Here is a 57,671-nt window from a genome sequence, read left to right as displayed (position 1 = left end):
GAAGAGAAACAACTCGTTTTTGAAGAACATGAAGTTTTAAAAAGCTCGACAGATTTATTAGTAAAGCAATTTAATGAGCGCATTAAAACAAAAGTAAATATTGCTCAGCAAGCTAATAACGTAGTAACACAACAACTTTTTCAACCCAATTCACCAATTAATTTAAGCAATAAATCACAGTTACAATTTAATAGTGACGGTACGATTCGAAGTGCCTCGGCTGATGGTTTATCAGCAGCATTTTTACCACAGCAAAATTACTCTCCTTTTTATAAACGCCTATTTAATGATTCTGAGATGCTGTGGCGTATAATTTCTCCTACACTGGTACACGACTTTTTTAACTTTTATCTAATAACAGATGATGATTTTATTCGTGTTTCTCCTCCAAATTGGGCATTAAACGCACCTGCCGACTTTAGAGCAACGAATGGCTCAACTTATAAATCGATTAAAAGTACGCTTGAAACAGTAAGAGAGCCTGCATGGTCAAAAGTCTATTACGATACAGTATGGCGCAAATGGGTTATTAGCTTACTAGTGCCAGTTTATGTCGATAATGAGTTTTTAGGTGTGACGGGGAGCGATATTTCCCTCAACAAACTTATTTCGTTTTTACCTGTTGGTGATAAAGAAAAACACCTACTTGTGTTTGATAGTAAAGGGCAATTGTTAGCACACCCAGATTTAAATCCGACCTTACTAGCTGACTATGGTAGCGATAATAAAGCACTTGCTACTAACGAATTTGTAAACCCAGCGCTGCAGTCGATTATTGACGATGTAATTGCGGTGAAGTTACCTGAATACGCAAATTCGTTTGAAAAAAATGACGAAGCTCATATTATCAATATTCGTAAGATTGATGACTTAGATTGGTACATAGGGGTATATAAAAAGCGTTCATCGACGTTATCTGCATTACAAGATTTAAAACTGAAGTTTTTTGGTCTCTTTATTTTATACGCAATATTAGTTGCCTTATTGCTGCATCAAGCGCTTTATCAACTAGTCCTTCGCCGTTTACATACTTTGGTTTATGCAGTTACAAGTTTTGGCAAAGGTCAATTAACTACAGAATTCCCACCAGAAAACAAAGATGAAATTGGCACGCTTAATGGCTCATTTAGAGACATGACGGTAGAAATTCGCAAACTTATCGATGGCTTAAACCAGAGAATTACAGAAAAAGAAATTGCTGAAAAAGCAGCTAACCGTTTATCTAAAGCGGTAGCATTCTCGGGCACTGGGGTTGTGATCACCGATGAGAAATTTGTAATTGAATACGTAAATCCAAAAATGCTCGAAATGACAGGCTACCCAGAAAGTCATTTTAATAGAGCACCATTACTTAATATTATTGCCTCAGAAATGTCTATTTTAGTTGAAGATATAGACATAGATCTACGCAGCCGTAATTACTGGCGCGGTGATACATTAATTCAAGGCTTGAATAAAGAGCCAATTTGGGTATCTTTAAGTGTTTCGCCAATTCGTGAAGAGGGCGGTGAAATAACCAGCTATGTAGCATCTGCACAAGACATTTCGTTTGTCAAAGAAAGCCAGCGTAAAATGGAGCAGCTTGCTTACTTTGACACCCTTACTGGTCTTGCCAACAGAACGTTTTTTAGAATGCAATTGCGTAAATCAATGGCATTAGCAGAACGCGGGCATTATGCATTTGCTTTGTTTTACTTTGATTTAGACGAATTTAAACGTATTAACGATACATTAGGCCACGATGCCGGCGATCAATTATTAATTGAAGTGGCAAACAGACTTAAAAAACGTTTACGAGCCGAGGACACCATAGCGCGCTTAGGTGGTGATGAATTTGCAGTATTACTCAGTGGTATAGAAAGCCAAGCTCACGCGACTGATGTTGCCAATACAATTCAAAAAACACTGAATGTGCCTATAAAACTAGGTAGTAATGAAGTTATTGTGAGCGCTAGTATTGGTATTACAATGGCTCCGTACGATAGCCTAGAAGAAGATCAGTTATTAAAACATGCTGACTTAGCAATGTATGAAGCAAAAGCAAAAGGGCGTAATACATTCCATTTTTATAGCCAAGAATTGAACGCAGCCGCTAATGAGCGTTTATTTATTGAAAATGAGCTACGTATAGGTCTAAAAGAAAAACAGTTTGTAGTTTACTACCAACCTCAAGTTGATAGTCGCACTCATCAGGTCATTGGCTATGAAGCGTTATTAAGATGGTTCCACCCAACCGAAGGCGCAATCCCTCCAGATAAATTTATTCCTATTGCAGAAGCGACAGGCCTTATAGTTGAATTAGGCGAATGGGTGCTTCAAGAGTCTTGTGATTTTGCTGTAAGATTAACAAAGCAAGGCTTAGAAAATAATATATCGATAAACTTATCGGCTCGCCAGTTCAAAGACTCAAGCTTAGTCTCAACGCTGAGTAAAATGATAATTAGGACGGGTGTTTCGGCTAAGCGCCTTCACTTAGAGCTTACCGAAAGTATGCTAATGGGAAATGTAGAAGCTGCAATTACACAACTCCACGAGCTTAAAGCCTTAGGTATATCTATTTCTATTGATGATTTTGGTACTGGCTATTCGTCACTCAGTTACTTAAAACGATTCCCGGTTGATATATTGAAAATTGACCGTTCATTTGTAAAAGATATCCCTGAGGATACAAATGATATGGAAATCACTGCCGCTATTATTGCCATGGCGCAAAAGTTAAAGCTAGACGTGGTCGCAGAAGGGGTTGAGACAATAGAGCAGATGCAGTTTTTACAAAATAATAACTGCTTCATTGTACAAGGCTATTATTTTAGTAAACCAATTGCTGAGCACGAACTGCCAAAATTGTATGAAAGGTTAAATGAACTCTCAAATAGCGAAGTAAGTAGTTAATAAAATAGCGGGTTAACCACCCGCAATTTTAACTTTAAATTTTAACGCTTCTAAAATGGCTTTTAGTTTATCGCGGTCATCACCTTGCACTTCAATAATGCCTTCTTTTACTGCGCCGCCTTGGCCCATTTTGCTTTTTATAGTTTTAGCTAACTTTTTTAAATCATGATCTTTTGGATCAATGCCTACAACTAACATTACGCCTTTGCCTTTACGTCCTTTTGTTTGACGCTCAATGCGAATAAAACCATCTTTAAAAAGCTTAGCTTCTAACTCTTTTTCTGGTTTTGGCTGGTCAATGCGCCCCGTACTTGTTGAATATACTAAGTGACTATCACTCATACCTTACCTTTATGGATAAAAATTAATTAAATATTGGCGTAAATGATAGCAAATTTGAAGTTGTGTGTTTTTCTTTTTGCTAAATACTTTTAACAGGTTATATTTAGTTCAAAGGAAATATTATTGGAGTTTAATATGAGTTTAACTAAGAATGAATCAGTCGATGGCACTACATTAACAATACAAATCAAAGGTAAATTTGACTTTAATTTAGTGCAATCTTTTCGCCAAGCTTATGCTCAAATGAGCGAAAAAACAGTAAAGGTTATTATCGATTTAAGAGAGACTGACTACATGGATAGCTCAGCACTTGGCATGTTACTTAACATGAAAAAAACAATTGATAGCCAAGTGAAAACTATTGAAATAAGCAATTGCCAACCTCAGCTTAGAAAAATTCTACAAATTTCACGTTTTGATAAAAAGTTTGATATTAGCTAATGATACATGTGTTAATTGTAGATGATCAGGCACTCAATCGCATTTTACTAAGTAAAATGCTTGAGCAAGAGGGTTATAAAATATCAGTGGCTTATAACGGGCTAGATGCACTTAATGTACTTAAAAGAGAGCAAATAGACGTTGTTTTACTTGATGTTTTAATGCCTGTAATGGATGGTTTTGAAGCTGCTGAAAAAATAAAGCAGCAGTATAGTGAAGTTTACTTACCGATTATTTTTATAACCTCCTTAGAAGATCAAGCAAGTTTTGAGCGCTGCCTCGAAGTGGGTGGCGATGACTTTATTCATAAACCATTTGAAAAAGTTATTCTGCATGCAAAAATTAAAGCACATATTCGCACCAGAGAGCTGAGTAAAAAAGCAAACCAACAAAAGAAATTGCTTGAATATCATCATAATCAAATTGAACGTGAACACGAAATAATTGAGCATATTTTTAATAACTCATTAGAAAACCAAGGTAAGTTTAGAGAGTATTTAGATTTTAATTTATCACCGGCCTCTATGTTTAACGGCGATATGTTTTTAGTAGCGCAAAGCCCAATCGGTAATCTGTATTGCATGTTGGGAGATTTTACGGGCCATGGCCTTGCAGCCGCTATTGGTGCATTACCAACTTCTCGTGTGTTTTATAATATGGTACAAAAAGGTATGGCGGTTAACGATATTGCCAGCGAGCTAAATAAACTACTGTACAACCTCCTACCTGGGCATATGTTTTGTGCTGCAACCATTATAGAGCTTAGTGCATCAGGTAAAAGTGTTTCTGCATGGATGGGCGGCCTGCCAGATGCGTACCTAATAGATAAAGACGGTAATGTAAAACAAACATTAGAATCGCAGCATATGGCGCTGGGGATTTTAGATGAACAAGAATTTGAATATGAAGTTATCCATTTTGAAACAAATAGTAATACACGCCTAGTATTAGCAACCGACGGTATTATAGAAACGGCAAACAAAGAGGATATATTTTTTGGGGAAGAGCGATTTTTACAAACCTTAAAAAATAAATCGATGATTAGTAGTGAAGATATAGTTGCTAATGTTACTAAGTTTGCTGATGGTACGAAACAGCAAGACGATTTAAGCATTGTTTTACTAAACTGCTTGCCTTTAATTCCTGTGGAACAAGAGCGAGAAGCATTTTCTACTTTAGCTTTTAATTTGTCTTTGAGCTTAAACTCAGAGCAAATAAAAAAAACAGACCCCGTTTACGACGTCGTTAATATTTTAAGCAGTGTGGAGGGGTTAAATACCCATCGCTCTAATATATTTTTACTGTTGTCTGAGGCTTACAACAATGCGCTTGATCATGGTGTATTAGGACTTAACTCAGAAATTAAAAAACAAGAGGACGGCTTTTTTCGATATTACGAGTTGAGAGAGGCTGCCCTTGCTAAACTTACAGATGCCATGATTATTATTGATATGCGCTATTGCCCCGACACGCTCAGTTTATATTTTATTATTTGTGATTCAGGTCGAGGGTTTAGTAGTAAGCACGATGAGTTGGCAAAGGCTAATAACGAATTTGGCAGAGGGGTGTCTTTATTAGAAGAAATAGCCGAAAAAGTCACTTATAACGCCAGTGGTAACCAAGTTGAAATGTGCTACAAGTTGAGCTAGCTCTGTAAAAATATCCATGCTATTATTCTCGAAACTTTAGATGTATGGATGGCCAAATGATTTCTTCTTACTTAAAACAAGCACAACTTAGTGCTAATCCAGCTTTGATTTCAACAGAGCTTGAAAAGCTTGATCTACATTTAGCAAACACTGCTTTGCCTGATGTGTGTTGGGAGTATCAAATACCAGAGCTTGGCGAGGGCGGTGCATGTAGTTTATTTGGTTACTTACAAGATGAGCCATTCAAATTAACTGACTATATTAAAAATGATGAGCAAACACAGTTTAAGCTGGCTACTTTACAAAGTATTGTAAGCTACATTGAGCAGCAAACGGGCGTTGATTGGTATGGTATTTATCAATCAACTAATACCCCTGAAGGTAATCAACTATTAAAATTGGCTTATCATGGTGCGCCTAGTCGTCCGTTGTTTCCTTTAACGCAAGCATTTGCAGCTGGCAGCAACAATGTACAGGTTGCGCTATCCCACGAGGGCCGCATTATTAATAACGTTGAAGAGTATTTATCACAAGGTGGTGAATACTACACATGCGATCCTAAAGTTAAATCAGAAACCTGCCTACCTTTATTTAATACACAAAATGAATGTGTTGGTATTGTAGATGCAGAAGCCTTTAAAAATGATTTTTTTGATGAAAAGACGCTTGCCGTTTTAATTGCATGTTGTATTAAAATTCCTCACTTTCTAGTGTAAATAACGCTAGTCAATATGATGTGCTTTTATGTTAAGCTTAACTTAACAGCTAACCCCTAAATAACGATAAGAGATAGCCAATGTTCTCAGTATTAAAACCATTACCAACAGATCCTATTCTTGGCCTTATGGCGGCCTATAAACAAGATACAAACCCTAATAAAATTGATTTAGGTGTAGGTGTCTACAAAGATGAGCAAGGCAATACACCGGTTCTTAAAGCGGTTAAAAAAGCTGAAGCGTTTCGTCTTGAAAACGAAATGAGCAAATCTTACATTGGTTTAGCGGGTAATTTAGATTACTGCCAAAAAATGGAGCAGTTACTATTAGGTGAGCATCAAGTATTACTAGCTAACCGCGTACGTACTGCGCAAGCTCCTGGTGGTACGGGTGCACTTCGTGTTGCAGCTGAATTTATTAAGCGTTGTAATACAGACGCGACTGTTTGGGTAACTAACCCAACATGGGCTAACCATATTAGCTTGTTTGAAGCTGCAGGCTTAACAGTAAAAGAATACCCATATTACGATTACGAAAATAAAGATTTATTGTTTGATGAAATGATCAACACACTTAAACAAGTGCCTAAAGGTGATGTGGTTTTACTGCATGCATGTTGTCATAACCCAAGCGGTATGGATTTAAACGAAACACAGTGGAACACGGTTGCCGAACTGGCAAAAGAAGTTGGCTTTACACCACTTGTTGATATTGCGTACCAAGGCTTTGGTGCCTCACTTGAAGACGATGCACGTGGCTTACGTATTTTAGCCGATGCAGTGGAAGAGCTAATTATTTGTTCTTCATGTTCTAAAAACTTTGGCTTATACCGCGAGCGTATTGGTGCATGTTCACTAATTGCAAAAGACAGCGCAACAGCAGATATTTCAAACTCTGTAATGCTAAGCGTTGTACGTAGTATTTACTCAATGCCGCCAGCGCATGGTGCTGACATTGTTAATACTATTTTAAGCAGTACAGAGCTTACACAATTGTGGCACTCTGAGCTTGATGAAATGCGTAGTCGTATAAATGGCTTACGTAGCTTAATTAAAGAAAGCTTAGCAACTAAAGATATTGCTCAAGACTTCTCATTTATTGAACGCCAAAACGGTATGTTTTCTTTCTTAGGTATTAATAAAGAGCAAATTGCTCGCCTACAAAAAGAATACGGCATTTACATAGTTGGCTCTAGCCGCGTAAATGTTGCAGGTGTTAGTCATTCAAATATTGAATACTTTTCAAATGCTGTAGCTGACGTTTGTAAATAAACGCAGTTAATATAAAAAACCGCACATCATTACTAATGATGTGCGGTTTTTTATTATCTAAATTAAAACAAAAAGCAGCAACCTTTAACCGATAGCAGGAATAAGCCCCGCCATTTGCATAAACTGCGCAGCAATAATAGTTATGCCACATATAGCTGCTATACCAAGCCCAACATTCCCACTTTTAACTTGGTAGCCTGTTTTATTTGATGTTGTACGCTGTTTATAAACCATTGCTACAGGCAAAAATATTGCCAGTACAACAAGTGCTATTGCAGCGTACCCTAAGGCCATAATAAAGCCTTGAGGATAAAACAATGCAAAGCCAAGCGGCGGAATAAACGTAATTAAGGCCGTTTTAATTCGGTCCGTTTTATTGTCACCCTTTTTAAATGCATCAGCAAAAAAATCAAATAACCCTAAACTCACCCCTAAAAATGATGTCGCAAGTGCTAAATCAGCAAATAACTTAACGGCCGTTGCCACACTTGGGTTATGCGCAATACTTGCCACGCTAGATACAAACCCATTAAGACCTTGGCTGTTGAGTAAATCAGCTTGGCTCATAATACCTTGGCTAAGTAGTTGCCAAAAAATATAAATAACTAAAGGTAGGGCGGCTCCAGCAATCATTACTTTGCGCAGTACTTTTATTTCAACACCAACATATTTAACAATAGAGGGGATAGAACCATGAAAGCCAAACGAAGTAAATATAACCGGTATAGCTGAAAGGATTAATCCTTGCTCTACAGGCATCTCTAATAAGTGCTTACCCTGCACATAAGGGGTAAGCATGTAAAACAAGCTAGCTAATACAATAATTTTTATTGTAAATAACACTCTATTTAGTTTATCTACCTTGCTAGTACCTAGCGTTACCACACTTGCAATAATAACAGCGAGGATTACAGAGCCAAACTGTGGGGCTATATCTACATCAAAGCCTATATTTATACGCGCTTGGAGTTGTGCACCACCACCTGCAATATAAGCAGCGCATAAAGCGTAAAATAAAAAAACCATCGAAAAATTCGCAATATATTGTCCGCGCTTTCCAAGCCATAATTTAGCCAATGTATTTAACGTTGCATCGCGTGGTGCGTATTGGTGTAGCTCTAACATGAGTAGTGCGGTGTAGGTCATTAGTAACCAGCTAGCAATTATTAATGCAAGTGCAGTACTAAACCCAAGCCCGGCAGATGCAATTGGCAATGCCAACATACCTGCACCAATAGTGGTGCCTGCAACAATTAACATGCTTCCAGTTGTTTTATTTTTAAGCACTTAATTACCTTAATTATTATTAATATTGATGCACCATATAACTAGTTGCTCAAATCTCAAATAGTTTTGTAATAAAAGAGCGGTATTAAAATGTAACTTACAATTTACAACTGTATTTATTAAGGACTTTAGTGTTTAAAAAGTACTAAAACACAGTAGTGAGCGTATAATTTATTCTTTGTTTTATTGATTCATATAAAGCGTAGGGATGGCACGTGCCAGTTAAAGTATCTTATTTTTTAATGGTTCTTATATGGTCCACTACACCACTGGGTATAGTGTGGAGTAGTGAAACTGTATCGCCAACACTTGCAGTGTTAATGCGAATGCTGGTGGGGCTATTGTTAGGCGGCTTAATTGTTGCCATTACAAATATTAGAGTGCCTTGGAGCAAAAATGCATGCTTACTTTATTTTTATTCGAGTATAGGTATTTTTGGCGGTATGTTGTTGAGCTATATGGCAGCTAAAACAGTCCCTTCTGGTATTATTTCGCTTATGTTTGGCCTTGCACCTATTTTGTCGGGGTTGCTTGCTCAGCAATTATTAAATGAACCTAAATTTAGCCCGATTAAATTAGTTGCGTTAGCGTGCGCCTTAATTGGCTTATATTTTGTTAGTTATAACCAAGTACAAAACTCGCAAACTCAAGGGCTTGGGTTGCTTTATGTGTTTATGGCTGTCTGCTTTTTTAGTTTAAGTGGTGTGATGATCAAGCGTGTACAGATTGCGATTCACCCTATGGCAACAACATTTGGTGCCTTAGTTTTTGTAACCCCACTCTTTTTTATTGCTTGGTGGTTATTAGATGGTGAGTTGCATATACAAAACTGGAGTGCAAAATCATTGTGGGCTATTGGTTATCTAGGAATATTTGGATCTTTAGTAGGGGCTTTGGCGTATTTTCATGTGCTGCAAAACCTAAATGCAAGCACGGTATCACTTACTACACTTATAACTCCTAGCTTTGCGTTAGGTTTGGGAGCTTGGCTAAATAATGAGTCATTAAGCCAAGAACTAATAATTGGTGCGGTTATTATTTTAATTAGTCTAGGTTTTTTCCAATTTGGTGATAAGTTTTTAAAGCGAAAGAAAGTAAACACAAATTAGCTTTACTACATTTTTTCTATTTGAATAATTAAACGACGGTTTTTGTCTCGGCTTAAAATGTTATCGTTATTATCAACAAAGCGTTTTTCGCCCAAACCGGTTGTTTGTACTTTTGTTTCATCAACACCCAAGCTCACCATATAATCTTTTATAGTTTTGGCGCGCTTGCGCGATAAATCTAAGTTATTCCAGCGTCCGCCATAACTATCTGTGTATGAGTCAATACTAATGGACTCTATGCTTGCATCATTTTTTAAATACTCAGCAATCTTATCAAGACGCTGTTGCGAGGATTTAGTTAATTTACTGCTGTTAGATTGATAGTTCATTACAGTAAACGAAATATCTTCAAAGCTGTAAGGGAGTAGCTCATCACGGCATTGTAAAAAAGCCCAGTAAGCTTGTTTAAAGTTTACGCTCGATATACCAACGGCAATTTTATCGGCACTGTTTTGCCAGTCTTGATAATAAAAAGTAGGGTAGTAGCCTTTTTCAAGCTCGGTAAGCATTTCCCATGCGGTTTTATTGCCTAGCTCGCCATCAAACTTTTTAAGTAATTTCATATTTGCAATATCGCGAGCGGGCAATCCTACACGCCATGTAGGTGGCACTGCTTTTAAACCTGCAATTGCATAGTTATCTGGGCGTACAACCATATCTAAATTAAATGTTAAGTTTTTATTTTTACTTGCAGAAGCTTTAAATATAGCTTCACCGTAATAAGGAACTTCATGATTTAATTGGCATTGTAAGCGCGTTGTTTTAACGACTTCCCAGTTGGAGTTGTCTTGGGTTGCTGTGTATTGGCGCATAGCAGCTTGCGAGTGAGTACTGCAAAACACCGCACTTATACTAAGGCTAATAAATAACAACTTATACTTCATGGTGCTCTCCAGCTATCCGGGAATGCCAATAATTTGGCAAATTAACGACTGCAATGATTAGTTTGTTCTCTGTATAACTAACTTATAAGTTAAAGCAAGTTATGTGCCTACAATTTTAAAGCAATAAATACTTAAATCCCCTAGCCTAGGGGGCATCAATTTTGACATAATAGTCAGCTTACACGTATAAACAAAGAAGACTATGGCAAATACTGAGCAAACACCTTTCGCAAAACGCTTTCGTGGATTTTTTCCTGTTGTTATTGATGTTGAAACTGCAGGTTTTAACAAAGAAACAGATGCCTTGTTAGAAATAGCAGCCTCTGTTTTAAAAATGGATGACGAAGGACTGCTCAGCATAGATCATACTGTTCATTTTCATGTTCAGCCATTCGAAGGCGCTAATATAGAACAAGCAGCCATCGACTTTAACGGTATAGACCCGTTTTCACCATTACGTGGCGCAGTACCTGAAGATGAAGTAATTAAAGAAATATGTAAAGTAGTACGCAAAGCGCAAAAGGCTGCTGGGTGCCAACGCTCAGTTATTGTGGCGCATAATGCCGCATTCGATCATGGCTTTTTAAATGCAGCAATAGAGCGTAATAACATTAAGCGTACGCCATTTCATCCCTTCGTAAGCTTTGATACAACATCTTTAGCGGGTTTAGCGTTAGGGCAAACTGTATTAGCAAAAGCATGTAGAGCGGCTGGTATCGAGTTTGATAACAGCCAAGCGCACTCAGCGCTTTACGACACAGAACGTACAGCTGAGCTTTATTGTTTAATAGTAAACCGCTGGCAGCAATTAGGTGGTTGGCCATTAGCGCCACTAGATGACGCTGATGCTGAAGTTGAAACAAAAAATGACGAAGAAACTAAAACGTCTGAGTAATTTTACCCTCAGTTAGCTTAACTAGGTGGGGCGGGTAAATACGCGAAAATTGTTTAGAATCTTTCGCTATTTTAAGCTCCACACCAGGGTGCATTAATTCATTTACTTTTAAACGACTGCTGGCAAGTAATTGCACTATTTTTTGCTTAATAAGTAGTTTTTGACGATGAATATGCGCAGAGCGTATTTTTATATGCTTTTCATTTTCAGTTATCTTATTCATGAATTGCTGACGCTGAGCAGCCCCCGCAATTTTACTCGCTTTTTCGCGAGCTTGTTGTAAAGCGGTTACTTTAGTCGCAAGTACTTTTTCAAAATCGGTTATTTGTGTTTGCTTTTGGCGAAGCTCAAACCAGAGCTGCGCTAAAAATACGCGTGTTTTAGTACCGGCTGGCGCGCCTAGTTCACCCGTTTCAATGCGCATAGCATCTAAAATATTACCGCCAATAATTTTACCTCGCGGGTCATTTGCTTTGCCTACACGTATTAATCGCCTAGCACTTAAATCACAATGCAGAGCTTGGCGTTCAATAAATAAATCTTGTTCGGATTTAATGTTGCAGTACTGGGCATAACCAATCGAAATAGTTCGCTGAGCGGTTATACAGCACGTAAATGCTTCCTCGCCTTCACGTTTTCGGCCAATTGCGCCAAGCATTATAGTTACCGCACTTTTACTTTCAACAGTTCCTGATTCTACAAAACCAAGTACCGTAATATCACCGTTGGCTTTTACACGCATGCCGTCTTTAATATCACCAGTAATAATTACGCTACCATCAAAATCAACATGGCCTGTACTTACATCTACGTTATCAAAGCATAAAACGTCATCTACACGCATACCACGGGGTAGGGCAACGGGCACACCTTTGCAGTCGGCAATAAGCATATTAGGATTATTAGGATCTACTTTTGTACCTTCGAAAGGCTGGAGTTGGTGATCTTTACCTGGTTTTGCACTAATTGAATCGCCAAATACCGTATAGCCTTCTTCTCCAGGGGTCGCTGCAATACGCTGCATTAAGGGAGTGCCAGGTTTTACGGTGATAATAGCGCCAAGGTTTTTCATATCAACCTTACCGCCTTCTTTAGCTTGTGGGCTAAGTACTCGGTCTTGAGCTGTTGAGCATAAACGTACAAATTTGGCATCGCTGCCTTCTTTTGGATTGCGCCCATGTGCAATTATGGCACTGTAAGAGCTTCCTGCTGGTTGCTCAAACTGCTGGCCCAAAAAGGTATCAAGCGCACGAGGACTTATTCCTTTTTTAACACCTGCATCAGCAAGTGCTTTTTGCGCGCCTTCCATAGACAAAAGTGCGCCACCTTTAGCGGTAGTTAATGTTGCTTCTGCGACCATGTTTTTTTCATCAATATTAATGACAAGCGACGCATCTACAGCTTTAGCAACGACAAGCGATACTTCCTGATAATTTTTAGTTGGCGCAAAAAGCTTTCCAATATTGGCAATGACAGCTTCGTACTCACTAAACTCAGATTGCTCTAGCATTTGCGTTAACTGAGTACTTGTAACAGGAAAACCACTATCAATAGGGTGACTTTCTAAAGAGACAAACCCTGTACTTTTATCAAATGAAAAAACCGACATTTATTAATTCCCTACTCTATGCCTGTTATTATTTTTATTTTTTACAACTAAAGGTTTAGAAATAGCAAAAACCTTAACTCCTCATTTGAACACAGGTTAAACACATTGTTAAGTAAATGTTTATATAGGCTTGCATAAACTAAATTTTGGTTACTTAACACGCGATTGGCACATACAATTAAAATAAAGCGTTACTAGGCCTTGAGTATCAGTACTTTACTCAGTTATACTGTTTGTACGCTCTGAATTGAGTTACTAATTCAGGGGCTGATTAGGATTCGACGGAATTCAAGAAGCCCAAGGTGCATGTCGAGGTGCGGTTTGCCTCGTTAAACAGCCGCAACCTAAAGTAATCGCAAACGACGATAACTACTCTCTAGCAGCTTAGGCTGGCTAGCGCTCCTTCCATGTATTCTTGTGGACTGGATTTTGGAGTGTCACCCTAACACCTGATCGCGACGGAAACCCTGGCCGGGGTTGAAGCGCTAAAACTAAGCGGCCTCGCCTTTATTTACCGTGTTTGTCCGGGACTTAAAGGTTAATTAAATGACAATACTAAACATGTAGTACCGACGGTCGAGGCTTTTCGGACGGGGGTTCAAATCCCCCCAGCTCCACCAATAAAGGTTTTTTGAACTCGTTATTCGAAAACCATAAGAAACCCGCAAATTTGTTAATCCAAATTTGCGGGTTTTTTTATGGAATTTATAAAATAAAGTTTAAGTATTTTTAATTGCGCGTAGCTTCATTTTTATTGCAATTATAAAAATACTGAATAACGACAACATACTTATTAACAACGTTAGATTAAGTATTGGGTTGCTGCTTTGCTCATCCGCATTGGCTGGGGAGGTGTTTGTAGTTTGCGAGTTTTGATGTTGCCTAATATAGCTTTGGCTGATCCAATCTACCGCGTTTATCCATTGTACTTTGGCGGGGTCAGTGTTGTTTAGCATCCCTATTGCGTGCTTATCGTTATCTAAGCTTTTTGAAAGTTGTATCAGTTGCTGCCAAAATTCATTTTTAGGGCCTAGGTCGTCTATTTCTTGTAGGTGCTGTTGTAATTTATCACCCCCCATCGTTTTTATATCAGCTTGTCCTGTACTTTGCGCGTAGCTATTTATTAGTGATGAAAAGCGACTAAAGTACTCATTACTTTTTTGCTGTGTAGGGTTAGCTGTTCGCTCGTTTGTTACTTTTTGTGTTGGTTGATTTAGGCTATTTTGATCAATCAAATATTGTTTATAGTTTTGGTAACTTAAGTTGTTTGTAGTTGTGTTATTTGTAGTTCCATTATTTAGAGTGCCAAAGTTGTTTTTAAGTGCATTAACACTGAGCACTACGCCTATTATGGTAATAATACAAAGTGCGCAATAGCAAAAGTACAATGCGCTTTTTAAAGTGTTACGCAGTAGTTTATATTTATTATAACTTTGCTTAATAGCTGCAGCTGTATTTGCGGCTTCGCCTGTATCTAGACGTTCGTTTTGTATTGAGATACTTTTGCCGTCAATACTTTCACTAATGTGTTTATCTGTATTTTTGTTGTGCTCAGTGAGTGCTATTTGATTATTTTGAGATTGAGAGATTACAGTAATGAGTTGAGGTTCTACTTTAGTAATCAAACCTAGCTTTTTAAGTGAGGATTCTGTTTTAACAGCATCAATACTCGATAAGTCTTTTTTTAAAGCGTAAGCTTTTCCATCAAATAACTGAATAACAATATTATGAGGAATATTAAGAAGTTGGCTGAGTTGTTCTTGGGCAGAGGTAAGGTCAGTATTTTGATATAACTGACCATTAAAAACAATTTTAAATGTAGCGCTCACGTTAGTACCTTGCTTGTGTAATTCCATTTTTGGAATTTTATTTTTATTATTTGATACACAAAGCTAACTTAACAGATAAAGGGTATGCTTTCTAATGATTTGCGATTAAAAAAGCCTTAACAAACAGCGTTAAGGCTTTGGCGTGTAGCTGTTACTTTATCGTTTAGCGAGTGATTTTACAGGTTGCTTTTGATCACTTGCTGGTTGGGTTGCTATGTCTATTAATGTTTCAAGTGGTTTATTTCGAACGCACATAAGCACCTTGTTCATTGCTTGGCATGTGCCTGTCGCTTTTTTATCATGGCTTGTGTAGCTGCAATCTTCATTAATGGCTTTTGCTTCACATGCTTCCCAAGGCGCGTTTGAGCCGTGGCCTGCATGGCTTAGCGCTGAGCATGAGGCAGCAAGTAAAAAGCCAGTGGTTAGTGCTTTTATCACGTTAAATATTTTCATTAGTATCTCAGTTAATTATTTAGCCAGAATGCGAGTTATCTTGCGGTAGCACCTTTAAAACAACCAATAAACATGTTTTCAGATACATCGGCTGCATGGTAATGGTAGCCGCGTGTATCGTCGGTGTGGCCTCTACATTCGTCTAAATCAGTGGGTTCTAATCCATCTTCGTTAAGCATGCCAAATATACCAAATCCATCGAGTGCATAACCCATCATGGCGGCATGACCGTCTGATTGAATTTGTGTTTGGCTACAGCCTGCTTCACCGTGGTAGTGATAACCTGCTACTAAGTTAATATGGCCAGCGCAATCATCAAAGGCTGCAATAGTGTATGCGCCTAAAATAGCCTCAACAGGGGCGGGTGCAGCAAGTACAACACCATTGAGAGCAACACCCACATTAGCGTTACCAATACTGCTATTTTGAGTGGTTGCAACAGGCGTTATTGGAATTAAAAATGATTCTGATATACCGCCATCAACATAATCAATAGAGCATTCTACGCAGTGGTTTTGGTATTGTTCTTCTACGTTTGGACGTGCAGCGCCATCACACGATTCTTGTGTGTCGGTTACATTTACAAGGCCTGTACCTTCGTCGTATAGCTGCCAATGACTATCGTTATATAATGTAGGTAGATTTAAAATAAAGTCTCCGGTTATATCGTAAACCTCACCGGTGCCATCAAACCAAATACCGGCTTCGTCTGCTGTTGAGGTGATATTTTGAGGGCAAAATACACCAATCTCGTAATTTGAAGGCGCACCGGCAATATCAATTTTGTAGCATGAGGCTTCATCGCCATTACTTAGCGTACATGTTTGAGTGGTAATTGATGAAATGAGCGCATCGCTTTCAAAGTTAAAAGGGTCAACTTCTACAACAAAATCGGTTGAAGTATCTGTTGTAGTTCCCTCATCGGTGGTTGTTTCAGTTACGACGGTACTTTCAGCATCGCTACCGTTACAGGCAGCTAAACCCAGTGCGAGTATACACACTGCAAGCGGTGTCAAAATTGGTGTATTAAATCTTCTCATCAAAAATATCCGGTAATGAAGTTGAATGTATAATATTTGTTAAATGTGCAAACAAAGTGCAAAAACAACGCAACATAGTACATAGCACGAGATAGAAGCTGATAAAGTTGCTATAAATGTGTTTAGTACCTTTTTTACTATTTAAATACTGCGACTTAAAAGTACTTAAATAGGCAGTGGAGTTTTATGGATTTTTTATTTCCTGACAGCATGTCTTTATTTTTGTTTTTATTGTTAATGATCACCGCTGGCTTTACTTCTTTTATATCTGCTGCATTTGGTGCTGGAGGCGGATTAATGCTGCTTGTTGTTATGGCGTCGTTTATGCCAATGGCAGTTGTTGTGCCTGTGCATGGTTTAGTACAGCTTGGCTCTAATGCAAATAGGTTTTTACTCAGTTTTAAGCATATTGATAAAAGCATGTTTGTATATTTTGCGTTAGGCGGCTTAGTAGGGGCGGGGTTATCAAGTTTTGTTATTGATGATATATCGCTTGATGCTATGAAGTTAGTGGTCGCTATTTTTGTTATTTATTTACTGTGGGGTAAAACGCCACCTATAAAATTAACCTCTAAGGTGTGGCGTATGGTCGCCGGTGGAATAACTACTTTTATTTCTATGTTTGTGGGGGCAAGTGGCCCATTAGTTGGTAGCTGTTTATATATAAATAATTACGAAAAGTTAAAATTTACAGCAACGTTTTCGAGCATTATGAGTGTGCAGCATTTATTAAAAGCGATAATTTATGGCGCTGTTGGCTTTAGTTTTTGGCAATGGATACCGCTTGTAATTGCTATGGTAATAAGTGGCGCTGTAGGAACTTGGTTCGGAATTAAATTATTTAAAAGGATGGCTGGGGATAAATTTAAGCATATTTTTAGGATAGTTTTAACGTTACTAACGCTACAACTTGGTTGGCAAGGTATAAAAATATTACTCCACTAATTTGCTTAGTGGAGTAAATTTAATTTTATTAAACATAAATTATTTAAGAGGATTAAATAATTCATTGCGCCAAAAAGTTACTGATATAGAGCGACTATACTGTAATTTTTTGCCTTATCGATGAATTACATATTCTTTGTAATAATTGTTCATACGTTTAATTAAATTGGTATTAAAGCTTATTTAACAGCGGCTTTAATTGGCTTGTCGCCATCAAACAACTCAAAAATGCGGTTACTAATAAATGAGTTGGTCGCAATATGTAATAATGCATTGGCTACGTTTTCGCGGCTAATTTTAGCTTCTGAACGATCACTTGGTCGCTGCGTAGTTACTTGCATTGAAGCACTATCGTCAGTCAATGTACCAGGGCGAACAATGGTATAATTTAAACCACTATTTATTAGATGCTCGTCAGCCATGTGCTTAGCAACTAAGTAAGGCTTCAAATCACCTTGAATCGAATCTGGATCGTCAGCACCAATTGAACTGACCATAATAAAGTGATTAACGCCGTGCTCTTTAGCGAATGTAGCTGTTTTTGTTGCAGCCCATAAATCAATGAGTACAGTTTTATCATCGCCTGTACTTCCACCAGAACCAGCAGCAAAAATCACTTGGTCACAGCCTTTCATTGCATCACCAAAATCGCCTTCAAGATCTTGCTCAACAATAGTTAAAAAAGAGCTGTTTAAATCGCTTAACTTATTTTTGTCACGCACTAATGCCATAACATTTTGCTCATTTTCTAAAAGTAGCTCAGTTGTCATTTTACCTATTTGTCCGCTTGCGCCAATAATTAGGGTCTTACTCATAATTAACTCCTTCCAATAAATAGTAAAAGTAATGTGCTTACAAACAGACCTTGGGGTAGGGGATTATTTTTAAAGGGTAAAAAAGAGTTTAAATGAGCTAATTTCAAAAAATACTTTAATTAAAGTACGATGCTTAACTGAGTATTAAAATTAGCTGCTTTTGGCGTGTTTTTTTAGACCTTTTTATTCAACCATTATACTCACTTCGGTCACATAACTACGGCGGTATAGACTAATACGGACTTTATGTTCTTGGTAATTATAAAACAAAGTGCGATATGTACTATTGCCATTTGTTTTTGAAGGTTCACCTAATTTTTGCTGATAAAAGCGAGTGATATCAGAAATTGAATCGGTTAAATAACCAGTACGTACCATTGGGTATTCGCTGGCTACGTCCATCGTTGTAACAAACTCTTCAGGAAGTGGGATTTCAGTGACGTTTTGGCTAAGTGCGTTAAACGATAGAGTGCATAGCAACATTATTAAAAATGCTAAAGTTTTCATTAGAGTCCTTTGAGTAATAAGTTCCTTTTATTGGTACTTATTTTACCTCAATAAGCACCTTTGTCATTTAAATTTTATTACGAATTAAATCTCGCACTATAAACCGGGCAGGGTGAATAGCTTGGCTTACACGTTCGCTTAATGGGCGGGGTTCGTTATTTAAACAACTTACGAGATGGTCTGCACTTAGCGGTGCGCTGCATAAAGCGCGTGCGCCAAAACCGGTAAAAATATGCAGGCCTTGTTGTGGTTTATTAAGTTGCTCATATTGGTAGCGTTTACCTAAACGTAGATTAGCAAAGGCCATTATGTAATCACTTTGCTCGCACCATTGCCCTGCCATCGGCAGGTGATCTATAAATGTGCAGCGAACAGCCGCTTTTGCCGAGGTTATATTGCCAAGGGTAGAGGCAAATTCACTTTGTTGGTAAAAGCTAAGTAGTTGCTCTTGGTTTAATTGGTTGTCGAGCGCTGTAACTTGGCGGCTTTTAGTGTTTTTTTCAAATGTGGCACCCATACAGTGATGATCTAAATAAGCCGGGGTAAAATACCCTTTATGGCATAGCACTGTTTTGAGTTTGCGTGATTGCTCACTTGCCTCAATATGTGAAACCTGACCGCGTACGCCCACTATAGGTAGCGCTTTTGTTTGCTCAAATGCATCGCTGTGCTCACCTGCACAAATAACTACATCGCTAAACGGGCCTAATTGCTCATCATTCGTTAATAAAAACCAACCGCTATCAGTTTTTTTAAGCTGCTTTATATTGCAGTTAAATACGCTTTTGAATGGGTTTATGCTATTTGCAGCGCTTAGCATAGCGTTTACTAATTGCGGCGGGTTAACCCAGCCGCCTTGTTCAAAATACACACCTGAATAACCTGTCGTTACGCCGGCTATTTCATCGCCTTGCTCTGCGGTTACGTTACGCATTAGCTGCGTTGGCCACAGTTGCTTTTGTGCTAAGTTTTCGTGCTTATCAGCTAGAGGTTTTTTCACTGCGTGTTGTAATACGCCGCACCAATCATAATCAAAACTAAAACCACTGCTAAGTAAGTTGTTATATAGGCGTTTGGCGTATAAAAAGCTATGTGCAAACAATTCACTGTGCGGCGAGTTTTTAGCCTGTAGGTGAGGGTAAATAGCGCCTTGCACATTGTGCGATGCCCCCATTGCAGGCTTTTCATCTTGGCAGAATAAGTGGCTGGTTATGCCTCGTTTAGCCAAGCTGTATAAAATACAGCTACTGGCAATACCACCGCCAATGACCGCTACGTTTTTTAAAGTGCTGCTATCTTGATTAAAATAAGCGGGGGGTGATTGAGCGTTATTAACATGTTTAAGTTGGCCAATAAGCATATCTTCTCTTTGATTAAAATCTTTGGCTTTTTTAGTGCTAAAGCCAGCCTCTATTAATCCTCGTTGAACAAAGTCAGCGGCAGTAAAAGTCGATAAGGTTGCATTAGCTCTTGATATATCAGCCATGGAGTTAAATAAACTTTGCTGCCACATATCAGGATTTTTACTTGGCTCAAGCCCATTTAAATACCAAACATCAACGATACCTGTTTGTGGATAGCTCATTGCTTTTATTGATTCAAGCGCATCACCAAAGTATAAATCGAGAACAACACTGCCATTATTAAATTCGAGCCGGTGGCATCCTTCTAAATTAATTGGGTAGTTTACTGTTAGTTGCTCACTAAAATAATTTAAGGCAGGCCAAGCGGTTAATGCTTGTTTTAAGTCTGTTAATGTTAAGGGATACTTTTCAAACGAAATATAGTGTAGGCGTTTTACGCTTTTTTCACATTCATTTTGAACTTGCATCCGCTCAAGGTGGTCTTTAAAGCGTTGCCACGTATTTAAAAAGTTTAAACCGGTGCCAAAACCGGTTTCGGCAATAACAAAATGTGATTGGTCATGATTTTGTAATCGTACATCTATATTATTTTGCTCATAGTACACATAATGCGATTGAGCTAAGCCATCGTCATTAGAAAAATAAATATCACCGGAGTCATTAGTCAAAGGTGTACCTAAATTATTAATGTGACTATGTGCGTTCTTAATCATAATTTTTTAAATTTATAGATATATTTTTAATTATTTTACGGGTTTTCTTTGTAATAGTCTGGCGTTATTTATAAGCTAGCAGTTCAGAGTACAAGTGTACGCTAGAAAGCTGACCACTTAGGTGATTAAATTCGCGTAAAATAGAATGCAATTAAGTATTAAGCTAAGGGAATTACCCATGAGAAGAGCTGTAATTACAGGTATCGGTGTTGTATCAAGCATTGGTAACAACAAAGAAGAAGTATTAGAATCGTTAAAAACGGGCAAAAGCGGCATCGCTTTTAACCAAGAATTTGCCGATTATAAGTTACGTAGTAACGTATCGGGTAAAATTGATATTGACGTTAAAGCACATGTTGACCGCAAAGCAATGCGCTTTATGGGCGATGCTGCTGCATATTCTTATATTTCGATGACTCAAGCAATTGAAGACTCAGGTTTGTCTGACGACCAAGTATCAAATGAGCGCACGGGTATTATTGTTGGCTCTGGCGGTGGTTCGTCTAAATGGCAGGTAGAAGCTGCTGATATTTTACGTGAAAAAGGCGTAAAACGTGTAGGGCCTTATATGGTTCCACGTACTATGGCGAGTACTACATCTGCTTGTTTAGCAACACCTTTTAAAATTAAAGGTGTTAACTACTCAATTAGCTCTGCATGTGCAACATCTGCGCATTGTATTGGTAATGCAGTAGAACAAATTCAATTAGGTAAGCAAGATGTTGTTTTTGCTGGTGGCGGTGAAGAACTACACTGGACATTGGCAATGGAATTTGACGCTATGGGCGCACTTTCTACTAAGTACAACGAAACACCAGAAAAAGCGTCTCGTACATACGATGCAAATCGCGATGGTTTTGTTATATCTGGCGGCGGCGGTATTGTTGTAGTTGAAGAACTTGAACATGCACTTGCACGTGGCGCGCACATTTACGCTGAAATTGTTGGCTACGGTGCAACATCAGATGGCTACGACATGGTTGCTCCATCTGGCGAAGGTGCAGCACGTTGTATGCGCCAAGCTATGCAAGATGTAGACAGCATTGATTATCTAAACACGCATGGTACATCTACACCTGTAGGCGACGTTAAAGAGCTTGGTGCGATTCAAGAAGTGTTTGGTGGTAAGTCACCAATGATCAGCGCAACTAAAGCAATGACGGGTCATGCCCTCGGTGCTGCAGGTGTTCACGAAGCTATCTTCTCATTATTGATGCTAGAGCACAGCTTTGTAGCGCCTTCAATTAATATTGATGAGCTAGATGAGCAAGCGGCAGGTTTAGATATTATTACTGAACGTCGTGATGTTGAGTTAAATACTGTAATGTCTAATAGCTTTGGCTTTGGTGGCACAAACGCGACTTTAGTTATGAGTAAGTACAAAGGTTAATTTGAGCTTATAAGCCCTGAATATGTAAACACATGTCAGGGCTAAACTGCTTAAAACAAAAAAGGAAAGCCGAGGCTTTCCTTTTTTATTATCGAAAGTTAAATTAACCTTCGTTATGTTCTTTACGCGCTTGCTCAATTTCGTCAGCAATTTCTTGCGCTTTCTGCTTAGTTTTTTCAGTTAACTCGCCAGCAGTTTCTTTGCTTTTAATCCATGCATCAACCGCAATCTCTTTGCCGTCGTCGTACATGTCTAAGCCCATTGTTTTACTTTGCTCTAATAGCTCGTTTAAAGACTCATCATTTTTAAGATCGTTAGTTGTCTCTTTAACGTCGTTCCATGCATCACCAAGCTTTTCTTGCATTTGTGCGCTTTTATCTTTTGCATCTTCTTTTACTTCGTTGGCATCTTCACAACCAGTCAATGTAATTAAAGTGCCTAATAAAGCTAAACCTGCTAATTTATTCATGTGCTATCTCCTTTAGAGACTGATAATTAATTCGAGGCAGACTATACAACAATGAAAATGAACGCCCCCGTAACAAAACGATTAAATTTTAAATTAATGAGTGAGCACGATTGGCCTCAATTATTTGAACTCGACCAAGACCCCGCTGTAATGCAGTATTTAACGCGAGGCGTACCTACCTCTTTAGAACAAATAAAAAATGAGGGAGTGCCTCGTATGCTCGCATATAGAAATGAGCTAAAAGGCTGGGGGCTGTGGAGTATCACTATAAAGCAAACCAATACATTTATTGGCTGGGTATTAATAAGACCTATGGATTTCTTTAGTGATGTACCAAATTACAGCGATATTGAAATAGGTTGGCGCTTTAAACAAGCGAGTTGGGGGCATGGTTATGCAACCGAGGCGGCTTTAGCATTATGTGATGAACTCATTAAGCAAGATGACGTTAAGGCGATAAGCGCAACTGCACTAAAAGATAATACGGCCTCTATAACAATAATGAAAAAGTTAGGCCTGCAATTTATAAAAAATTATACACATACAGATGAGCAAGGCGACTTACCCGCAGTACTTTATTCAAAAAACGTTTTAAGATGATTAAATATCAACAGTATAAAGATTGACCTGCCCTTAAATGACGTGCATTAATATGGGCAACAAAAATAATAAATTAAGGATGTTGTATGGGATTGTTTTTTTCACCACGTAAATTAATCGTCAAAAGTGTACTGGTTTTACAGTTCACTACTTTTAGTGTTTTGGCGCAGCCTTTAGCGCAAAGCGCGGTCGCAATGCCTGACTCGTTCAGTGCCGATGCTGCTAAAAGTATATTAGAGCAAGGCGGTAATGCTGTTGATGCGGCTATTACGGCACAATTTGTACTTGCAGTGACGCTTCCTGAAGCCGGAAATATTGGCGGCGGGGGATTTATGCTTATTCAAAAAGATGGCAAAGGCGATTTTATAGATTATCGCGAAACAGCACCAACAGCGGCTCATCGTGATATGTATTTAGATGAGCAAGGTAATGTTATTGCAAACAAATCAATATATGGCATTCACGCAAGCGGTGTACCTGGCAGTGTAGCGGGTATGTGGCTTGCCCATCAAAAGCATGGCACTTTAAAGTGGGAAGCACTAGTACAGCCTGCTGTAACGTTGGCTGAGCAAGGGTTTGTAGTTCCGCCTAAGTTAGCAAAAGGTGTTAGCCATTATATAGCCCATCTAAAAGAGCAAAAAATAAATGTAAACTTCGAAAAATATTTTGCTGATGTAAAAGCCAATAAAGTCTTTAAGCAACCCGAGCTAGCGGCAACGCTAAAGCGTATTCGTGATAACGGCCAAGATGGATTTTATAAAGGCGAGACTGCAAATATTATTGCTAAATTTATGCACCAGCATGGTGGTATTATTAATCAAGATGATTTAAAAAATTATACCGCTAAATCACGTACACCCATTAAAGCAAGTTGGAATGGTTATGAAGTACTTACTTCGCCACCGCCGAGTTCAGGTGGTATTGCTATTTTACAGTGGCTCAAAATGTATGAGTTACAAAAACCAGATACAGGCTTAGCGCATAACTCGACTCAGTATGTGCACTTACTTTCTGAAATAGGTAAACGTGTATTTGCAGATAGAGCAGAGTATTTAGGCGATCCTGATTTTTTTGATGTACCAGTCAACGCGTTAACTAATATTAACTACCTCAAAGAGCGCAGTAATGGCATTTCGTTAACCGCTATCTCGACTACCGAAAATATTAAACCGGGCCTTAAAGAAAGTGAGCAAACTACGCACTTTTCAATCGTTGATAAAATGGGTAACGCTGTAGCAAATACCACCACAATAAACTTAGGGTTTGGTAGCGGTGTAGTTGTTGAAGGTGCGGGATTTATTTTAAATGATGAAATGGACGACTTTAGCGCCAAACCAGGCGTTATGAATGTGTTTGGCGCAATAGGCGGTAAAGCTAATGAAATACAGCCACACAAGCGTATGTTGAGTTCGATGACACCTACAATACTACTTAAAGACAACACCGTTAAAATGGTGACAGGCTCGCCTGGTGGCACAACCATTATTAGCTCTGTGTACGAATCTATCTTAAATGCGATAGAGTTTGATATGAGTGCAGAGCAGGTTGTAAATAGTCCTCGTTTTCATCATCAATTGTGGCCTAAAAATATAATTAGAACGCACATAGGTTTAACCGATAGCGTAAAAGCAGAGCTTATAAAAATGGGTTACACCATAGACGAGAGACACTTTGGTGACTTACACGTTATTATTAATAAAGAGGGCCAATTAGATGCCGCTTCTGAAGCATCAGGGCGCGGTAAATCAATTGTTTTTTAAATAAAAAAACACCGCGCTAAAAAGCGCGGTGTTTAAAATAATAAAAGCTTATTGAGTATCAATTAAATCTTCAACACCCACTATTAGCCATGGAGCATCGTCTGAAATTAGACGCTCTAAGTGCCAAATTTCTAAAATAGGCTGTTCTTTTTTATCGCCTAAATCACGGTACTTACCTTTAAAGCGAACACTAACCTGCCACGATTGCGCGTTTGTATCTGCACGCACAAGTTCGGCATCAATAAACATTACTTCAGTGTCTACACTCTGTATAGCTTCACGCTCAGCTTTAAATTCGGCAACAAGTGCAGGGCTTAAGTATTCAGCCATTGTGGTGTAATCGGCATTATTCCATGCAGTTTGTAGCGTATGGTAATGACTACGGGCACCTTGCAAAAAGCCATTAACGTCAAAGTTAGGTGGTAAATTAAAAGGGACACTTTCACCTTGTGGGGCGCTGTTAGCAAAGCCTGTACTCATTGGCTGCTCGATTGGTGCTTGTTTAAAAGCATTTTGCTGAGCACTTGTATCCGCACTGGCATTTGCAAGTTGTGGGGCACGATTAGCACGTAAAAAGCCTGTTACTAGCTTAAATAAAATAAATAGTCCGCCAGCTAATAAAATCATTTCTAATAGCTGAAAACCTTCAAAATCGTCGCCTAACATTGCTGCAATTAAGCCACCCGCTAAAAGACCACCCAAAACGCCAGCCATAATGCCAATAATGAAAAAATAACGATGATGTTCTTCATGAAATTCCCTAATTAAAATCGAGTCGTGATTATAATTTACTTTCTTAGGGAATTTAATTAATTACTTTAAAAATCAGAGGTTTTGAGTATAAAAGAAAAGGTTTATTGGTAGGTATATAATCAAAAAACCGCTTAGTAGAGACTAAGCGGTAAATTTGTTTATTTTAAAGCCAACGAATAGCGCCAGTAACGCGTTCGTTATAAGTATTTAGAGGTGCTCCAACACTTGCCACTAAAATAGTATCTGCTTGTGAGCCTCGGTTAATATGACCTTCAAAGCGCTCGTCTTTGAAATTATCATCGCCAAAACCAAATGATTTATTTTCAGAAGGCACTATAAATACCGTCATAGGACCAAAGTCAGACTCAAATATCAAATGTAGCCCTTTTTCGCCTTTAAAATCACAAAACATAGCGTAAGTTACATCACCAGGAAGCTCATCAAGATGACCACCTAATACTGCAAGCTTGTCGTTAACGCTTTGTAGGCTAATGGGCTCTTTTTTATCAAGCGCACTAATTTCGTAGTACACATGGGCAAGCGCATGCTCACCCGCTTCGTGTGCAATATTTTGCTCTGTACTAAAAAAGAAAGCACTAATAGCCACTACAAAAGATGCAGCTAATGCAAGATGCACGCGGTCAAGCTTAAAACGCGAGCGGGCATCAACTACATTTTTTCCTGTTGCTTGCTCTTCTTGTAGTGCTTTTTCTTTTAACGATGTGTTTAAAAGAATGCGGTCTGCAAGGTTTTCAGGCACAGGTATATCTAAAGAGTCTTGAATAAATTTATCAAAATCTTTCATATCGTTAATAAAACTTTGTCGCTCTGGGTTATTGTTAGCAAACTCCATGAGCTCCTTGTCAATGTCGTTTGGCTGCGCAATAGTGCGGCGACGAAACTCAAGTTCATCCATTATTTTGATGCCCCTTTAAGTTGTTCATCATCACGGCTTAAAGCCTCTTTAAGTTGATTTCGGGCACGGTATAAACGAGTCATTACCGTGTTTTTATTTAAATTAAGTATGCCTGCGATCTCTTCGCCAGAGCAGCCCATTACAACTTGTAGTAATAATGGCTCTCGGTATTCATCAGATAACAGGGCAATCTGGCGTTGGATAACCGTTTGCTCCATTTCATCATCTAATGAGTGGCTGGTTTCATCAACAAGCGTATCGTTTTCTACGTCGCTGTAATCAAACTGTTTACGTTCAAATCGGCGCGCATTTTCTCTTCGTAATATAGTAAGCAGCCAAGGTTTAGCTGCCTTTTGATCAAGTAAAGAGTCGAGAGAACGCCATGCGCGTAAAAACGTTTCTTGTACTAAATCATCTGCTATGTGCGGATCACGGCATAACCAATAAGCAAAGCGATAAAGCTCTTTATTGTAAACGTGGACCAAGGCTTCATAACGCTTTTGTTTCTCTGCCATATCGATTAAGACCTGATTGTTTGATTTTTTCTTTCCAAGCATAAGCACTTTTTTAATTAAAAAATTATTATTTATTGCAAAAAAAGACCTGAGTATCGTAGTTATTAATCATAAAGGTCTTTTAATACAGCTTGTTGCGACTTTGATGCTTGAGTTTGATAGTTCTCAAGAATTTTAATAATAGCATTAAGATCCGTGTTTGCGCCTTTATTACTATAAAGTTGTGCCTGCAATTGGCTAATGAGGCCATTAAGCTCGCTGCTGTTTACGCGGACGCAAAGCTCATCAATAGCGCCAACATTTTTGTGAGTCACCTTTACAGAAAAACTATTTAATGCGGTGTAAAAAGCTTTCACATCGTTCGTTTTAGCGAGCGTTTTAAGCTCATTTAAGCTCGGCTGAGAAATATCACGGTTGTTTGGTTGTAATTTCTCAGTCGTATTTTTAGTAGAACGGGTCATTAAGTAAAAAATTACAGTACCAATCCATAAAATATACCCTAAAGCGGCAACAACTATTAACCAAAGAGGAGTATCACTTTTAGTTTCAATACGTTGTGTGCCTGTCGCTTCATTCGAAATATTTTCAATAGCAGGTAAATTGTTTGGGTTTGATTGTGGGTTTGCCACGGTGGTATTAGGTGCGGTACTACTTGGCGTTACCGTTATAGTGCGCTTTGGCAATGTAGCTACGCTAATACGGTTCATTTTAGTATTAAACCAAGGCAGCTGTATTTCAGGTAAAGTGTAAGTACCTGGTTTTTGCGGCAGTAATGCATACGATGCAGTTTGCTGCGATACAACGCGTCCGTCACGTACTGCATTGTTATTTTCTTTTTTATCAGGGTAGCTGCGTATGCCATCAATGGTAGGCATAGAGATTTCAGGTAATTGCTCTTTTGTAACCCCAAGCGCAGTAAGTGTAATAGTACGTGTTATAGGCGTACCGACTTCTACGGTGTTGTCGTTAGGTTGCCATTCTTCATCAAGACTAACCAGCTCGCTTGGTAACCATGCACCTTTATAGTCACTCGGAATTGGTTTAATTTCTATTTGCTGATCGTCGCCAAGAGCTGATACTTCTAATTGACGATAATTTTGTTGTACTCGCCCTTGAAAAGCGGGGCCTGCAATAGTGTACGCACCACTTTTTTGTGGCTGAATCAAATACTCGCGAGTAATAACAAGGTAGCGTTTACCATCAACAAGCTCATAGCTTTCAGTTTGTTTACCCAATTGGGTTAGCTGAGCATCTTCCATACTTGGTGTGCTTAAGCTGCCATCAAGCAGTTCTTTGGCAAGGTAAAGCTTAATAGTGTAAACGCCGGCTTCTTGGACAAACAATGAATTACTTGAGAGCGACGTTTTTAAAAATATTTCGTTATTTTTATCTGCATCAACTGAGCGTTTTGCCACTTTTAATTTAATAGGCTGTGAGGTTAACCCTGCAACGCTAAATGCCGGAATAGTGTAATCGCCCTCTGAACGGGTCATTAATTTAACTGACCACGTGGTTTGTTTATTAATGCTGCCATTAATAATGTTGGTACGAGAACTTAAGCTTGTTGGGCCTACCACAAAGTCTTTTAACAGCGATGAGGTGTCTGGTTGCTCGCCTTTAACTGTATCGTCTACGGATATATTAAGCATAAAAAATTCACCCGCTAAAACAGGGTTTTTATCTACGCTGGCTTCTAATTTGGTGGCAGCCCACGAAGGCATCGCACTTAATAGCAATAAACAGCAAAATAATCGCATTACCATGATTTTTCGACTCCTGTAGGGCGACGTTTATATTGTCTTTTTTGGGCTTCTAATTGCATTTTATTCCGTAATAAAATAGCCGGATCGTCCGGGACTTTTCTAAGTAGTTGATTAAGCTGTTGTGCTTTTTCTTTTTCTTCATTAGTGAGCTCACTTGCTTGGGCTTGCATAGCTTGTTGCTGAGCATTTTGTTTTTGCTCATCAGTGGCTGGTTGCTCACTCATTGTTTGTGGCTTACTTTGTTGCTGCTCGTCTTGAGGCTGGTCAGCGTCTTTATTTTGCCCTTGCTCACTTTGTGGCTGAGCTTGCATATCAGGTTCATTTTGCTTGTCTGATTGCTCGCCAGGCTCACCTTGTTGATCTTTTGATTGTTCAGACTCTTTATCTGATTTTTTATCAGATTTTTCATCGCTTGAGCTTTGACTTTCGTTTTCGCCTTTTTCAGAATCGCTTTTATCACCATTTTGTTGCTTATCCTGTTTTGACTCATCAGAATTTTGCCCTTGGTTTTGCTCATCTTTTTTCTGGCTATCATCTTGGTCTTGAGAGTCGTCGCCGTCGCTTTGCTGATCTTGTTGATTGAGTAATTGTTCAACTAAAGCTTGGTTGTCAGTTGCTTGTGTAAAGTCGTCTTGTAAGGTTTGGGCTTGTTTGTAGGCTTCAATGGCGTCCTCAAGCTTGCCAGCTTTGGCGAGGGCATTACCGTAGTTGTATAAACCGGTAGCCGACTTATCATTACTAAACTCATTAAGTGCAGCATCAAAATTACCTTGCTGGTAAAGCGCCGCGCCTTTTAACTCACTCGATTGCGCCTGTGTTGCTGCATCGTATTCTTTATTTTTGTAAGCCTCTAATGCGCGTTGATCTGCATTTTGCAAAAGAGTAGGAAGCTCTACGGCATACGCATCTTGCTGCGGTAAAAAGCTAAAGGCTAAAAAAGACCCCAGCAAGGCAGCGCGTCTAAATAAATACAAGCCAAATGGCAGTAATAACAAGAGTCCGTATATACCTGCATCTATTCGCCAAAGTGCGTGGCTTTGTTTTTCGTCTTTCAATAATTCACTTTGTGCATTTGGGGCAAACGTATTTATGTCGTTATTACTAGGCTGGTAACTAGCAAATTTACCACCACTGCTCGATGCTAAATTTTTAAGCTGACTGGCATTGAGAGTAGGTACTACGATTTGGCCGTATCTGTCTTTCAAAAAACCACCTTCAGGTAACTTAATTGGAGCGCCTTGAGCGGTACCCACGCCATATATATTTAATCTATATTGGGTGTTACTAGTAAAGCTACTCACGTCGCTTTGTTCTTGCTGGTCAATACCGTCGGTCACTAAAATAATGTCGCCATCAATATAACCCGCTTGCGTTAATAGCTCTTTGGCCATATCAAGACCGGCTAAAACGTTTGAGCCTTTGTCTGGCATTATTTCAGGGCTTAAGCTTGGAATTAAATTACTAAGTGTTGTGGCGTCGTTTGTTAGTGGCGATATTATATAGGCCGTGCCTGCGTAAGCTACAAGCGCGGTATCACCTTCTTTAAATAGCTCAATCATATCAAGCGCTTTAAAGCGTGATTGCATTAAACGATTTGGTAAAATATCGGTGCTGTACATTGAGTACGACATATCCATAACAATTACACGGGCACTTTTACTTTGAAATACAGGAACTTGTTTTTTCTCAAAGCTAGGCCCAGCACTAAATAAAATGCCAAGGCTGCAAAACAAAGCAACTAACCAAAGTGGCTGGCTGGCTTTAGTGTTTGCTTCGCTCATTATAAATTGTGCTAAATGCGGTGCAATTAGCTGCTCACTGGTGGTTTTTTTATGCTTAATTAAGGCGACAAAAAATAATGCCACAGCAGGTATGAGTAACCATAAAAGAGCGGGGCGAATAAATTCAAAATCCATTAGTTTGGCTCCTTTAATGCACGCAGTGTACTCAGCATTACTTTTAAGCTAATAAGTAAAATAGCGATAAGTAACGGGTAGTAAAATAATGAGCTTTGTGGGCGAAATGTTTGTTCATCAGCGCTAATAGGTTCAAGTTTATCAAGCTCTGCGTAAATTTGTTGAAGGCCTGCTACATCTTTAGCTCTAAAGTATAATCCGCCAGTTTGATCGGCAATCTTTTTAAGTAAGCTTTCATCTAAATTACTGCCACTAGAACCACCCATATTAAAGAGGCTAAAGCCGCGCGGATTATCTGAGCCAACGCCAATAGTGTACACTTTAATACCTTCCTCGCGAGCTAACAGTAGTGCATCTTCTGGGTTTAAATTACCAGCGGTATTTTGTCCGTCGGTTAATAGCACCACAATACGGTTACTCTCATCTTTATTGGCAAAGCGTTTTACCGAAAGACCCAATGCATCACCAATGGCTGTTGCGCGTCCCACTAAACCAATTTGCGCTTCACTGAGCATTTTACTTACTGTTTTAACGTCGCGCGTGAGGGGGGTTTGTAAAAATGCGGTGTCGCCAAATAATATCAACCCAAGCCTGTCGCCTTGACGCTGCTCTATAAAATCACTGAGTACGGCTTTTACCATGGTAAGGCGGTCAACATATTGGCCATTGTAAGCCATGTCTTGTTCGGTCATCGAGCCTGATAAGTCAACTGCTAACATTATATCGCGCCCTTCATTTGGTAATGAGATTGGCTCATCTAACCATGTTGGATTGGCAGCGGCAGTAACAAGTAATAACCAAATTATCCATTCGAAAGGATTTAAACGTCGTGCGTGTGGCTCAATGCTTTGGCTGGTTAAATTGTGCTTTGCAAAACTGGGTATACGTAAACGCGTACTGGCATTACTTGCCGCGGGTTTTAATAGTAAAAGTAATAAAGGCAAGGGCAGTAATAAAAATAACCATGGCCAGCTAAATTCAAACATTTACTGACTCCTTTATTTTAAATTGCTTAATACCTTGGCGAAATTTTTCGCACAGTGTTGTATCTTTTTGGCTGGGGTTATACAAGCTTAGTATTTCTTGTTCTGTAAAGCTCAAACCGGTAAGCGTATTAAGTGTTGTGCACCATTTAGAGGTAGATTGCGCAGCAAGGCGCTTGTCGTAATATTCAATCACTAAACGTTTTAAAATAATATGCAGTTGCTGAGGATTTTGCTCACTTTGGCTTAATTGTATTGCGTAGCGTTTAGGCTTTTTAAATTTATGTTTTTTGTAAAATATATAAATAGCTGCGCACAGTGCTAAAAACAGCAGTGCAATAATAACCCACCAAGCAGGGGCGAGTGGCCACCAATTAACTTGGCTTGGCGCTATTATATCGTGCAGGCCATCGAGTGGATTGGTTTGCATGGTTATTTTCTCACTAATTGCTGCTCAAGCGGTGTTGCTGCATTGAATGATATTAAATTAAGACCCGATTTAGTTAAGCGATTAAAGCGCGTACTAAATGCTTGCTCAGCATTTTTAGCAAAGCGTTCTCTAAAGCTGTTATCCATTAATGGTAGGGCAAAGTCTTGACCATTTGCATTAATAGTAACGGCTTGCTTAAACGCAGGTAACTGATGCTCAAATGGATCGCTTATATGGCAACCAATCAGCTCGCAGTGGCGGCTTAATATTTCGAGTTGCTTAAAGCTAGCATCATCCAGAGCATTAAAATCAGACACCAAATACACTAAGCTGCCTGGTTTTGCTAAATGATTAAGGCGCTTTAGGTTATCGCTAAAGTTGTTAGGGGCTGTTTTATCAATATTGTTGAGCGCTTGCTGGTGGTTGTCGCATAAATTATGACAAAGCTTAAGGACTGCTTTTTCACGGGCGCTGGGCTTTAGCTCCAAATGCGAGTGCTGATTAAACACAATACCGCCAATTCTATCGCCGCGCTGACACGCCGACCATGCAACAAGAGCGCTTATATGCGCAGCTTGCACCGACTTTAATAGTAACTTTGAACCAAACAGCATTGAGTTTGAAAAATCAGTAAATACAAACACAGGGCGCTCTTTTTCTTCTTGAAAGAGCTTTGTGTGAGTCTCGCCGGTACGCGCAGTAACTCGCCAATCAATAGAGCGAATATCGTCACCTTGCTGATAATGTCGCACTTCGGCAAATTCCATTCCTCGGCCTTTGTGCGGTGCAAGGTATTGCCCTGTTAAGGTATTTTTTATTTTTACCTTAGGGGCAAGTTCAAGCAATTGCGCTTTGGCTTTGTAATACATCAGCTCTTTGAGTGCTAAATTAACACCGTGGCTATGGCTCTGTTTGAGCCATGCTTGGGATTCTAATTGTTTTTGCATAACTTATGGTACGGCTACAAGTTCAACTATACGGCTTATTACTTGATCTTTAGTAATGCCATCGGCTTGGGCTTCGTAACTTAAAATAATGCGATGACGCAGTACGTTATGCACAACAGCTTGAATATCATCAGGTGCTACAAAGTCACGGCCTTGAAGCCATGCATGAGCACGAGCACATTTATCAAGTGCTATTGTTGCACGCGGACTTGCACCAAATTCAATCCAGCTACCTAGTTGCGCATCTAATTTAGCGCCTTCACGAGTGGCAATAATAAGTTGTACTAAATATTGCTCAAGCGGCTCTGCTAAATAAAGGCCTAATATTTCTTTACGAGCTGCAAATAAATCGCTTTGACTAATTTTTTGCATTACTGGTTGTTGCTCGTTAAGCGCTTCGCCGCGTGTTAAACGTAGTATATCAAGCTCATGCTCTGCGCCAGGGTAACCAATACTTAGGTGCAGTAAAAAGCGATCCAGCTGGGCTTCTGGTAACGGGTAAGTCCCTTCTTGCTCTAGCGGGTTTTGTGTTGCCATAACTAAAAATAGTTCGCTAAGCGGATAAGTGTTTTTACCCACGGTCACTTGGCGCTCTGCCATGGCTTCTAATAGTGCTGATTGTACTTTGGCTGGTGCACGGTTAATTTCGTCAGCTAAAATAAGGTTATGAAAAAGGGGGCCTTTTTCAAATACAAACTCGCTAGTTTGTTGGCGGTAAATATCGGTACCTGTTACATCAGCCGGTAATAAGTCTGGCGTAAACTGTACGCGCTGAAATGAGCCTTCAATACCTTTAGCAAGTGCATTAACTGCACGTGTTTTTGCAAGCCCAGGAGGGCCTTCTACTAATAAGTGACCATCAGCTAAAATAGCAATAAGTAGCGCTTGTGTAAGCTCTGGCTGGCCAATGATTTGTGTATCTAAGTACGTTTTTAATTGTGAAAATGCGTTAGCTGCCATAATAAGTGGACTGTCCTCGTCAGCTGGGTTTGTACCTAATAGTGTTAGGTGATAAATACTGACCTATTTATAAGGTTTATAATTGGGTAACTCAAGAGTTAGACTGTATTTTTTAAAATAGTTCGTTATTTTTTAACGATTTTTAGCGTACCACAAAACTTTGTAAATGCGTCTAAAAAAGCCTATTGTGATAGTCGTAATTAAACACTATTTATATAAATTTGTGTTTATCTATTGGCTTTAGTACACGGGTTGTTTAGAATCGAGGAAAACAAACAGGTCAGACCTGTCAGCGGGAGAGCATAAATGTCTGAGCAAAACATACTAAAAACACCAAAGGGCGACCGTATTGCCATAGTTAGCGGCTTACGTACACCTTTTGCAAAGCAAGCAACAGCGTTTCACCATGTACCTGCACTTGATATGGGTAAATTGGTGGTTAACGAAATGCTTGAACGATTAAATTTCAACAAGTCAGAAATTGATCAACTTGTATTTGGTCAAGTAGTACAAATGCCAGAAGCGCCAAATATTGCACGTGAAATTGTATTGGGCACCGGTATGCCGGTATCGGTTGATGCATATTCTGTATCGCGTGCATGTGCTACCAGCTTTCAGGCTATTGCTAATGTAGCTGAGTCTATTATGGCGGGATCTGTAAGTGTAGGTATTGCAGGTGGCGCAGATTCGTCATCAGTATTGCCAATTGGTGTTAGTAAAAAGCTAGCAGGCAGCTTAGTTGATTTAAATAAAGCGCGTACGCTTGGTCAACGTTTAAAAATATTTTCAAAACTGCGCTTAAAAGATTTATTACCAGTGCCTCCTGCAGTTGCAGAGTACTCAACAGGCCTTTCAATGGGGCAAACTGCTGAGCAAATGGCTAAAACACATAATATTAGCCGTGAAGATCAAGATGCGTTAGCGCATCGTTCTCACTCACTTGCAACGCAAGCATGGGCTGATGGAAAGTTAAAAGATGAAGTAATGACGGCACATTTACCGCCATATAAAAGCTTTATTTCAGAAGATAATAACATTCGTAAAAACTCAACTGTTGAAGGCTACGCCAAGCTTAAACCTGTTTTTGACCGTCAGCACGGTACTGTTACCGCCGCAAATGCAACACCATTAACTGATGGTGCAGCGGCCGTACTTATGATGAGCGAAAGCAAAGCAAAAGCACTGGGCTACGAAATACTAGGTTACGTACGTAGCTTTGCATTTTCGGCAATTGGCGTAGAAAAAGACATGTTAATGGGCCCAGCTCATTCAACGCCTATTGCACTAGATAGAGCGGGTATTACGCTTGCTGATTTAGATTTAATTGAAATGCACGAAGCGTTTGCATCGCAAACACTTGCCAATATGAAAATGTTTGCTTCAGACAAATTTGCACAAGAGCATTTAGGTCGCAGCAAAGCAATTGGCGAAATTAACATGGATAAGTTTAACGTTAACGGCGGCTCTTTAGCATATGGTCACCCATTTGCAGCGACAGGTGCACGCTTAATTACGCAAAGCTTACACGAGCTTAAACGTCGTGGTGGCGGTTTAGCATTAACAACAGCGTGTGCTGCTGGTGGTTTAGGTGCAGCCTTTGTATTGGAGAGCGCGTAATGACAGATTCAGTATTTAATTTAGCGGTAGATGAAAATAAAATCGCCGTGGTAACGATTGATGTGCCGGGTGAGAAAATGAATACCCTGCGCAGCAGTTTTGCCGATGATTTAAAAGTATTACTAGAAGACGCTAAGTCGCAAAATGTAAAAGGCATGGTATTTATAAGCGGAAAAAGCGATAACTTTATTGCTGGCGCCGATGTGAAAATGCTCGATAGCGTTCAAAAGCGTGAAGATGCTTTAGCTATTAGCGAGCTATGTCATCAAGCGTTTTTTGATATGACAAAATTGCCATACACAACAGTAAGTGCGATTCATGGCGCTGCATTAGGGGGTGGTTTAGAGTTTGCTTTAGCATGTGATTACCGTGTTGGTACCGACAGTGATTTAACAAAAATTGGCTTACCAGAAGTACAACTTGGTTTACTTCCTGGTGGCGGCGGTACCCAGCGTTTAACTAAAATTGTTGGTATTCAAAAAGCACTAGAGTGGATGCTAACAGGTAAACAAATTCGCCCTACGCAAGCTAAAAAAGCAGGCGTGCTTGATGATTGCGTACCGCACAGTGTGCTGCTAAAAGTTGCAAAAGAATTTGCGACTAAGAAAAAGCCACAAGCAAAAGAGCCAAAGCTCGACAATATTAGTAAATTACTAGAGTCAAACCCGTTTGGTCGTAACTTTATCTTTAAAAAAGCAAAAGAAAACGTACTTAAAAAAACGGGCGGGCACTACCCAGCACCACTCGCTATTATTAAAGCTGTGCGAGCTAGTGTAGAGCTTGATGAGCTAAAAGCATATAAAACAGAAGCTGAAAGCTTTGCAACACTTGTAATGAGTGATGAATCTAAAGCGCTTCGCGGTATTTTCTTTGCAACCACTGAAATGAAAAAAGAGTGGCGCAATGATGACGCACCCGCAATCAGCAAAACAGCTGTTTTAGGTGGTGGATTAATGGGTGCAGGTATTGCGCACGTAAGTGCTGTTAAAGCTAAAGTACCTGTACGTATTAAAGATGTAGCAGAGCAGGGCATTAGTAATGCAATGAGCTACACATACAAAATTTTAGATAAGCGCCTTAAACGTCGTATTATGTCTAAAGCTGATGTGCAGTTAACGATGAACCGCATTACAGGTACAACTGACTACAGTGGCTTTAAACACATTGATTTAGTAATCGAAGCGGTGTTTGAAGATCTTGCACTTAAGCAAGGTATGGTTGCCGACGTAGAGCAGCAATGCCAAGCAAATACAATTTTTGCTAGTAACACGTCATCATTACCAATATCGCAAATTGCAGCGCAGGCAGCACGTCCTGAAAACGTAATTGGCTTGCATTACTTTTCACCAGTGGAAAAAATGCCATTAGTGGAAATTATTCCACACGAAGGTACATCTCAAGAGACCATTGCCCGCGTTGTTAACTTTGCACGTAAGCAAGGTAAAACGCCAATTGTTGTAAAGGACATGGCCGGTTTTTACGTAAACCGTATTTTAGCGCCTTACTTAAACGAAGCTGCTAACTTAATGTTAGCAGGTGAGCCAATTGAAAAAATTGATGCAGCGCTTGTTGAGTTTGGCTTTCCGGTAGGGCCGCTGGCTCTACTTGATGAAGTAGGTATTGATATTGGCTCTAAAATTGCCCCAATTCTTGAAAAAGAATTAGGTGAGCGTTTTAAAGGCCCTGATGCATTTATGCGTATGATTGATTCAAAACGCCTTGGCCGTAAATCGGGTCGTGGTTTTTATGAGTACGACAAAAAAGGCAAAAAGGTTGATGAGTCAGTTTACGAACTATTGGGTGTTACCCCGGCTCCACGTTTAAACAAGAGCGAAATTGCTAAGCGTTGTGTATCGCAAATGCTTAACGAAGCAGTACGCTGTTTAGATGATGGCATTATTGCCAGCCCACGTGATGGCGACATTGGTGCAATATTTGGTATTGGTTTCCCACCATTTTTAGGTGGCCCGTTTAGCTATATGGATAAATTAGGCGCAAGTAAAATAAGCTCTGATATGTCTACATTAGCTAACAGCGATGCTAACTTTGCACCATGTGAATCACTGGTAACAATGGCAAGCTCTGGTGCTACTTTTTATAACGCAACACATGTTGAGGTTGTAGCTCCTGAAGTACAAAGCACTGAGTCACAAGAGCAAAGTGTAACTGAGCCTGAAGTTATTAAAGAGATTGAAACGAAAGAATAAAGTTTCTGCTATCTAAAAAAACCGCATTTAAATGCGGTTTTTTTATAGTTTTTATAAATAAATGAGGAGCTTAATGACATTATTTACACAAAGATTGAGCATGTACCAAATGGAAGAATCTGATTGGCCTCTTTTTCTTGCGCTTCATCGCGATCCTCAAGTCCTCAAGTATTGTTTTGATATGCCAATGGAGTCACTGGTAAGAAACCGCTTTGAGATACGCTTGCCTAAGTGGAATGCTAAATCACGGCATCCCCTGTGTTTACTCATTATTAATAATCAAACAAAACAACCTGTGGGTGTTACAGGTTTTGCCTATGACGGAGAAACCGCAGAGCTTGGTTATTTATTATTGCCAGAGTATTTTAATAAAGGCTACGCGACAGAATCCCTAAGAGCTGTGATTGACTGGGCTTGGAAAGAATGTGGTATTAGGCAGTTTAAAGCAGTCGTAACGCGTGGCAATATTGGTTCTGAAAAGGTGCTTGGTAAGTGCGGTTTAACCCATACCGATACACTTTTTAAAGTGCATACAATAGGCGAAAAGTTATATGACGATTTAATTTATACGCTTAAGGTGTAGGGTTTTAATGGGCTAGTAGCCTAGCCCAAAAAGTGTTTACAAGTGAAGTGAAATAGCTTTTCGGTCTTTTTCTGGCATGTTTTCTACGACTAAATTAAATGAGTTATCAATCATTCTCTCAATTTCACCTTGTGGAATTGTGCCGTCTAAAATTACTGTGTTCCATAAGCGTTTATTCATATGGTAACCAGGGATCACTGCCGGGAAAATATCACGCAATGATATTGCTTCATCAGGATCGCACTTTAAGTTAAGCCACCAAATAACCTCACCATCATCATTAGTTTGACCGTCATTGCCAATAGCAAGAGTCGCAAACATTTTATGATTCACTTTATATACATCAACCTCTTGCGCAAATGGTTTTGTAACCTGAACAAGTGGTTTTTTAACTAAATACTCATGTACTTTTTTCTGGTCCATGATCCATTCCTTGAAGTCATACTCGGTAAAGCTACCATAGCAGTTTTTTTCACATTTGATTATATGTATTTTAGTATAAATTAAAATTTTACAAGCTAATACAACATGTAGCGTAAAACCAACGTAATTTTAGTTGAACAAAATCCAGTTCGTGGTATGTTTCTGGCAATCAAAAAAATAATAGGAATTTACACATGCCAAAGGCGAGTGATGTTAAAAAAGGTACTGCTATTGACTTCAATGGCCGCGTTTTAGTTGTAAAAGATATTGTGCGCTCTGTGCCGCAAGGTCGTGCTGGTGGTAGTTTATACCGTATGCGTTTATACGATGTGGTAACCGGTGGTAAAGTTGACGAAACATTCAAAGACAGTGACATGCTAACGCTGGCTGATTTAACACGCCGTGAAGTAATGCTATCGTACATTGATGGTGACGAGTATGTGTTCATGGATAATGAAGATTACACGCCTTATAACTTAAGCAAAGATGCTATTAGCGAAGAAATTTTATTTGTTAATGAAGAAACACAAGGCGTACACGTAATTGTTATTGATGGCGCGCCAGTAGGGCTTGATTTACCGTCAAGTGTTGAACTTGTTGTTGAAGAAACAGACCCATCTATCAAAGGTGCATCTGCGAGTGCTCGTTCAAAACCTGCACGTATGTCTACTGGCTTAAATATTTCTGTGCCAGAGCATATTTCAACAGGTGACCGTATCCGTATTAATACTGTTGAACACAAATTTATGGGTCGTGCTGAAAAGTAACCCTTAAATTATAATTTTAAAAGCCGAATCTGTATTTAACAGGTTCGGCTTTTTTGTGCGCGCGGGGGATTTGTTGCTTTAAATTTAATCACGTTAGCGTTAGAATTAGCGCCGTATTTTTGAGCAACTTTAAAGGGTAATTTTGTTTATAGTTTTACTAAGCAGTGTATTTATAGCTTTAATGTATTTAGAAGCCATTAAAAAAGGTATGCCAATTAAGCGATGGCTTATTTTAGGCGGTTTACTTGGGCCTGTGGCCTGGTGCTTGTTTAATCTACATTATCGTCGTGCTTTAGTTAGAAATGTAGGAATGAATGCATGTATATGGCGCCCTTAATTTATTGACGCCACATTTTTATTTTTTCTAATTAAGCTTGGGGCTGCTTTAGTTTGTTGCTGCTTTAAAAATTCAGTAAATTCACTTTTTGATAGTGGCTTAGAATAGTAATAACCTTGTACTGTTTCGCAATTAAGCTTTTTAAGTATATCAATTTGATGAGCTTGTTCTACACCTTCAGCAACTACATGCAAATCAAGGTTATGCGCAATAGTGACTATTGAGTCGACCATATTACGCCCACGTTCGTTGGTCATGTCATCTATAAATGCTTTATCTACTTTAAGTGTATTAAGCGGAAATTGCTTTAAATACGCTAATGATGAATAACCAGTACCAAAATCATCCATTGCTAAATGAATACCTCGGGCACTTAACGAACGCATAATTGCAATGGCTTCTTTAGGGTCGTCCATTACAGTACCTTCTGTTATTTCAAGCTCTAAAAAGTAAGAAGGTAATTCGTTTTTTTGCAAAATAACATCAATACGAGAAGTTAAATCGGGGAGGCTAAATTGCTTTGCTGATAAGTTGACAGCTACTCGGCCGCTAAATAAACCACTATCTAGCCATTCTTTTACGTCTCTGCAGGCTTTGTTTAATACCACTTCACCAATTTCAATTATTTGGCCCGTTTCCTCGGCTATGGGTATAAACACGCCTGGGCTAATAATACCTTTTTTGGGTGTAATAAAGCGTACTAATGCTTCCATTCCGGTTAGCTTGCCTGTGCGGATATTCATTTTTGGTTGGTAGTACACTTCAAAATGATCTTCTTTTAAACCAAAGCGCATAAGGTTTTCTATTTGTAGTCGTTTAACGGCTTGGCGGTTCATCGTGTCGTTAAAAAATAAGTAGCTGTTACCTTTCTTTTTAGCATGATACATCGCGGTATCTGCATTTTTTAAAAGCAGTTCAGGCGTATTACCGTCTTCTGGAAATAATACAATGCCTACACTTGAGGTGATTGCCAGTTCGTGGCCAGCCATTTTAAATGGTGTAGCAATGGCTGCTAAAAACTGTTTTGCCATGCGTGTAATTACATGAATGTCGTTAGTGTCAGACATTACAAGAGCAAACTCATCGCCGCCTAAACGATAAAATACATCATTTTCGCGGGTTAGTTTATTTAAGCGCATTGCTAGTTTAGCTAATAAGCTGTCACCTAGTTGATGCCCTAACGAGTCATTTATTTTTTTAAAGTTATCTAAATCGAATACAAGCAAGGCGTGATGCGAGTTGAGCTTTACTAGTTTATGTAAATCGGTAAAAAATAAATTTCGGTTAGGCAGACTAGTTGTGCGATCTCGATTCGATAAGTTATGTAACTGCGATTCGGCTTTTTTACGCTCTGTTAAATCTGAATAAACAACGACATAATTAGTTATTTGATTTTGATCGTTTTTAATTTCATCTATCGATATTTCTATAGGCAATAAAACACGCTCACTATTACGAAGCTTCACTTCTTGTTGGATATGTTCGCGCTCTTTTACTATTTCAATAATTTTGTTTGTATAGCTTGGCTCATACCCAGATAGGTTGAAATCTTTTCCTAAGTATTGCTCGCGTACGCCACCAAACAAGGTTAAAAAACTCGGGTTTATATCAACCAGTTTAAAGTTTTTATCGTAAATTGCTAAGGCGTCAGTGAGAGATTCAACACATTTAGCAAAAAGGTTTAAGCGTTCTTCCGTTGATTTTAACTGTGATATATCGCGAACTGTACCTGTCATTCTTAGAGGTGATAAGTTGGCGTCTTTTTCAATTATTTTTCCGCGATCGAGTACCCAATGCCAACGACCAAATGTATCTTTGATTCGGTAGGTGGCTTCAAAAAAAGCAGACTGCTCTGCAAAGTGTACTTTTAACAAGTGCTCAACGTTATTAATATCGTGAGGGTGAATAAGGCCTTTGTTTGGCGGAAACCCCATTAAGGTAGTCGAATCCATTAAGTACTTATCGTTAATACGAATAACTTCGCCTGTTTTTATGTTCCAGTCCCAAAGTGTATCGCCGCTACCTTCTACAGTACTTTTAAGGCGTTTTTCCGAAAGGCGGAGTTGGCGGCGTGAGCGTCTAAGTTTGTGGATTACAAATAACAGGTAGGGCAAGGCAAGCGCTATAATGGCGCTTGCTAGTATAAGTATATTGTCGGAGTTGTAATTAAATGATGACTCAAAGGCAAAAAGCTCAAATGAGTAAGCAAGTACTACAAGCATGCTTAGTTTTATTATTATTTTTATCATTTTTTTATTACTTCTAATTTACAAATGATAATTTAAAACAAGCTAAACCTAGTGTCAAAGAGATTGAGAGTAAACGGGCATATTTTGAGATTTACTGACTTTTGCCGAACTTAAAAGCTCATATCTTGGTCTATTATCATCAAATAGGCTTAGTGCATAAACTTTTAGTTCTTTTAGGGTTAGCGCATTTAAGGCATCTAAAAGTCGTTGTTGCATATGGAATTCATGATCTCTGTTACCAATAGCAAGCCATAACCGTTGTGAGCGCAGGCGCAGGTTTTTATCTTTTTCTGCAATATGAGTACTAAGGCCGTGTTTTTGCTGTTGCCAATCGTTTTCATCAAGTGCATCAATATTATCAAGGTAGTTTTTAATAAAACGGTTATGTCGATGCAATAATGTTTTTGCATCAAACTTAGGTGACTGCACATAAAATGCTATACCAGCACGCGTGTTAAATGGTGCATAACCAGCGCCTACTAAATAACCAAGTTGCTGTGTAGTTCGTAATTCATTAAAGTAATCTTGATTAATTAAATGATTTAACGCCATCATTTTTACTTTTTCGGCCACGCAATCCGTTTGCGCTTGATAGTAAATAACCATTGCATGGTCGTTACAAGGAAGCTCTAACTCGTAGCGAGTTACTTTTTTAATTTCAAAAAGAGGGCGTCTTAAATCTTCAATTATGGTTGCGTTTTTTAAGTGATTTGCGACCTTTTTTTGAAAGGCTATTGCATCACTTTGCTGCCAGTTACCATGTAAAAATGATTCAACATGTAGTGCTTTAAAAAAGTCTGTTCTGAACTCATTAAATTGCTGAAAACAGGTGTTTTTTAATGCCGATGCAAGCTCCCCAGGTTGTGGGTTCCAAGGCATTATTTTTGCGCCTAAAATGCTAAATAACTCACTGACTGGTTTGTTTTGGTTGCTATTGCGCCAATGCCTTACAAGCTGTTTTTTATATTCAGCAAAGCGTTTTGCACAGATCTCTACATTAAATAAAGCATCTATTAATTGATCAACAAGCTCTAACTGGCTAGATGAAAGCCCCGCGGTATGTAGAGTTAATCCACCTTGATGCGAGGTTAAGTGGTAGCTAAGTCCCGCAAGTTCTGCTGGATAAAATTGCTCGCCCACACTATCCATAAATAAATCTGTAAATAAGCGGGTGAGTGCCATATGTTTTACATCTTTTACGGCAAAATCAGAATCCATGGCCAAATAAAAATGGCCTTTAGCAACGCGAAATGTATTGTCTTGTTTAAACCAAAAATCAAAACCGGGTTCTTTTACTAATAACTCGGGTTTTGTTTGTGGTTTTACGACATCAAATAACACCACTTCTTTTGTTAAATAAGGATTAGCTGTAGGTAGCAGCATTTCGCTCAACGGCTTATTTATCTCGCTAAGGGCATCAAGCCAACTAGGTGAAATATGTTCTACTTTATATGGTGTGTTGTACCATGCCGTTTTATGTTCAGGCTCTACATCTGGATGTATAAGTACGATGCGCATATTATGTGGCGTTAACCACTGCATGGCCATTTCGTGGGTCGCTTTTTTAAAGCCTTCCATTAAATAGTCGCCTTGCACGTAGTTTGCTTCATCGTAATGCTGCATATTAATGCTTAAATTACTGACCCAATCAATCAGGCGTGACTTTTCTTGGTTATCGAATGCTATTTGTAATAGATTTTTTTTATCTTGGTATAAGCGTGGCAATTTTTCGGTGTTATCGTTAATTAAGCAAATGTATTCAAACACCATTTCAATAATGTCTTCGAAGTATTCAATACCTTCATCGGTAAGCGCTAAGCTAATATTAAAATCTTTAAAGTTGCTGCCATTAATACCACCGCCAGCAGAAAGTGCATTGATCCAGCCTTGCTCTTTTAAAATAGAATAAAGAGAACCCGCGCCTTCATAGCCAAGTAAGTGGGCAATAAAACTTACTGTTTTATGGCGATAAAAGTCGTCAATATTAGGCATAGCAAAACTTATAATAAGTTTTTGCATATGCTTATGTGGCTCAATATGGAGTATTTTTCCTATGTCTTGTTTGCGATAAAGTGGCTCACTGATCTCTGGCTTTTTAAGGTTTTTGTTGCCGTTAATTGCGCCAAAGTAAGTTTGAGTCCAGCTTTGTAGTGTGTCTAGTGTTTCGTTTGCGCAAATAACTAAGGTCATCCACTGAGCTTGGTACTGGCTATTAAAAAAGTCACGAAGCTCATCACTAATACAGCGCTCTCTGTCAGCTAAGGTTTGTAGGTTTCCTACAGAAAATTTAGCAAATGGATGAGCTGGATTTACCGTTTCTTTATGGGCTTGATAAATACGGCGACCGTCGTCTTTTATTTTTAGTTTAAACTCGGCTTCAATTGCGTTACGTTCTTTTTCTGTTTCGGCTGAATTTAAAAGAGGCGCAATAAAAAAGCGGCTAAATTGGGTAAGTGCTTGTTCAAATTCTTGATTGTTAATATCAAAAAAGTAACAGGTATGCTCAGTGCCGGTCCACGCATTGGTGTTGCCGCCAGCTTGCGAAACAAAATTATTAAAACTACCTGAATCTGGATACTGGTCAGTGCCTAAAAAAAGCATGTGCTCTAAAAAGTGTGCTAGGCCTTGCCTATCAAGAGGGTCGTCAAAATGTCCGGCGTTAACTGCCATTGATGCTGCCGCTTTTGTAGAATCTTTATCTTGCACTAATAGTACTTTTAGACCATTGTCCAGTGTAAAGGCGCGGTATGCTCTGTTATCATTGCGGCTGATATTCAAATGATGCTCCTGAAACTAAACGTTTACTTGTTAACAACAGATGATGGCTTCAGGAAAGCGAAGTACAGCTTAAAGATTTACCTGAATCTCATGAAAGAACTATTTTAGAAATAAATAGATTTATATTGTTAATATAGCTGACAAACGGGCAAACTGGCTACTGTTTTATATTCTTTAATCGGTTGATTTTTTATGAAAACAATCCTAATAATGCGCCACGGCGAAGCAACACCCATGCAGGCTGATGATGCAGGTAGAAATTTAACCCAAGCAGGGCACGATGAAGCTGAAAAAATGGGCCTTTGGCTCAGTAAAGCACATTACCCTGATGCACTGTTAGTTAGTCCTTACATTCGAGCACAGCAAACAGCTGCAGGTGTGGCTAAAAATAACGTATTTAAATTTAGCGAAACCACGTCTGATATAATTCCCGAAGGTAAACCTCAAATTGCTGCTGACTACATCGAAACACTTATTGCTACTCACCCCCAATGCAATACATGGCTTGTTGTATCACATATGCCTATTGTAAGTTATTTAGTGGACCAGTTAAGCCCTGGCAATATGCCCATTTTTAATACGGGTGCTGTTGCTGTTATTAGTTACGATGAGCAAACCCAGCGTAGTAGTTATTTAAGTATAAATGCCCCAGAAAACGTTTAAATATAAATAATTGAGTAAAGTAAAATGACAATAGAACGTTTACAAACAGGTGCGCGCATGAGCCGCATTGTAAAACATAACGGCACTGTGTATTTATGTGGGCAGGTATGCGCCGACGCACAAAAAGATATCAAAGAACAAACTCAAACTATGCTTGATAAAGTAGAGGCATTGCTTAATGAAGCGGGAAGTTCAAAAGAACATATGCTTAGCGCGACTATTTATGTAAAGAGCATGGAATACTTTGCTGATATGAATGCAGTATGGGATGCGTGGGTAACCGAGGGTTATGCACCAGCACGTGCCTGCGTAGAAGCTAAAATGGCACGTGATGCACTGCTTGTTGAAATTTCAGTCGTTGCAGCTTTAAAAGAATAATAGCTTTAATGACTCGCTCCCCCGTTGTACTCATCACTGGCTCTAGGCGAGGTATTGGCGCAGCTACCGCATTATATTTTGCAAAGCACGGTTATAATGTTTGCATTAATTATAAAGCAGATTTAGCTAGTGCAATATTGGTGGCAGAAAAAGTAAAGCAATTAGGCGTTGAGGCTGAAGTAATTCAAGGTGACGTGTCACTAGAGGCTGACGTTTTAGCTTTATTTATGCATATAGATAAAGTCTTTGGTCAACTTGATGTACTAATAAATAACGCCGGTATTTTAAAACCACAAATGCCTTTGTTAGAAATGAGTGCTGAGCGCATAAACGAAGTTTTGACTACAAATATTACCAGTGCTTTTTTATGTAGCCGTGAGGCAATAAAGCGAATGGGAAATAGCGGTAGTATTGTTAATGTTTCATCGGGGGCCGCTAAAACGGGCTCTCCTAATGAGTACATTGATTATGCAGCATCTAAAGGTGCAATGGACACATTTACTATTGGCTTGGCAAAAGAGGTGGCAAGTAAAGGTATTCGAGTTAACTCGGTTAGACCTGGGCTTATTTACACTGATATGCATAGTGATGGCGGCGAAAAAAATCGAGTCGATCGTCTTAAAAGTAAATTACCCCTTGGCAGAGGCGGTACACCCGAAGAAGTTGCTGCAGCAATTTACTTTTTAGCTTCAGAGCACGCTTCTTTTACAACGGGTAGCTTTGTTGATGTAGCCGGCGGTTTGTAAGCTAAAGTAATAAAGCTAGCCAAAACGTAAAGCTAATAACACTTAAGATAGTAGAAAGTACGACAGCCCCAGCAAGAGTAGCTTCATGCTGCTTTATTTGAGTCGCAATAAGATAAGCATTTACGCCAACAGGGGACGCACTTAAAAGTACTAATACATTGAGTATTTGCGTGTCTAGCTTAAATACATAAGTGCCTACCAATAAAACTAACGCAGGCAATAAAAATATTTTTAAAATTGATGCTATTAACGCCGGTCGCCAATTTGTAGCTATTTTATAAAAAGCTAAATTTGCACCAAGTACAAATAGCGCACAGGCAATTGCTGGTTTAGCTAATAGCTCCAAACTATTTGCTAAGTCGGTGAACAGTGTTACTCCTAATATGTTTAATATAAGCCCGCACCCAATACTCAGTACTATTGGATTTAACACCATACTTTTCCCAAAATGCGACCACGAAAATTTATCGCTACTGCCTTTAGCGCCTATTAAAAAAGTAAGTGCAAATAACAATGTGCTATGAAAAGTAATGATCATAAACGCAATGGCTATCATCTCTTTGCCAAGCGATGCAATAACAATAGGAATACCCACTAACACCATATTTGAATAGCTAGAAGCAAGTCCAAAGACGCCGTGTTGTTGGTAATTTTTTAAATACTTTTTATTTAAATAAAAGCGATCAATTAAAATACCCACCCCAAACACGCTCAGAACGGGTATGTAAAAACTCAAAAATGCAAAAAGGCTAATGCTTTGCTGTAAGTTAATTTGCGACATATTTAACAATAAAAAAGCAGGCAAACTAATATAAAAAGTAAATTTACTTAAGCCTGCAATATGCTGCTTTTCGAAAAGTTTTAATCGGCAACAGCTATAACCAAACGCAACAATAAAAATGAGTGGAAAAATAATCGAAAAAATATGCACGAAGTTACATCCTAGTAATAGCTAAAGTTAGCGTCTAAATTCATCACTTTGCGGTAAATTAATTAGTATGAGTACAGCGCCTCTACCACCATATTCGAGAGGGGCTTGGTGCATCGCTATTACGTCAGGGTGCTGTACTAAGTACTGAGGCACTTTGTGCTTTAGTACGCCGCCGCCAATACCGTGCACTACACATGCACAATAGTAATTCTGCTTTTTACATTCGTGAATGAGTCCAGCGAGTTCATCTTTAGCAAGTTCTTTATTTAAGCCATGTAAATCTAGCGTCAAATCGGGTGCAAAGTCACCACGGCGAAGCTGTTTAGCTAGGAAGGTATCTTGGCCTGGTTTTACATATTTAACCGTGCCGTGGGTGTCTATATCGGGAATATAAACGTCTGAGAAGAAAAATTCAGATTGAGCCTGCTTTTTTTGCTGGGCAAATTGCTTAGCTTGTGACACCTTAGGCTTTGTATCAAAACGATGAGTATCTTGTTTAAATACTTTGGCGCCTGTGATCGTTTGACGAAATAAGCTTATGTCGTCATTGCTTAGGGACGAATGTGATGGAGTGTCTTTTTTCATAACTATTACCTAAACAAAAAAACGTAAAAACGCAGCGCAAAAGGCGGTACAATACTTAAATGAGGGGCAATTGTAATTTGCCCAGCGCAGATAGGCAATGCAATCGTCTTAAAGACTCAAAACAGTCAGTAAGCTAATACAGGTAAAAATATATGAGCGATTTACAAATAGAAGAAGCAACACTCGAAGAAGCCGTTGCAGAACTGTCAACTTTACATGACTGGTTACGTTGGACTACAAGCCAATTTGCAAGTAGTAGTATATTTTTTGGACACGGTACAGATAACGCATGGGATGAAGCTGTAAGCTTATTACTGCCTGCGCTTAGCTTGCCTGTTGATGCGCCAAAAGAATTAATGCACGCGCGTTTAACAAGCACAGAAAAAAACCGACTTGCGGGTCTTATTGCAGAACGTATTAACGACTGCACACCAGTACCTTACTTAACAAACATTGCATGGTTTGCGGGTATGCCATTTTATGTGGATGAACGTGTACTTATACCTCGCTCACCGTTTGCTGAGCTTATCAGCAACCGCTTTACACCCTGGCTTGAAGAGCCACAATCGGTAAACCGTATATTAGATTTATGTACGGGTTCGGGTTGTATCGCAATTGCACTTGCGCAAGCTTTTGAGCAGGCACAAGTTGATGCGGTAGATATATCGTATGAAGCGCTTGAAGTGACAGACATTAACATTAACGATTACATGTTGAGTGATCGCGTGTTACCGATTCAGTCTGATGTATTTAGCGGTGTACCAGGTCAAAAATACGACCTAATAGTAGCAAACCCACCGTATGTTGATGCAGAAGATATGGCTGACTTACCACGCGAATTTCATCATGAGCCAGAGCTTGGGCTTGCATCAGGCCACGATGGTTTAGATGTAACCCGTACTATATTGAGCGAAGCGAGTGAACATCTAACTGATAACGGTTTGTTATTTGTAGAAGTTGGTAACTCTATGGTACATATGGATGCACTGTATCCGGGCGCGCCGTTTGAGTGGATTGAATTTGAACAAGGCGGCTTAGGTGTATTTGTAATTAGCAAAAAGCAGCTAGACGAGTATTTTGCAAAATAAGTAAAAAAATGAATAGCCAAGCCCTGTGCTTGGCTATTGGTAGTCATTAGGAATGAGGAAAGTTAATGGCAGGTAATAGCATTGGGCAGTTATTTAAAGTGTCCACCTTTGGTGAGAGCCACGGCGTTGCATTAGGCGGCGTTGTTGATGGTACTCCCGCAGGTCTTGAAATCACAGAGGCCGACTTACAAATTGATTTAGATCGCCGAAAACCAGGCCAAAGCCGTTATACAACGCAGCGCCGTGAAAGCGATCAAATAAAAATATTAGCAGGCGTTTTTGAAGGTAAAACCACAGGTACCAGCATTGGTTTATTGATTGAAAACACCGATCAACGCTCGCAAGATTACGGCAAAATTAAAGATGTATTTCGCCCAGGTCATGGCGATTACACGTATTGGCATAAGTACGGCTTGCGCGATTATCGCGGTGGCGGTCGTTCATCTGCACGCGAAACCGCGATACGCGTAGCGGCAGGTGCTATTGCTAAAAAATACTTAAAGCAATTTCATGGTATTGAAGTTAAAGCATGTTTAAGTCAGCTTGGCCCTATTAAGGCGGAAACGTTTGACTGGGATGAAGTGGAAAATAACTTATTCTTCTTCCCTGATGCAAGTAAGCTTGAAGCGCTTGACGAATATATGCGTGACCTTAAAAAGCAAGGTGACTCAGTTGGCGCTAAAGTAAAAGTAGTGGCAAGCAATGTACCTGTTGGTCTTGGAGAGCCAGTATTTGACCGTCTTGACGCCGAACTTGCACATTCATTAATGAGTATTAACGCTGTTAAAGGCGTTGAAATTGGTGATGGCTTTGATGTAGTTGAGCAAAAAGGCTCAGAGCATCGCGACGAGCTAACCCCTGAGGGTTTTACATCAAATCATGCAGGTGGCGTACTTGCGGGGATTTCGACAGGGCAAGATATTATTGCTTCTATTGCGCTAAAACCAACGTCGAGCATTACCATCCCAGGTAACAGTATTAATACAAGTAACGAAGCGGTAGAGATGATCACTAAAGGTCGTCACGATCCGTGTGTGGGCATTCGTGCAATTCCTATTGCTGAGGCAATGATGGCTATTACCTTAATGGATCACTTACTGCGTCAACGCGGACAAAATCCGCATGTAAATCACGAACACGGGCCAATTAACGGCTCAGTGTAAGTGTTTATAATTATAAAAACGCGGATTACCGCGTTTTTTTATGTCTGTAATTTAGTTAAGAGCCTTTCAGGAGTTGTTCAAGTAAGCCCTATATACTGCAAGAAGGAGGGTAGTAATCATGAACGATAATATTAATGAACACTCACAAATAAAAGCCCAAGCTGCAATAGCCCGCTTAGAACGTTTCAGTAAGTTAACGGATAGCAGCATTGGTATTCCTTTTACTAAATTTAATATAGGCCTAGAGGCTGTGATTGGTTTAATTCCCGTTATAGGTGATGCCGCAGGGCTAATTTTATCAAGCTATGTGCTGATAGAAGCGCAGCGTTTAGGTGTGAGTAAACGTATAAAGACTAAGATGATTATCAATATGCTCATAGACTTTGTGGGCGGTTTAGTGCCATTTTTTGGTGATATTTTTGATGCCTTTTTTAAAGCTAACACGCGTAATACACAACTATTAAAAAAGCATTTAAACAAGCATTTAAACAAGCAGTTGAGTGAGTAATTAATAGCTTTAAGTAACCGTTAGCAAAGAGACTTTAAACAAAATGTTGTTGGTTGTTTAATCACCTAGTAAGGTAGGAGCGTCTATTCACTTTGGTATTTACAATATGCAATTATTCATCGGTAATAAAAACTACTCCAGCTGGTCATTACGCGCATGGTATTTAATGAGTAAATTTGATGTTGAGTTTAGTGAAACCCAGCTGGTACTCGACACCCCTGATTTTTACAATGAACTAAAAAAGACCTTTGCTGTGCAAAAAGTTCCAGCGTTAATTGATGGCGATTTACAGGTATGGGATTCACTAGCAATTTGTGAATATATTAACGATGCTTACTTATCGGGCGCTGCATGGCCAAAATATATTACCCAAAGAGCTAAAGCGCGTGCGCTAAGCGCTGAAATGCATTCAGGCTTTATGGCGCTGCGCAGCGAAATGCCAATGAATATAAGAGCTACCCGTAAAGTAGACCTATCGAGCGAAGCATTAAAAGACATAGCCCGTATAGACGAGATATTTGCACAGCAACAAGATGTGTTTCCAAATGAGTGGTTTTTTGGTGATTTTAGTATTGCTGATGCTATGTACGTACCTATTGTATTGCGTTTAAAAACGTATCAAATTACGTTATCGCCAGAGGCGCAACAATATTGTGACTTTGTTATGCGTTGCCCCGTATTGCAAGCATGGATCACTCAGGCATTAACCGAAACCGATATTGTAGAGTGTGATGAAGCAGGAACGCCTGTATAATTATTGTTTTTCATATGGCATGTTCTATGCTTTAAAATCATAAGTTTAAACTAGGCAGCTCATGTATCTAAATCACCCAAGGTATGGCAATAAACCGATAACTACCAATACCTCAGTGACAATAGAGGCGATAGAGAATGCGCACTGGCGTTACTCGAGGCTTAAATACTTCCCTAATACGGTAATATTGGCTGATATAAAAAAGCAAAACTATGCCATTTATCCTCGGGCACTTTATGTTGATATTGAAGAAAAGTGCGGGACTTGCTCTAAGGCATTTATTTTTTTTGCTCAAGAGCAGCAATATTGGTTTGAAACATTAAGATTTTGGGTCGATTCACACTGTACTCATTGCTTTGAATGCCGTAGACATGCCAGGTATATACTAATTCTACGTAAACGGTACGATATGTTAACTAGCTTAGCCAATAAAACCTCAGGTGAAAAAACACAGCGTAAAGAACTTGGTAATACTCTTTACTGTTTAGGTATTATTAAAAATATCAATAAAGTGAAAGATTAATCCGCTTATATTTTACTATCACGCCTTATTTTTACTTTAGTTGTAAAAGCCCGTACAATTCGTCTCGTTTTTAGTGCGCTAATATGGCGCTGTAACCGAGACGAATTAATCAATTTTTATGCATCAAATAGCTGATCTAATTTCAATTTTTGAGCGCACTTTTTATCAAAGTCACAATACACGACTGATAAAAGGCGATTGTGAGCCTGTCTATTTACCAGCAACAGAGCAGGTGCCATATCACCAAGTTGTATTTGCGCATGGTTTTTATGCCAGTGCATTACATGAAATAGCACACTGGCTGGTGGCCGGTGATGCACGTCGGTTATTAGAAGATTACGGCTACTGGTACTGCCCAGACGGGCGCGACAAACAAAAACAAGCTGAGTTTGAAAAGGTAGAAGTAAAGCCCCAAGCCATCGAGTGGTTATTAAGCACCGCAGCAGGGTTTAATTTTAATGTGTCGGTGGATAACTTAAACGGCGAGCAAACGTGTCGGTTTGATTTTCAGCAGCGAGTACATGCACAGGTATTATCGCTAATCGAAAATGGCTTTAACTCCCGTACAGAATCACTTTTAAAAGCACTGTGTGATTTTTACAATACACAGTGGCCATTAACAGCGCAGCAATTTAATTGGCAACACCCAAAGGAGCTTTGTAATGGCGTTTAAATTAGGCTTAATTGTAAACCCAGTAGCGGGTTTAGGCGGCACAGTTGCCTTAAAAGGCAGTGATGGCGCGCACACAGCCGCTAAAGCAATTGAATTAGGTGCAGAGCCAAAAGCAAATAGCCGAACAAAAGCAGCGCTTGAGGTGCTATTACCTTATAAAGAACGCTTAACTATTTACACTGTTAACGGTGATATGGGTGAGCAAACAGCAAAGGCTTTGGGCTTTAATGTAGAGGTTATATATAACACTGCAGCAATAACAACCCCTGATGACACAGAACAAGCCGCAAAAATACTTAAAAACTCTGGTGTTGATTTAGTCTTATTTGCCGGAGGCGACGGTACAGCACGTAACATTTGCCATGCAATAGAGGATACCATTCCCGTACTTGGTATTCCCGCAGGTTGTAAAATTCATTCTGGTGTTTACGCTATCACGCCAAAGGCTGCAGGGCGCGTAGTCGAAATGCTGGTTAAGGGTGAGTTAGTTACCTTAGCCGATGCAGATGTAATGGATATAGATGAAGATGCTTTCAGGCAAGGCACAGTAAAAGCCAAACGCTACGGCGAAATGCAAACACCTAGCGAAGTACGCTATATGCAAGCGGTTAAAAATGGCGGTAAAGAAACCGACGAACTCGTACTTGCCGACATTGCAGCGCATGTTGTATCGCAAATGGATGAAGACACATTTTATATTATGGGTAGCGGCTCAACGGTTGAAGCCATAATGGAAGAAATGGGGCTTGAAAATACGTTACTTGGCGTTGATTTAATAAAAGATCAAACCTTAGTTGCCCAAGATTTAACGGCTAAGCAATTACTTGAGCTTACTCATGATCAAAGTACTAAGTTAGTCATTACGCTCATTGGCGGGCAAGGGCATATATTTGGCCGTGGTAATCAGCAATTGAGCCCTGCGCTTATACGTGCAATTGGCAAAGAAAACATTATTGTAGTAGCAACAAAAACAAAACTACAAGCGCTTAATAGCCGCCCCCTTATTTGTGACACCGGCGATGGCGAATTAGATGATGAATTAACGGGTTATATTAAAGTAACCACCGGATTTAATGACCATATTATGTATGCAGTAGGGCACCAAAACCTTGAAAATACAGGTGCTTTGCAAAACCAGGAGATTAATAAATGAGTTTAGTGAACTATATCGATGCAGCCCAGCAGTACTTCGATGATTTAGTAATAAAAGCAACTGACGATGAGTTATTTGCAGGCGGCTATTTACGAGGTCATTTTGATCTTGCAGTTGGTTATGCCGAAGTAGAAAAGCTGACAATCAGTATAGATGAACTAAACGAAACTGTAGAGCAAAGCTTAGTTAAAGCATATCGCAACGGCGAGCTTAACGAAGAAGACAAGACATTAGTTGCACGCTTGTGGGAAGAAGTTAAAGCCCTCGCTTAAAAGTAAGTGATACAAAAAACACGATTTGTTTATCACTATCGTGTTTTTTTGTGTCCAAAACTTTTAAAGCAGATTTTTATGTTAATTTACTGTTTTGTTTTTATGCGATATTGTTACTAAAAATAAATTTTAGGAACAATAAAAATGAATAATAATCAAGACGCTTTACCTTCAGGGGTTGTTGCGCGTTTTTTAAATTTTGTTGAGCGGGTTGGCAATAAGCTTCCAGATCCAGCCGTAATATTTCTGTTTGCAATGTTATTAATTTGGTTTTTGTCGTGGTGGTTTTCAGGTGTAAGCTTTGATGCAATAGACCCACGTACCGGTGAAGCGATTATTATTAATAATATGCTGGCAAGTGATTCGCTCGCTACTTTTTTATCCTCTATGGTAAAAACCTTTACTGGCTTTGCTCCCTTAGGTGTCGTTTTAGTAGCTATGTTAGGTGTCGGTGTTGCAGAGCATTCGGGCTTTATTAATACCGGTCTTAAGTTAATGCTTAAAGTTACTCCTAAAAAGCTATTAACGCCTTCAATCATTTTAGTGGCTATTGTGAGCCATACCGCTACTGACGCAGGTTATGTATTAGTTATTCCACTTGCCGGTGTTATATTTTATGCTGCAGGACGCCATCCGCTTGCGGGTATTGCAGCTGCATTTGCAGGAGTCAGTGGTGGTTTTGGGGCTAACTTTATTCCATCAGGGATTGATCCATTACTACAAAGCTTTACCCAAAGTGCGGCGCAAATAATTAATCCTGCAATAACAATTAACCCGTTAAATAACTGGGCATTTGCTTCAGCATCTAGCTTATTTATTGTGGCATTAGGCTGGTACATTACCGATAAAATTATTGAACCACGTTTACAAAAAACAGCAGTTGATGGTGCTAAAGAGGATTTACCTGTATTTGAAGATGCACGTAGTGATGAAAAACGTGCCTTTTATATAGCCAGTACCGTGATGATTGCAGGACTTGCGTTATTAGCATTTGTCTCTGCTCCAGACGATTCTGCAATGCGCAGTAGTGACGGATCCCTTACTAATTTTAGCTCTCCTTTAATGCAATCAATTGTACCACTAATATTTTTACTTTTTTGGCTACCTGGCACAGTATATGGTTTTATGGTAGGTACCTTTAAAACTTCAAAAGATATGATTGATGCAATGAGTAAAGCGATGAGCGGCATGGCATATTATATCGTTATGGCGTTTTTTTGTTCGCTATTTATTGCTGCATTTAGTAAATCAAATTTAGGTGCATTACTCGCAATCGAAGGTGCGCAGTTATTAAAGGCAATGGAATTGCCAAGTGCAGTAACGGTTGTGGGCATTATCTTTTTAACTGGCTTTGTTAACTTGTTTGTAGGTTCAAGTTCAGCAAAATGGGCGTTACTTGGCCCTATTTTTGTACCGATGTTAATGCAACTTGGCATTTCGCCAGACTTAACTCAAGCCGCTTATCGTGTAGGTGACTCAAGCTCTAATATTATTACACCGTTAATGCCTTATTTCCCATTAGTGGTGGTGTACTGTCAAAAGTATGTCAAAGGCACAGGTATAGGTACTTTAATTGCTATTATGCTACCGTACTCAATCGCCTTTATGATTGGCTGGAGTATCTTTTTATTAGGTTACTGGGCACTTGGTATACCACTAGGGCTTGATGCCAGCTATGTTTACCCGGCGCTAGCGCCTTAATAAAGCATAAATATTAAGAGCTTATATTAGCCCTGCCACGAAAATGACGGGCTTTTTTATAAGCTTTAACTTTGTAAGCCAATGAAGGCTATCTTTCTAGCCCTCTGACAATATAACCAAAATAGCTAGCTTCACCGATTACATAAACATAGTGCCCTTTACTATTGATAATGGATGATTTCTCTTCATACCACTGAAGCTCGTGTATTTGCTTTGTTTTAGGATCTAAAAAAGATAAACGTGTACAACTATTTTCATAATCACTGCCGCACTCTTCAACGTCTGTCAGGATATATTCTTTATACCAATAATCACTTTCAGTGAAATAAGCAAACAGCTTTATTGGAAGGGCTAAATAGATATAAAATATTGCGTATATTAAAAATGGAGCTGCCAAATAGCCTAAAATAAATGAAGCTAGGTTCTTTATTCCTGAAATATTATGCTTAAATGATTCTCTATATTTACTGCATTGCTTATATTTTTTGAATACAAGCATATTCAAATAGATAAATAGTGCACCTGAAATAATAGGGATAATCCAAAAAATAGTAATGTCATATTTTTTATTTGCAATAAATGGAGGGTCTGTAAAGTCTATTACAATTGGAATAGCCATGAATAAAATAAGAGGGCTTAGTAGCGCTATGATTGGTAGGTATTCATATAATTTTTTCATATCAGTGATCCTTACTGTCAAAAATATTATCTTTTTACAAAGCCTGGCGCATTATTTAGTAAATGTTGATGACTAGCTTGGTAGTCTGCATAAAAAATGACTGCTTCATCCTCAGCTAGTGAGTTAACAACAGTTGAGTACCAATCTATGTATTGAAGTTGCTCTTTTGTAGGAGAATATTTTTCAAGTTTGAAGTAGTTAATAAAGTCATTGCATAAATCTTCAGTTGTATTCTTCTCAGACCATGTCAGTTTGCTGCTAGAGTTGATGCTACCATAAGTAATTAGATCGTTAGTTGGCCACTTCCCATCTTTAGTGTGACCAATTATATAGCGCCAATCACAACCGCTGGGCGATAATCCAGCATATAGGTATATGTGAAAAAAACCTTTATTATGAAGTAGGGCTACCATTCGGGTTATTTGGCTTGTTAAAAGTTTCATTTATTTACATCTCTCCCTGAAAGTAATACAGCTGCTTATTCCTATTACGGCAGCCATTTTAATAGCGAGCTTCTGAATTTTTCCTCTAACTAACCTGATGTAATGGTCTCCTCCCTATACGGCATCTATGTGCCATGATTAAAGTGGTTACAATAATCAAAGGGATAAGACCAAAATGAAGATTACAACAATTGGTTTAGACATAGCAAAAAGATTTTTCCATGTGGTGTGCTGCAATGAACAAGGGCGCTTAGTTAAAAAGAAAATGTTAAAGCGTGCGCAAGTGT

At 39.1% G+C, this 57,671-nt stretch carries 54 protein-coding genes, 1 other RNA gene and 2 pseudogenes (1 of these 57 running past the window's edge); 30 read left to right on the top strand and 27 right to left on the bottom strand.

The features are described from left to right. Window positions 1-2,892, top strand: the 3' portion of a protein-coding gene (locus tag I6F44_RS06800; protein WP_024589409.1) for a bifunctional diguanylate cyclase/phosphodiesterase. The gene continues 123 nt to the left of window position 1, outside the view; the window shows 2,892 of its 3,015 coding nt (coding positions 124-3,015); the start codon falls outside the window, past its left edge; it ends in the stop codon at window positions 2,890-2,892. Between the two features lie 12 nt (window positions 2,893-2,904). On the opposite strand, the gene I6F44_RS06795 is transcribed toward I6F44_RS06800, so the two are convergent. Then, window positions 2,905-3,234: a translation initiation factor gene (locus tag I6F44_RS06795; protein ID WP_007581414.1), complete on the bottom strand. Its 330-nt coding sequence runs from the start codon at window positions 3,232-3,234 to the stop codon at window positions 2,905-2,907. A gap of 135 nt (window positions 3,235-3,369) precedes the next feature. Between I6F44_RS06795 and I6F44_RS06790 the strand changes: the two genes are divergently transcribed. The 4 genes from I6F44_RS06790 (at window position 3,370) to I6F44_RS06775 (ending at window position 7,311) form a co-directional block, all read left to right on the top strand. After that, complete coding sequence (locus tag I6F44_RS06790; protein WP_002962948.1) at window positions 3,370-3,675, top strand: STAS domain-containing protein; 306 nt, start codon at window positions 3,370-3,372, stop codon at window positions 3,673-3,675. Further along, the gene (locus I6F44_RS06785) at window positions 3,675-5,324 is read left to right on the top strand and encodes a SpoIIE family protein phosphatase (RefSeq protein WP_197173502.1); all 1,650 of its coding nucleotides are present in this window, start codon (window positions 3,675-3,677) and stop codon (window positions 5,322-5,324) included. The genes I6F44_RS06790 and I6F44_RS06785 overlap by 1 nt, the downstream gene beginning before the upstream one ends. A 56-nt stretch (window positions 5,325-5,380) precedes the next feature. Further along, the gene (locus I6F44_RS06780; RefSeq protein ID WP_024608928.1) at window positions 5,381-6,040 is read left to right on the top strand and encodes a GAF domain-containing protein; all 660 of its coding nucleotides are present in this window, start codon (window positions 5,381-5,383) and stop codon (window positions 6,038-6,040) included. An 80-nt stretch (window positions 6,041-6,120) separates the two neighbouring features. Beyond that, a complete protein-coding gene (locus tag I6F44_RS06775; protein WP_024593589.1) occupies window positions 6,121-7,311 on the top strand; it encodes an amino acid aminotransferase in 1,191 nt (396 codons plus the stop codon). A gap of 84 nt (window positions 7,312-7,395) precedes the next feature. On the opposite strand, the gene I6F44_RS06770 is transcribed toward I6F44_RS06775, so the two are convergent. Next, window positions 7,396-8,598, bottom strand: coding sequence for an aromatic amino acid transport family protein (locus tag I6F44_RS06770; RefSeq protein ID WP_024608927.1), 1,203 nt, complete (start codon window positions 8,596-8,598; stop codon window positions 7,396-7,398). 215 nt (window positions 8,599-8,813) lie between these two features. On the opposite strand from I6F44_RS06770, the gene I6F44_RS06765 reads away from it, so the two are divergent. Further along, window positions 8,814-9,707 carry a DMT family transporter gene (locus I6F44_RS06765; RefSeq protein ID WP_101216606.1) on the top strand — a complete coding sequence of 298 codons (894 nt, stop codon included), beginning with the start codon at window positions 8,814-8,816 and terminating at the stop codon, window positions 9,705-9,707. Between the two features lie 5 nt (window positions 9,708-9,712). On the opposite strand, the gene I6F44_RS06760 is transcribed toward I6F44_RS06765, so the two are convergent. Continuing rightward, window positions 9,713-10,591, bottom strand: a complete 879-nt coding sequence (locus I6F44_RS06760) for a flagellar protein MotY (protein ID WP_197173501.1) — start codon at window positions 10,589-10,591, stop codon at window positions 9,713-9,715. Between the two features lie 202 nt (window positions 10,592-10,793). On the opposite strand from I6F44_RS06760, the gene rnt reads away from it, so the two are divergent. Continuing rightward, on the top strand, window positions 10,794-11,486 hold the full coding sequence (gene rnt / locus I6F44_RS06755) for a ribonuclease T (RefSeq protein ID WP_197173500.1): 693 nt from the start codon (window positions 10,794-10,796) through the stop codon (window positions 11,484-11,486). Here rnt and I6F44_RS06750 read toward each other — a convergent pair. Continuing rightward, on the bottom strand, window positions 11,470-13,095 hold the full coding sequence (locus I6F44_RS06750) for a DUF342 domain-containing protein (protein ID WP_197173499.1): 1,626 nt from the start codon (window positions 13,093-13,095) through the stop codon (window positions 11,470-11,472). The two genes, rnt and I6F44_RS06750, sit on opposite strands and share 17 nt — an antisense overlap. 263 nt (window positions 13,096-13,358) lie before the next feature. Between I6F44_RS06750 and ssrA the strand changes: the two genes are divergently transcribed. Beyond that, window positions 13,359-13,715: a transfer-messenger RNA gene (gene ssrA / locus I6F44_RS06745) on the top strand. Window positions 13,716-13,814: 99 nt separating this feature from the next. Here the strand turns inward: ssrA and I6F44_RS06740 are convergent. From I6F44_RS06740 to I6F44_RS06730, 3 genes are all read right to left on the bottom strand, one after another. After that, window positions 13,815-14,924 (bottom strand): hypothetical protein, encoded by a 1,110-nt coding sequence (locus I6F44_RS06740; protein ID WP_331459052.1) that lies wholly within the window; start codon window positions 14,922-14,924, stop codon window positions 13,815-13,817. 156 nt (window positions 14,925-15,080) lie between these two features. After that, complete coding sequence (locus tag I6F44_RS06735) at window positions 15,081-15,377, bottom strand: hypothetical protein (RefSeq protein WP_024593920.1); 297 nt, start codon at window positions 15,375-15,377, stop codon at window positions 15,081-15,083. Between the two features lie 35 nt (window positions 15,378-15,412). Beyond that, complete coding sequence (locus tag I6F44_RS06730; RefSeq protein ID WP_024591658.1) at window positions 15,413-16,417, bottom strand: YHYH protein; 1,005 nt, start codon at window positions 16,415-16,417, stop codon at window positions 15,413-15,415. Between the two features lie 186 nt (window positions 16,418-16,603). Between I6F44_RS06730 and I6F44_RS06725 the strand changes: the two genes are divergently transcribed. Then, window positions 16,604-17,362, top strand: coding sequence for a sulfite exporter TauE/SafE family protein (locus I6F44_RS06725; RefSeq protein WP_197173497.1), 759 nt, complete (start codon window positions 16,604-16,606; stop codon window positions 17,360-17,362). 179 nt (window positions 17,363-17,541) lie between these two features. On the opposite strand, the gene I6F44_RS06720 is transcribed toward I6F44_RS06725, so the two are convergent. From I6F44_RS06720 to mnmC, 3 genes are all read right to left on the bottom strand, one after another. Beyond that, window positions 17,542-18,177 carry an NAD(P)-binding oxidoreductase gene (locus tag I6F44_RS06720; RefSeq protein WP_197173496.1) on the bottom strand — a complete coding sequence of 212 codons (636 nt, stop codon included), beginning with the start codon at window positions 18,175-18,177 and terminating at the stop codon, window positions 17,542-17,544. A gap of 183 nt (window positions 18,178-18,360) precedes the next feature. After that, window positions 18,361-18,684 carry a hypothetical protein gene (locus I6F44_RS06715; protein WP_165721355.1) on the bottom strand — a complete coding sequence of 108 codons (324 nt, stop codon included), beginning with the start codon at window positions 18,682-18,684 and terminating at the stop codon, window positions 18,361-18,363. 67 nt (window positions 18,685-18,751) lie between these two features. Next, window positions 18,752-20,761 carry a bifunctional tRNA (5-methylaminomethyl-2-thiouridine)(34)-methyltransferase MnmD/FAD-dependent 5-carboxymethylaminomethyl-2-thiouridine(34) oxidoreductase MnmC gene (gene mnmC / locus I6F44_RS06710; RefSeq protein ID WP_197173495.1) on the bottom strand — a complete coding sequence of 670 codons (2,010 nt, stop codon included), beginning with the start codon at window positions 20,759-20,761 and terminating at the stop codon, window positions 18,752-18,754. 178 nt (window positions 20,762-20,939) lie between these two features. On the opposite strand from mnmC, the gene fabB reads away from it, so the two are divergent. After that, complete coding sequence (fabB, locus tag I6F44_RS06705; protein WP_007582000.1) at window positions 20,940-22,151, top strand: beta-ketoacyl-ACP synthase I; 1,212 nt, start codon at window positions 20,940-20,942, stop codon at window positions 22,149-22,151. A 103-nt stretch (window positions 22,152-22,254) separates the two neighbouring features. Here fabB and I6F44_RS06700 read toward each other — a convergent pair whose 3' ends face one another. After that, window positions 22,255-22,620 carry a hypothetical protein gene (locus tag I6F44_RS06700; RefSeq protein WP_007582001.1) on the bottom strand — a complete coding sequence of 122 codons (366 nt, stop codon included), beginning with the start codon at window positions 22,618-22,620 and terminating at the stop codon, window positions 22,255-22,257. A 51-nt stretch (window positions 22,621-22,671) separates the two neighbouring features. Here I6F44_RS06700 and I6F44_RS06695 point away from each other — a divergent pair, with 51 nt between their 5' ends. Both I6F44_RS06695 and ggt read left to right on the top strand, forming a co-directional pair. Next, a complete protein-coding gene (locus I6F44_RS06695) occupies window positions 22,672-23,220 on the top strand; it encodes a GNAT family N-acetyltransferase (RefSeq protein ID WP_197173494.1) in 549 nt (182 codons plus the stop codon). Between the two features lie 86 nt (window positions 23,221-23,306). Continuing rightward, on the top strand, window positions 23,307-24,980 hold the full coding sequence (gene ggt / locus I6F44_RS06690) for a gamma-glutamyltransferase (RefSeq protein ID WP_197173493.1): 1,674 nt from the start codon (window positions 23,307-23,309) through the stop codon (window positions 24,978-24,980). Window positions 24,981-25,028: 48 nt separating this feature from the next. Here the strand turns inward: ggt and I6F44_RS06685 are convergent. The 9 genes and pseudogenes from I6F44_RS06685 to I6F44_RS06645 all read right to left on the bottom strand — a co-directional run. Further along, window positions 25,029-25,700: pseudogene (locus I6F44_RS06685) on the bottom strand (Tim44 domain-containing protein); the annotation flags it as partial. Window positions 25,701-25,896: 196 nt separating this feature from the next. Then, window positions 25,897-26,649: a DUF3379 family protein gene (locus tag I6F44_RS06680; RefSeq protein ID WP_007582005.1), complete on the bottom strand. Its 753-nt coding sequence runs from the start codon at window positions 26,647-26,649 to the stop codon at window positions 25,897-25,899. Beyond that, window positions 26,649-27,206, bottom strand: coding sequence for a sigma-70 family RNA polymerase sigma factor (locus I6F44_RS06675; RefSeq protein ID WP_032827217.1), 558 nt, complete (start codon window positions 27,204-27,206; stop codon window positions 26,649-26,651). The genes I6F44_RS06680 and I6F44_RS06675 overlap by 1 nt, the downstream gene beginning before the upstream one ends. Before the next feature lie 62 nt (window positions 27,207-27,268). Continuing rightward, a complete protein-coding gene (locus I6F44_RS06670; protein WP_197173492.1) occupies window positions 27,269-28,927 on the bottom strand; it encodes a BatD family protein in 1,659 nt (552 codons plus the stop codon). Beyond that, a complete protein-coding gene (locus tag I6F44_RS06665) occupies window positions 28,921-30,843 on the bottom strand; it encodes a VWA domain-containing protein (RefSeq protein ID WP_197173491.1) in 1,923 nt (640 codons plus the stop codon). The genes I6F44_RS06670 and I6F44_RS06665 overlap by 7 nt, the downstream gene beginning before the upstream one ends. Next, window positions 30,843-31,829, bottom strand: a complete 987-nt coding sequence (locus tag I6F44_RS06660; protein ID WP_165734787.1) for a vWA domain-containing protein — start codon at window positions 31,827-31,829, stop codon at window positions 30,843-30,845. Before I6F44_RS06660 ends, I6F44_RS06665 begins: the two co-directional genes overlap by 1 nt. Next, window positions 31,822-32,256 (bottom strand): DUF4381 domain-containing protein, encoded by a 435-nt coding sequence (locus I6F44_RS06655; RefSeq protein WP_004335624.1) that lies wholly within the window; start codon window positions 32,254-32,256, stop codon window positions 31,822-31,824. The genes I6F44_RS06660 and I6F44_RS06655 overlap by 8 nt, the downstream gene beginning before the upstream one ends. Window positions 32,257-32,258: 2 nt before the next feature. After that, a complete protein-coding gene (locus I6F44_RS06650) occupies window positions 32,259-33,203 on the bottom strand; it encodes a DUF58 domain-containing protein (RefSeq protein WP_197173490.1) in 945 nt (314 codons plus the stop codon). A 3-nt stretch (window positions 33,204-33,206) separates the two neighbouring features. Further along, on the bottom strand, window positions 33,207-34,163 hold the full coding sequence (locus I6F44_RS06645; RefSeq protein ID WP_004335627.1) for an AAA family ATPase: 957 nt from the start codon (window positions 34,161-34,163) through the stop codon (window positions 33,207-33,209). Between the two features lie 306 nt (window positions 34,164-34,469). On the opposite strand from I6F44_RS06645, the gene fadI reads away from it, so the two are divergent. The 3 genes from fadI (at window position 34,470) to I6F44_RS06630 (ending at window position 38,570) form a co-directional block, all read left to right on the top strand. Further along, window positions 34,470-35,780, top strand: coding sequence for an acetyl-CoA C-acyltransferase FadI (gene fadI / locus I6F44_RS06640; protein WP_004335629.1), 1,311 nt, complete (start codon window positions 34,470-34,472; stop codon window positions 35,778-35,780). Then, window positions 35,780-37,987, top strand: a complete 2,208-nt coding sequence (gene fadJ / locus I6F44_RS06635; RefSeq protein ID WP_197152522.1) for a fatty acid oxidation complex subunit alpha FadJ — start codon at window positions 35,780-35,782, stop codon at window positions 37,985-37,987. Before fadI ends, fadJ begins: the two co-directional genes overlap by 1 nt. Window positions 37,988-38,060: 73 nt before the next feature. After that, entirely contained in the window at window positions 38,061-38,570 is a 510-nt protein-coding gene (locus I6F44_RS06630; RefSeq protein ID WP_024608906.1) for a GNAT family N-acetyltransferase, read from the top strand. A gap of 36 nt (window positions 38,571-38,606) precedes the next feature. Here the strand turns inward: I6F44_RS06630 and I6F44_RS06625 are convergent, their stop codons facing one another. Next, window positions 38,607-38,993, bottom strand: coding sequence for an MmcQ/YjbR family DNA-binding protein (locus I6F44_RS06625; RefSeq protein WP_007580596.1), 387 nt, complete (start codon window positions 38,991-38,993; stop codon window positions 38,607-38,609). 194 nt (window positions 38,994-39,187) lie between these two features. Here I6F44_RS06625 and efpL point away from each other — a divergent pair, with 194 nt between their 5' ends. Both efpL and I6F44_RS06615 read left to right on the top strand, forming a co-directional pair. Continuing rightward, complete coding sequence (gene efpL, locus I6F44_RS06620) at window positions 39,188-39,760, top strand: elongation factor P-like protein EfpL (RefSeq protein WP_007580599.1); 573 nt, start codon at window positions 39,188-39,190, stop codon at window positions 39,758-39,760. A 142-nt stretch (window positions 39,761-39,902) separates the two neighbouring features. After that, a complete protein-coding gene (locus I6F44_RS06615) occupies window positions 39,903-40,097 on the top strand; it encodes a hypothetical protein (protein WP_197173538.1) in 195 nt (64 codons plus the stop codon). On the opposite strand, the gene I6F44_RS06610 is transcribed toward I6F44_RS06615, so the two are convergent. Continuing rightward, window positions 40,094-42,346 (bottom strand): sensor domain-containing protein, encoded by a 2,253-nt coding sequence (locus tag I6F44_RS06610; RefSeq protein ID WP_197173489.1) that lies wholly within the window; start codon window positions 42,344-42,346, stop codon window positions 40,094-40,096. The two genes, I6F44_RS06615 and I6F44_RS06610, sit on opposite strands and share 4 nt — an antisense overlap. Before the next feature lie 54 nt (window positions 42,347-42,400). Continuing rightward, window positions 42,401-45,124, bottom strand: a complete 2,724-nt coding sequence (locus tag I6F44_RS06605) for an insulinase family protein (protein WP_197173488.1) — start codon at window positions 45,122-45,124, stop codon at window positions 42,401-42,403. Window positions 45,125-45,316: 192 nt separating this feature from the next. Between I6F44_RS06605 and sixA the strand changes: the two genes are divergently transcribed. Genes sixA through I6F44_RS06590 form a run of 3 tightly spaced genes read left to right on the top strand, consistent with a single transcriptional unit; the run spans window position 45,317 to window position 46,911 of the window. Next, window positions 45,317-45,787 (top strand): phosphohistidine phosphatase SixA, encoded by a 471-nt coding sequence (sixA, locus tag I6F44_RS06600; RefSeq protein WP_024608902.1) that lies wholly within the window; start codon window positions 45,317-45,319, stop codon window positions 45,785-45,787. A gap of 24 nt (window positions 45,788-45,811) precedes the next feature. Further along, window positions 45,812-46,165 (top strand): RidA family protein, encoded by a 354-nt coding sequence (locus I6F44_RS06595; protein ID WP_024608901.1) that lies wholly within the window; start codon window positions 45,812-45,814, stop codon window positions 46,163-46,165. Between the two features lie 8 nt (window positions 46,166-46,173). Continuing rightward, on the top strand, window positions 46,174-46,911 hold the full coding sequence (locus I6F44_RS06590) for an SDR family oxidoreductase (protein ID WP_197173487.1): 738 nt from the start codon (window positions 46,174-46,176) through the stop codon (window positions 46,909-46,911). Between the two features lies 1 nt (window position 46,912). Here the strand turns inward: I6F44_RS06590 and I6F44_RS06585 are convergent, their stop codons facing one another. Then, the gene (locus tag I6F44_RS06585) at window positions 46,913-47,842 is read right to left on the bottom strand and encodes an AEC family transporter (RefSeq protein ID WP_197173486.1); all 930 of its coding nucleotides are present in this window, start codon (window positions 47,840-47,842) and stop codon (window positions 46,913-46,915) included. Window positions 47,843-47,869: 27 nt separating this feature from the next. Next, window positions 47,870-48,427 carry an endonuclease SmrB gene (gene smrB / locus I6F44_RS06580; RefSeq protein WP_197173485.1) on the bottom strand — a complete coding sequence of 186 codons (558 nt, stop codon included), beginning with the start codon at window positions 48,425-48,427 and terminating at the stop codon, window positions 47,870-47,872. 152 nt (window positions 48,428-48,579) lie between these two features. Here smrB and prmB point away from each other — a divergent pair, with 152 nt between their 5' ends. The 9 genes from prmB (at window position 48,580) to I6F44_RS06535 (ending at window position 56,262) form a co-directional block, all read left to right on the top strand. Continuing rightward, window positions 48,580-49,515: a 50S ribosomal protein L3 N(5)-glutamine methyltransferase gene (gene prmB, locus I6F44_RS06575; RefSeq protein WP_007377743.1), complete on the top strand. Its 936-nt coding sequence runs from the start codon at window positions 48,580-48,582 to the stop codon at window positions 49,513-49,515. A gap of 65 nt (window positions 49,516-49,580) precedes the next feature. Continuing rightward, window positions 49,581-50,678 (top strand): chorismate synthase, encoded by a 1,098-nt coding sequence (gene aroC, locus I6F44_RS06570; protein WP_008138551.1) that lies wholly within the window; start codon window positions 49,581-49,583, stop codon window positions 50,676-50,678. A 118-nt stretch (window positions 50,679-50,796) separates the two neighbouring features. Further along, window positions 50,797-51,186 (top strand): DUF4112 domain-containing protein, encoded by a 390-nt coding sequence (locus I6F44_RS06565; protein WP_101216624.1) that lies wholly within the window; start codon window positions 50,797-50,799, stop codon window positions 51,184-51,186. Between the two features lie 106 nt (window positions 51,187-51,292). After that, window positions 51,293-51,940: a glutathione S-transferase family protein gene (locus I6F44_RS06560; RefSeq protein WP_039489255.1), complete on the top strand. Its 648-nt coding sequence runs from the start codon at window positions 51,293-51,295 to the stop codon at window positions 51,938-51,940. Window positions 51,941-52,001: 61 nt separating this feature from the next. Continuing rightward, window positions 52,002-52,463, top strand: a complete 462-nt coding sequence (locus I6F44_RS06555) for a zinc-ribbon domain containing protein (protein WP_197173484.1) — start codon at window positions 52,002-52,004, stop codon at window positions 52,461-52,463. 118 nt (window positions 52,464-52,581) lie between these two features. Further along, the gene (locus I6F44_RS06550) at window positions 52,582-53,136 is read left to right on the top strand and encodes an elongation factor P hydroxylase (RefSeq protein WP_165721372.1); all 555 of its coding nucleotides are present in this window, start codon (window positions 52,582-52,584) and stop codon (window positions 53,134-53,136) included. After that, window positions 53,126-54,289, top strand: coding sequence for an ATP-NAD kinase family protein (locus I6F44_RS06545; RefSeq protein ID WP_197173483.1), 1,164 nt, complete (start codon window positions 53,126-53,128; stop codon window positions 54,287-54,289). Before I6F44_RS06550 ends, I6F44_RS06545 begins: the two co-directional genes overlap by 11 nt. Beyond that, window positions 54,286-54,561 (top strand): YfcL family protein, encoded by a 276-nt coding sequence (locus I6F44_RS06540; RefSeq protein WP_002962183.1) that lies wholly within the window; start codon window positions 54,286-54,288, stop codon window positions 54,559-54,561. Before I6F44_RS06545 ends, I6F44_RS06540 begins: the two co-directional genes overlap by 4 nt. 144 nt (window positions 54,562-54,705) lie before the next feature. Continuing rightward, window positions 54,706-56,262 (top strand): AbgT family transporter, encoded by a 1,557-nt coding sequence (locus I6F44_RS06535; protein WP_197173482.1) that lies wholly within the window; start codon window positions 54,706-54,708, stop codon window positions 56,260-56,262. An 88-nt stretch (window positions 56,263-56,350) separates the two neighbouring features. On the opposite strand, the gene I6F44_RS06530 is transcribed toward I6F44_RS06535, so the two are convergent. Together I6F44_RS06530 and I6F44_RS06525 are read right to left on the bottom strand one after the other, a co-directional pair. Beyond that, on the bottom strand, window positions 56,351-56,941 hold the full coding sequence (locus tag I6F44_RS06530; RefSeq protein WP_197173481.1) for a hypothetical protein: 591 nt from the start codon (window positions 56,939-56,941) through the stop codon (window positions 56,351-56,353). Between the two features lie 26 nt (window positions 56,942-56,967). Next, complete coding sequence (locus I6F44_RS06525) at window positions 56,968-57,384, bottom strand: hypothetical protein (RefSeq protein ID WP_197173480.1); 417 nt, start codon at window positions 57,382-57,384, stop codon at window positions 56,968-56,970. A 175-nt stretch (window positions 57,385-57,559) separates the two neighbouring features. On the opposite strand from I6F44_RS06525, the pseudogene I6F44_RS06520 reads away from it, so the two are divergent. Then, window positions 57,560-57,671, top strand: a pseudogene (locus I6F44_RS06520) (IS110 family transposase); the annotation flags it as partial.

Origin of the sequence: Pseudoalteromonas sp. NZS11_1, from assembly GCF_015864275.1 — a bacterium.
Taxonomy (GTDB): Bacteria; Pseudomonadota; Gammaproteobacteria; order Enterobacterales; family Alteromonadaceae; genus Pseudoalteromonas; species Pseudoalteromonas arctica.
This window is presented reverse-complemented; position numbering and strand designations above follow the sequence as displayed.

Coding starts and splice junctions, on each gene's coding strand:
- sixA (WP_024608902.1), top strand. CDS start 45,317: ATGAAAACAATCCTAATAATGCGCCACGGCGAAGCAACACCCATGCAG.
- I6F44_RS06720 (WP_197173496.1), bottom strand. CDS start 18,177: ATGAGTAAGACCCTAATTATTGGCGCAAGCGGACAAATAGGTAAAATG.
- I6F44_RS06695 (WP_197173494.1), top strand. CDS start 22,672: ATGAAAATGAACGCCCCCGTAACAAAACGATTAAATTTTAAATTAATG.
- I6F44_RS06565 (WP_101216624.1), top strand. CDS start 50,797: ATGAACGATAATATTAATGAACACTCACAAATAAAAGCCCAAGCTGCA.
- I6F44_RS06675 (WP_032827217.1), bottom strand. CDS start 27,206: ATGCTTGGAAAGAAAAAATCAAACAATCAGGTCTTAATCGATATGGCA.
- I6F44_RS06525 (WP_197173480.1), bottom strand. CDS start 57,384: ATGAAACTTTTAACAAGCCAAATAACCCGAATGGTAGCCCTACTTCAT.
- I6F44_RS06725 (WP_197173497.1), top strand. CDS start 16,604: ATGGATTTTTTATTTCCTGACAGCATGTCTTTATTTTTGTTTTTATTG.
- I6F44_RS06700 (WP_007582001.1), bottom strand. CDS start 22,620: ATGAATAAATTAGCAGGTTTAGCTTTATTAGGCACTTTAATTACATTG.
- I6F44_RS06760 (WP_197173501.1), bottom strand. CDS start 10,591: ATGAAGTATAAGTTGTTATTTATTAGCCTTAGTATAAGTGCGGTGTTT.
- I6F44_RS06630 (WP_024608906.1), top strand. CDS start 38,061: ATGACATTATTTACACAAAGATTGAGCATGTACCAAATGGAAGAATCT.
- mnmC (WP_197173495.1), bottom strand. CDS start 20,761: ATGATTAAGAACGCACATAGTCACATTAATAATTTAGGTACACCTTTG.
- efpL (WP_007580599.1), top strand. CDS start 39,188: ATGCCAAAGGCGAGTGATGTTAAAAAAGGTACTGCTATTGACTTCAAT.
- I6F44_RS06590 (WP_197173487.1), top strand. CDS start 46,174: ATGACTCGCTCCCCCGTTGTACTCATCACTGGCTCTAGGCGAGGTATT.
- I6F44_RS06790 (WP_002962948.1), top strand. CDS start 3,370: ATGAGTTTAACTAAGAATGAATCAGTCGATGGCACTACATTAACAATA.
- I6F44_RS06665 (WP_197173491.1), bottom strand. CDS start 30,843: ATGGATTTTGAATTTATTCGCCCCGCTCTTTTATGGTTACTCATACCT.
- fadI (WP_004335629.1), top strand. CDS start 34,470: ATGTCTGAGCAAAACATACTAAAAACACCAAAGGGCGACCGTATTGCC.
- fabB (WP_007582000.1), top strand. CDS start 20,940: ATGAGAAGAGCTGTAATTACAGGTATCGGTGTTGTATCAAGCATTGGT.
- I6F44_RS06645 (WP_004335627.1), bottom strand. CDS start 34,163: ATGGCAGCTAACGCATTTTCACAATTAAAAACGTACTTAGATACACAA.
- I6F44_RS06715 (WP_165721355.1), bottom strand. CDS start 18,684: ATGAAAACTTTAGCATTTTTAATAATGTTGCTATGCACTCTATCGTTT.
- I6F44_RS06795 (WP_007581414.1), bottom strand. CDS start 3,234: ATGAGTGATAGTCACTTAGTATATTCAACAAGTACGGGGCGCATTGAC.
- I6F44_RS06655 (WP_004335624.1), bottom strand. CDS start 32,256: ATGCAAACCAATCCACTCGATGGCCTGCACGATATAATAGCGCCAAGC.
- prmB (WP_007377743.1), top strand. CDS start 48,580: ATGAGCGATTTACAAATAGAAGAAGCAACACTCGAAGAAGCCGTTGCA.
- I6F44_RS06535 (WP_197173482.1), top strand. CDS start 54,706: ATGAATAATAATCAAGACGCTTTACCTTCAGGGGTTGTTGCGCGTTTT.
- I6F44_RS06775 (WP_024593589.1), top strand. CDS start 6,121: ATGTTCTCAGTATTAAAACCATTACCAACAGATCCTATTCTTGGCCTT.
- I6F44_RS06530 (WP_197173481.1), bottom strand. CDS start 56,941: ATGAAAAAATTATATGAATACCTACCAATCATAGCGCTACTAAGCCCT.
- I6F44_RS06540 (WP_002962183.1), top strand. CDS start 54,286: ATGAGTTTAGTGAACTATATCGATGCAGCCCAGCAGTACTTCGATGAT.
- I6F44_RS06780 (WP_024608928.1), top strand. CDS start 5,381: ATGATTTCTTCTTACTTAAAACAAGCACAACTTAGTGCTAATCCAGCT.
- I6F44_RS06730 (WP_024591658.1), bottom strand. CDS start 16,417: ATGAGAAGATTTAATACACCAATTTTGACACCGCTTGCAGTGTGTATA.
- I6F44_RS06750 (WP_197173499.1), bottom strand. CDS start 13,095: ATGTCGGTTTTTTCATTTGATAAAAGTACAGGGTTTGTCTCTTTAGAA.
- I6F44_RS06785 (WP_197173502.1), top strand. CDS start 3,675: ATGATACATGTGTTAATTGTAGATGATCAGGCACTCAATCGCATTTTA.
- smrB (WP_197173485.1), bottom strand. CDS start 48,427: ATGAAAAAAGACACTCCATCACATTCGTCCCTAAGCAATGACGACATA.
- ggt (WP_197173493.1), top strand. CDS start 23,307: ATGGGATTGTTTTTTTCACCACGTAAATTAATCGTCAAAAGTGTACTG.
- rnt (WP_197173500.1), top strand. CDS start 10,794: ATGGCAAATACTGAGCAAACACCTTTCGCAAAACGCTTTCGTGGATTT.
- I6F44_RS06550 (WP_165721372.1), top strand. CDS start 52,582: ATGCATCAAATAGCTGATCTAATTTCAATTTTTGAGCGCACTTTTTAT.
- I6F44_RS06660 (WP_165734787.1), bottom strand. CDS start 31,829: ATGTTTGAATTTAGCTGGCCATGGTTATTTTTATTACTGCCCTTGCCT.
- I6F44_RS06560 (WP_039489255.1), top strand. CDS start 51,293: ATGCAATTATTCATCGGTAATAAAAACTACTCCAGCTGGTCATTACGC.
- I6F44_RS06545 (WP_197173483.1), top strand. CDS start 53,126: ATGGCGTTTAAATTAGGCTTAATTGTAAACCCAGTAGCGGGTTTAGGC.
- aroC (WP_008138551.1), top strand. CDS start 49,581: ATGGCAGGTAATAGCATTGGGCAGTTATTTAAAGTGTCCACCTTTGGT.
- I6F44_RS06670 (WP_197173492.1), bottom strand. CDS start 28,927: ATGGTAATGCGATTATTTTGCTGTTTATTGCTATTAAGTGCGATGCCT.
- I6F44_RS06555 (WP_197173484.1), top strand. CDS start 52,002: ATGTATCTAAATCACCCAAGGTATGGCAATAAACCGATAACTACCAAT.
- fadJ (WP_197152522.1), top strand. CDS start 35,780: ATGACAGATTCAGTATTTAATTTAGCGGTAGATGAAAATAAAATCGCC.
- I6F44_RS06650 (WP_197173490.1), bottom strand. CDS start 33,203: ATGCAAAAACAATTAGAATCCCAAGCATGGCTCAAACAGAGCCATAGC.
- I6F44_RS06610 (WP_197173489.1), bottom strand. CDS start 42,346: ATGATAAAAATAATAATAAAACTAAGCATGCTTGTAGTACTTGCTTAC.
- I6F44_RS06735 (WP_024593920.1), bottom strand. CDS start 15,377: ATGAAAATATTTAACGTGATAAAAGCACTAACCACTGGCTTTTTACTT.
- I6F44_RS06595 (WP_024608901.1), top strand. CDS start 45,812: ATGACAATAGAACGTTTACAAACAGGTGCGCGCATGAGCCGCATTGTA.
- I6F44_RS06680 (WP_007582005.1), bottom strand. CDS start 26,649: ATGGATGAACTTGAGTTTCGTCGCCGCACTATTGCGCAGCCAAACGAC.
- I6F44_RS06625 (WP_007580596.1), bottom strand. CDS start 38,993: ATGGACCAGAAAAAAGTACATGAGTATTTAGTTAAAAAACCACTTGTT.